Consider the following 57,671-nt stretch of genomic DNA (forward strand, 5'->3'; position numbering starts at 1 on the left):
TTCGGGGTTGGTGATGCCGACGCGGCGCAGCAGGTATTCGGCGCGCTCGGCGGCTTCGCGACGGCTGACGCGCTTGTGCCGGCGCATCACGTCGATCAGCTGCGTGCCAATCTGAAACACCGGGTTCAAGGACGTCATCGGGTCCTGGAAGATCATGGCGATGCGCGCGCCACGCAATTCCGCCAACTGGCGCGCGTTCAGCGTGGACAGGTCCTGCCCGGCGAACTCCAGCCGCGTCATGCGGCGGCGCGCGGCGGCGGGAAGCAGGTCCAGCAACGCCAGCGCGGTCAGCGACTTGCCGCAGCCCGATTCGCCCACGATGCACAGCGTCTTGCCGCGTTCCAGGGTGAAGTCCACCGCGCGCACCACGTGCTTGGTGTGCGTGGCGGTATGGATGTCGATGTGCAGGTTTTCAACCCGCAGCAGGGAGTGGGAAGTGGCGGTCATGGCGTCACCCTTTCTTCATCTGGATGGCGCGCAGCGTTTCGCCCGCCCGGTTCACACACAGCACCAGCACGAACAGCACGATGCTGGGAATGACCACCAGCGAGGGCTGGAACAGCATGTTTTCCTTGCCCTCGGCGATCATCAGGCCCAGCGACGGCATCGGCGCGGGCACGCCCAGGCCCAGGAACGACAGCGAGGCTTCCAGCGTGATGGCCATGGCCGCGTCCACCGTGCCGATGATGAGCAGGTTGCCCACCAGGTTCGGCAGGATGTCGCGCCAGATGATTTGTAGGTGCGTGCAGCCTTGCAGGCGCGAGGCCGTGACGAATTCCGCGTTGCGCAGCCCGGCGGCCATGGTGCGCGCGACCAGCGCGTAGCGTTCCCACAGCAGCAGGCCCAGCACCAGCACCACCACGGTCAGCGATGCGCCCACCACCGACACCACGGCCAGCGCCACCAGAATGATGGGCAAGGCCAGGCGCGCGGTGATCAGGAAGGACACGGCGCGGTCCACCGTGCCGCCGAAGTAGCCGGCGACGACACCCAGTGTGGTGCCGATCAAGCCGCCCATCAGCGCGACGGACAAGCCGATCAAGGCCGACACGCGCACGCCGTACAGCGCGCGCGCCAGCACGTCGCGACCCAACTGGTCGGTGCCCAGGATGTGGTTCCAGTCACCGCCTTCGGCCCACACCGGCTCTTGCAGCCGGGCCAGCAGGTCTTGCGTATACGGGTCGTGCGGAATCAGCCAGGGGCCGATCAGGCCGGCCAGCACCAGCAGGGCCAGCACGACAAGGCCCACACGTTGGCCGGCGCGCGCCAGGCGGTCGCCGCGCGGCGCGACGGGCAGGGGAGTTTGGATGGCAGTGTTCATGAGGCGGCTCGCACGCGGGGGTCCAGCCAACCGTTGATCAGGTCGGCGACGAGAGTCAGGACGATGTAGATCAGCGCAAAGATCAGGATCAGCGCCTGCATCGTGGGAAAGTCGCCGCGCAGGATCGACGTCCAGGCGAGCAGGCCCGCGCCGTTGATGGCGAAGACGGTTTCAATGACGACGGACCCCGCCAGCAAGGTGCCCATCTGCGCCGCCGCCAGCGACACCAGCGGGCGCAACGCATTGCGCAGCGCATACTTCAGCACCACGCTGGGGCCGCCCAGGCCCATGGCGCGGGCGGTGCGGATGTAGTCGGTGGCCAGCACGGTTTCCATTTCGGATTTCATCAGGCGCAGCATGGCGGGCATGGCGAAGAGCCCCAGCGCCACCACCGGCATCACGTAGTGCTTCCAGGTGTCAAAGCCCGAGGCGGGCAGCCATTGGTTGCGCACGCTGAACACGATGATCAACAGGAACGCCAGGCAGAACGGCGGCATGGCTTGCGCGCAGGCCGACAGCAACATGGTGGCGCGGTCCGCCAGCGAGCCCTTGCGCATGCCGGCCAGCACGCCCAGCGGAATGGCAAGCAGCAGCGCAAACGCCATGGCGGCCAGGCCCAGTTTGGCGGTGGCGGGAAAGTGCTGGCTCAGCAGTTCGGCCACGGGGCGGCTGAAGTACAGGCTGTCGCCGAAGTCACCGCGCACCACGCCCGTCAGCCAACGGCCGTATTGCAGCAGGATGGGGTCGTCAAAACCGTGTTGTACCGACAGCCGGGCGGCATCCGCCGCGCTGCCTTCGCCGGCCAGACGGGCGGCCGGGTTGCCGGACGCAAACACCAGCGAAAAGCTGATCAGCGACACGAACACCACCAGCAGGGCGGCGACCAGCACACGGCGAAACAGGAATGCAATCATGGGTCAACCTTTATGGTCTTGCGTCGGCGCGCATCGACGTGCATCGGCGCGCGCCGTTCCGCCCGGGCGCGACTTCAGCTTTCACGCGCCCGGACCGGAATGGCACAACGGTTGGAACAAGGCCTGGGCGCGATGGCCCCAAGCGTTATTTCCAGGTGGCCTTGTAGAAGCGCGGGAACTCGTCGCCGTCCACCGAGAAGTTCAGGTCTTTGGCCTGCACGGCGTTCAGCGAGTGGTTCCACAACGGCACCCAGTACGCCTGGTCGGCCACGATCTTCAGCGCGGCCGCGTAGTTCTTGGCGCGCAGGTCGCGGTCAACGGACGTGTCGGCCGCTTCCAGAAGCTTGATGACTTCCGGGTTGCGCGCCTGGTCGTCCGGGCCGCCCCGGAAGAAGTTGCTGGTGGACAGCGCCGCGTCGGCAATGCCGTAGGAGCCCCAGTTGGACGCCAGCATGGCGGTCTTGCCGTCGCGCCAGTTGGTCATGGCGGTGCCGTATTGCTGTTCAACCAGGTTCACCTTGATGCCGGCCTGCGCCATCTGGGCGGCGGCGGCGTCCAGGATGCTGCGCGGCGGCGCCGAGATCACCAGGTCCAACGTGATGCCGTTGGGGTAGCCGGCTTGCGCCAGCAGTTGCTTGGCGCGGGCGGGGTCGAACTTGTAGGACTGCACGTCGGTCGTGCAACCGAACTGCGCGGGGTTGCACGCGGCGTTGATCACCTTGGACGCACCGCCGACGAGTGCTTTGCGGATGGCTTCGCGGTCAATCGCGTGGTTGATGGCCTGGCGCACTTCCTGCTTGGCCAGCGGCGACTTGCCGTCGTCAAAGCGCGGGTTCAGCGAGATATAGCTGATGCGCATGATGCTGCTGCTTTTCACGGTGACCGACGGCGTTTTCTCCATGCGCTTGGCCACGTCGGGCGGCACGCGCCAGATCCAGTCCAGGCCGCCGGACAGCAGCTCGGCGTATTGCGTATTGGCGTCCGGCAGCACGCGCACCACCAGCTTTTGCACGGCGGGTTTCGGGCCGAAATAATCGTCAAAGCGCTCGTACACATAGCGGCTGCCGGGCTGGCTGTCGGTCAGGCGATACGGGCCCGTGCCGATGGGCTTGGCGCCCATGTCCGACTGATTGGCCTCGTAGTACTTGCGCGGATAGATCGGCAGGTTTTCCGACAGCATTTCCAGCGCCAGCGGGTAGGGCGTCTTCATCTTGATGCGCACGGTGTCGTCACCGACTTTCTCCGCCTTGGCAATCCAGGCCACCTGGTTCTGGAAGCGCGCCTTGAAAGCGTCCGACGACACCAGGTTCAGCGTGTAGAGCACGTCGTCGATGGTCAAGAGCGAACCATCGTGGAACTTCACGTCGCGGCGAATGGGCAGTTCGATGGTGGTGTCGTCCACGAACTTGTAGCCCGTGGCGATGGCCGGGCCGAATTCGCCCGTGTCCTGGTTCTTTTGCAGCAGACCCGAGAAGACCATGCGCGCCAGCGCCAGGCCGGGACGGTCCGATTCCTTGTAGGCGTCCAGCGTGGCGGGCGCCGCGTCAAACGCGATGTTGAGGGAATTGTCGGCCTTGTTGGCCTGGGCGGCATGAGCGCCCAGCGCCAGTAGCGCCGCGCTCACGAACTTCACGGTACGGGTTAGCTGCATGTTTTCACCTTGATATGTTTTATGTGTGTGGCCTACGGGGTGCTGCGGTGCTGCGATCTTGCTGTGCTGCGACGGTTGCGCTTTCTTGCGTTTCGACAGGCAAGCCGCTCCCCTTGCCGCGGGCGGCGCAAATTGCGCCGGCGGTGCATGCACGGTCGGTCAGGGAAGGGGCCTGATGCGTCTCAGGCCTGGCGGATTAGCAGTTCATCAAATCATCGGATCCCAACGTTGCCGAAGTCTTCCCGCAGACGCGCCAGGATGCCGACCAGATGGTCGTGCATGGCGTGGCGCGCGCGGATGGGATCGCGGTCGACAATGGCCGCGAGGATGCGTTCGTGTTCTTTCTGCGCTTCGATCCACACCTTGGTGGTTACGAAGTGTTCCTCCAGGCGGTGGAACACCGGGCTCAAGGTGCTCAGGTGCCAGATGTGCGAAATGGCGGCGGCCAGCGCGGCGTTGCCGCAAGCGGCGCCGATGGCGCTGTGGAAGGCGCGGTCGTGCACGCTGGGGGATTCGGTCAGCGACATGCCGTCGTGCGCGGCGCGGATGGCGGCAATTTGCGCGGGCGAGGCCTTTTGCGCGGCCAGGGCGGCGCATTCCGGCTCGATCAGCAAGCGCGTTTCCAAGAGGTCGAAGGGGCCGATATCGGTGGCTTCGACGCTGTCGGCGGCGGCGGTGGCCGGCGCCGCGTCTTGGTACTGGCCGTCTTCACGCGGCTGGCACACAAACACGCCCGTGCCCACGCGCACATCCACATAGCCCTCGATTTCCAGGGCGATCAGGGCTTCCCGCACCGACGCCCGGCTCACTTGCAATTGCTCGGCCAGCTCGCGCTCGGCGGGCAGGCGGCCCCCCGCGGGAAAGTCACCGGCCTTGATGCGCGCGGCGATCTGGTCGGCAATCATGCGGTAAAGGCGGGTTGAGGCTACGGCCTGTAGGGAAGTCATCGTGGGGCGGCTTGGAGTGTTCGGGACGGTGAGCGTAATAGGTTTGGGGCGGTGGTGTCTTGCGTGAGCGGTGCGGGGATGCGATGTTGTAGAGGTGCCTGATGGTCCAGTGGTCAGGCCACTGGACGAAATGTACCGGAGCGGACCCGGCTTGGGAACCGGGGGGCTCCGGTTTTTTGGTGGTTTCAGGGAAAACCACTAGCGGCGCGAGGGTGGTGCGAAAGCCGCCGGGCCGTGGTCAGGTCGTGGCCACGGCATGGCCGAGCCCGTGGTTGACCAGGCGTTAGGCTGTGGCGAAGACCCGGGGCAGTTCCAGCGTGACGGCGCGGTCGCGGCCATCGTCTTGCAGATGGATGATGCCGTCTTCCTGCACGACGCCGTCCACGAGCCCCACCTTCCCACCCAGAATCAACTGCTGGCAGCGTTGTCGCCGGCAGAGATGGACCGTTTGTTCCCACAGCTTGAGCGCGTCGCCATGCCGCTGGGCAAGGCCTTATATGAACCCGGCGGCCGCATGCGGCACGTCTGCTTTCCGGTCGATTGCATTGTGTCGCTGCTCTGCGTCATGGAAGACGGCGCATCGACAGAGATTGCGGTGGTCGGCAATGAAGGCATCGTCGGCATTTCGCTTTTCATGGGCGGAGAAACCACGCCCAGCCGCGCCATCGTGCAAAGCGCGGGCTCGGCCTATCAACTGAAAGGCCAGGCCCTGAAAGACGAGTTCGACCGGGGCGGGGCCATGCAACACCTGCTGCTGCGCTACACGCAGGCGCTCTTGACGCAAATGGCCCAGACCGCCGTCTGCAATCGGCATCACTCGCTGGACCAGCAATTATGCCGCTGGCTGCTGCTTAGCCTTGACCGCCTGCGTTCCAACGAGATCATCATGACGCAGGAACTGATCGCCAATATGTTGGGCGTGCGGCGTGAAGGCGTGACCGAGGCGGCGGGGCATTTGCAGGAAGCCGGCCTGATCCGATACCGCCGTGGGCATATCGACGTGATCGACCGCCCCGGCCTGGAGGCGCGCGTGTGCGAGTGCTACACCGTGGTCCGCGATGAATATGACCGCCTGCTGAGTCAGCGCGTACCCGCCCGGCGCCCCTGACCCACGACCTGGAGCCGTCCGTGCCGTATGCCCACCCCGCGCTTACCGGCGTATCCAACCGCCTGCTTGACGCCTTGCCGGACGCCGAGCGCGCACGCTTGCTGGGCCGGTTCGACGCGGTCGACCTGGCATTCGGCCAATGCCTGTTGCAGCCTGGGGGGCGATTGGATGACGTCTACTTTCCCTTGGGTGGCTATGTGTCGCTGATGCTTCCGCTTGCGCTTCCGCGCGGAGGCGCGCTGGAAGTGGGGCTGATCGGCAACGAAGGGATGTGGGGCATCGACGCGGCGCTGGGCGCCCACACCTCGCCGTTGCGGGTGGTGGTGCAGGGCGGCGGCACGGCCTTGCGCATGGCGTCGCACCGGTTCAGGCAGGAAATGGACGCCAGCCTGGCGCTGCGCCAATTGCTCAACGGCTACATCGTGGTCAGCTTGCGGCAGTTGGCGCAGGCCGCGGCATGCATACATTCCCATCTGGTCGAAGGCCGGCTCGCGCGCTGCTTGCTGATGACGCAAGACCGCGCCCATGCCGACAACTTTCACCTGACCCACGAAACCCTGGCCTACCTGCTGGGAGTAAGGCGCGTCGGCGTCACGGTGGCTGCTTCAGCCTTGCAGCAGCGCAAGCTGATCGCTTATCACCGAGGCCATATCGCGATTCTGGACCGCGTGGGATTGAAAGTGGCGGCATGTGAGTGCTACGCGGCGGATCTGCGCAGCTATGCGAGTCACTTGCATTAAGGGGGCTTTCCTAAGCGGCCAAGTTACGCTTCAAGGCGTGGATCAAGTCCGCGCGTGCCTCTTGCGCTTGGGGCAACAGGCGCGTCATGCCGATGAAGCTGTGCGGCACGCCGGAGTAGACGACCAGCATGGGCGCGGCGCCTGTGGCGAAGAGTTTGTTGGCCAGGTCCAGCGTGTCGTCCAGCAGCGGGTCCAGCGCGGCGGCTTGCAGGATCAGGGGCGGCAGGCCGTTCATGTCGGCATGCAGCGGGGCGACGCCGGGGGCCGTCAACTGCGCGGCATCCGCAACGTACTGCCGCCAGTACCAATCGAGCTTTTCCGTGGACAGGCCAAAGCGTCCGTCGCCATAGGCGTCGTGCGAGGGCGTGTCGTCGCGGGCGGAGAGCATGCCGTAGATGACGACGCCGGTCTTGATGAAGGCGTCGCCCTCGTCGCGCAGTCGTTGCAGCGCGGCCAGGGTGAGATTGCCGCCGGCGGATTCGCCGCCCACCGACAGGCGCGATGCATCCAAGCCCAGCGAAGGCGCCTGGTCGCGCAGCCAGCGCAGCGCTCCCAGCACCTGTTCCAGCGCAACGGGGTAGCGGGCTTCGGGCGACAAGGCGTAGGACAGGCCCGCCGTGACGATGCCGGCATCGGCCGCGATCTCGCGCTTCCAGCGGTCCAGCGAGTCCAGGTCGCCATGCGCGAAGCCGCCGCCGTGCAGGTGCAGGTACAGGGGCAGCGGCGCGTCACCCGCGCCTTCCGGGTAGTACAGGCGCAGCGTGGCGGGTACGGGCAGATGGTCCAGCCGGTGTTCCACCACGCGGCCGACGGGTGGCGCGGGCTGGCTCAACCACTGTTGGTAGGCGCGGCTTTTTCCGCGGAATTCGGCGATGGGTGTGGTCAGCACGTTGGCTGTGCCCACGCCGTGCTGCTGGGCCAGTGCTTGCGCGGCCAGCACGTCGGGCGCCAGGGTAGGGGTGTATGAGGAGCTCATGGAATTGCCAATCTGGGGTAGGGGCGGTGAGGCTTGCCCGTGAAGGATACCAGTGGCGGCGCGGCGGGCACGGCGGCCAGCAGCGTTTTCGTGTAGGGATGCGCAGGTCGGCTCCAGATGGCTTCGGGTGTGCCTTGTTCCACGATGCGGCCCTGGTTCATGACCATGACCCGGTCGCACAAGTAACGCACCACGGCCAGATCGTGCGAGATGAACAGGTAAGACAGCCCCAGTTCATGCTTCAAGTCGACCAATAGATTCAGGATCTGGGCCTGCACTGATACGTCGAGCGCTGACACCGGTTCGTCCAGCACCACCAGCGACGGGCGGGTGATCAGCGCCCGTGCAATGCCGATGCGTTGACGCTGTCCGCCTGAAAATTCGTTGGGATAGCGCCGAGCCGCGTCGGCGGGCAGGCCTACGTTGTCCAGAATGTCGGCCACGCGCCGGTCGCGTTCCACGCGGTTGCGCACCCCGTGAACGTTAAGGACGGCGGCCAGGATGTCGTGCACCGTATGGCGCGGGTTCAACGACGCGTAGGGGTCCTGGAACACCATCTGTATGTGCCGACGCCATGGCTTGAGCGCGCGTTCAGACAAGGCCAACAGATCCGCTCCGCGCAGCAGGGCCTGGCCGGCATGGGCGGGCGTCAAACGTAGCAGCGTGCGCGACAGGCTTGACTTTCCGCTGCCCGATTCACCGACCAGACCCAGCGTCTCACCGTGGGCGATGTCGAAGGACACCCCGTCCACCGCCAGTACGGCGGCGCCGCGGCGGCCTGCGTAGCGCGTGGAAAGGCCGCGCACGCTGAGCAATGGCTTTGCATGGGCGTGGGTTGCGGGGCTATCCAGGTGTGCCGTATCGCGCCCTGAGCCGGCAGCGCTGTCCGATGTGCGCAGGGTGAAGCGGGGTTCGCCAGTGGATTCTGTGCGGCTGACAACGATCTCCGGCAGGCGCGCCTGCCGGTAGTGCAGGCCGTCGCGCGCATGTAGTGACGCGCCCAGCAGCCCCCGTGTATAGGGATGAGATGGGGCGGCGAACAGTTGGGTGGCCGACGCTTCCTCCAGCTTCCTGCCGCCATGCATGACGACGACGCGGTCGGCCCATTGCCGCACTACGCCAAGATCATGAGTAATCAGCAGCATGCTCATGCCCAGGTCGTGTCGCAACTCGTCCAGCAGTTGCAGGATCTGCGCCTGGATGGTGACGTCCAGCGCGGTGGTGGGTTCGTCCGCGATCAACAGCCTCGGCCGGCAAGCGATGGCCATGGCGATCATCACGCGCTGGCGCTGGCCGCCCGACAATTGCATCGGGTAATCGTCAATACGCCGCTCGGGGTCGGGAATACGGACGCGCGCCAGCAGTTCCAATGTGCGCTGGCGCACGGCGGCGCGGTCGATGTCCTCGTGGCAGCGGATGGCCTCGGCAATCTGTCGGCCGATGGTCAGCACCGGGTTCAGCGATGTCATCGGCTCCTGAAAGATCATGGCGATGTCGCGGCCGCGCACCTGGCGCAACTGCCGGTCGGGCAGGCGAGCCAGGTCGACGCCATTGAACAGGATGTGGCCCTGCGTCCGGCTGCCGGAAGCCAGCAGGCGCAACACCGCCAGGGCGGTGGTCGACTTGCCGCAGCCGGATTCACCCACCAGCGCCAAGGTCTCGCCGGGCGCGACGTCAAAGCTCAGCCCGTCGACGGCGCGGCGTGCGCCGTCATCGGCGCGAAACGAGACGGTCAGGTCGCGCACGCTCAGCAGGGCGTGGGCGCCTGGGGAAAGGGATGCGGCGGTCATGCGGACAGCCTTGGGTTGAAGGCATCGTTCAGGGCGTCACCCAACAGGTTCAGGGACAGCACGGTCAGCACGATGGACAAGCCGGGCAGGGCCGCCAGATACCAGGCGGTGCGCAGCATCTCGCGCGCGTCGCCGATCATGCTGCCCCACGAGACCGCGTTGGGGTCACCCATGTTCATAAAGGACAAGGCCGATTCCATGAGGATGGCGTTGGCCACCAGCACCGAGGTCGTCACGATGACGGGCGGCAGCGCGTTGGGCAGGATTTCCAGCAGGGCGATGCGCGCGTGCCCAAAGCCGTTGCTGCGCGCGGCCAGTACGAATTCGGATTCGCGCAAGGTCCGGAATTCCGCGCGGACCAGGCGTGCGACGACCGGCCACGAGGCCGCGCCGATGGATAGTGCGATCACACTGACCGACGGCCGCCCGATCGCCACGATCACCACCACCAGCAGGAACGACGGGATGGTTTGCAACAGTTCGGTGACGCGCATCAGCACCACGTCGACCCAGCCACCGAAGTAGCCGGCCGACGCGCCCACGGCAATGCCGATGGCCAGGCTAAGCAGCGCCGCCGTGACGCCCACCGTCAACGACACCCGCGCGCCGTGCGCCAAGCCGGCGGCAATGTCGCGCCCCATTGTGTCAGTGCCCAGCCAGAAGTTCGGGTCTTGGCCGGGCCATTGGATGGGCGGGCCAACCATGTCCAACGGGTCGTGCGGGAACACCCAGGGAGCCGTGACGGCGGCAAGCAGGATCAACAGCAACAGCGCACCGCCCACCACCGCGCCAGGGTTGGCCAGCAGCCTGCGGAGTGTGCGCGCGCGGCGGTATGTACTGACGGCTAAGACAGCGGGCGCGGCCTGCGGCAAAGACGGAGACAGGAAATCAGTGGACATGGAAGGCAATGGGAAGGCGGATAGCGGAGAAGCAAAAAAGACAACAAACAGGCGGCAAGCACGGGATCCGCTCAATGTGCGCGGACGCGCGGGTCCAGCAGCGTTTGCAACAGATCGACCAGGATGTTGGCCACGATGACCAGCAGGGATGACAGCACCAGGATGCCCATCAGCACTACGTAATCGCGCGCCATGACGGATTCATAGGCCAGCCTGCCCAGGCCGGGCCAACTGAAGACGGTCTCGACCACGACCGCGCCGCCCAGCAGGGTGCCGAAGTTCAGGCCTGCCACCGTCGTGACGGGGATCAAGGCGTTGCGCAAGACGTGGCGTAGCGCCACGGCGGCCGGCGCGAGCCCCTTGGCATGCGCCGTGCGCACGAAGTCCTGCCGGCTGACTTCCAGCATCGCCGCGCGAGTCAGGCGCGCGAAGATGGCGACGTAAAAGCCCGCTAGCGCCAGCGTCGGCAAGACCAGATGGCGCGCCACGTCCAGCGCGTGCGCCAGGCCGGTGGCGGGCGAGCCGATCGTTGATACCCCGCCGGGCGGCAGCCACCCCAGTTGCACCGACAACAGGATGATGGCCATCAAGCCCAGCCAGAAGCCCGGCGTGGAATACAAGAGCAGCGCCGCCAGCGACAGCACGCGGTCGGGCCAGCGGCCCACAAAGCTGGCCATCACCGCGCCCAATGCGATGCCGGCGGCAAGCGCGCATCCCAACGCGCTGAACATCAGCAGCACTGTGTTGCCCAGTCGGCTGAAAATCAGGTCGGACACCGGCAGGTTGTAGCGCGGCGATACCCCCAGGTTCAGGCTGGCAAGGTTGCCCAGGTACGCTCCCAATTGCTGCAACACCGGACGATCCAGGCCAAAATGGCTGCGCATGGCGGCCATGCCGGCTTCGGTGGCCGACCCGGATTCGGCAGCGATCACGTCGGCGGCATCGCCCGGCACGGCTTGCAGCAGGAAGAAACTTAGCAGGATGACCCCGATGATCGTGGGTATCGCCTGGATCACGGATAGCCCCAGGGTGCGGGCGGCGCGTTGCGGGTTCATTGCAGGTACACGTCCGCCAGATTGGATTCCACGCCGTCGGCCGTCAGCGAATGATCATGCACACGCTGGTTGGCGATGGTGATGAACTCCGGCTGATACAGGTTCAGGTCCGGCACGTCGCGGGCGACGATCTGCTGAAATTCCTTGAACAGTTGCACGCGGCGCGCGGGGTCGTTCTCGACCGCGGCCGCTTCCAACAGCGCATCCACCTGTGGGTTCTGGTAGTGCGTGCCGTTGGAAAATGGCACGCCCTTGATGAAGTTCTTGGACCAGTACAGTCGTTGCACGCCTACCGTGGGGTCGAACAAATTGCTGGCGCCGTTGGTGGTGAAGGCAAAGTCGCGATCTGTGTAGATGCGTTTGATGAAGGCCGAGGCGTCTTGCGAGCGCACCGTCACGGCAATGCCGGTGCGCGCCAGCGTCGTGCGCAGATAGTCGGCCAGGCGTGCGCCGTCCGCGCCGATGGGGTTGTAGTCCAGCGGTACCCGAAAGCGCACGCCGTCGGCGCCTTTGGGGTAACCGGCTTCGTCCAGTAGCGCGTTGGCGCGCTTGAGGTCGAAGGCGTAGGGCGAGGGCGTGGAGTCGTTATAGGTTTTCAGGCCCGGGGCGATGGGCGAATACGCCACCTGGCCCACGCCGTAGTTCACCACTTTCAGGATGACGTTGCGGTCGATGGCGTGAGCCACCGCCTGCCGCACTTTTTCGTTCTTGAAATGCGGTTCGTCCAAATTGAATTCCAGCCGTGTCACGTTGTACGAATAGCTGTTTCCGCGTGTCTCGAACCGCAGCGTCGGCACGGCTTTCAGGCGCGCCAGGTCGGCCAGCGGCACGGGCGTGCGGTAGCCCAGGTCCACGGTGCCGGTTTCGAAGGCGATGGCGGCGGCGGCCGGGTCGGCCACCACACGCACGATCAGGCGGTCGATATAGGGCTTGGGCTTGTCCCAGTAATCGGGGTTGCGTTCATACACGATGTGGCTGCCGCGTACCCATTCCTTGAACTTGTACGGGCCCGTGCCGATGGGCGCCGAGATGGCGGGGTTGGTCAGCGGGTCGGCGCCGTCGAAGATGTGCTTGGGGATGATGGGTGTTTCGGTGGCGACGAACGCGCGTATCAGGTAGGGCGCGGGTTTGGTCAGGCGCAGCACCACGGTGTGGTCATCGGGCGTGTCGATGGCGCCGACATTGGCGAACGTGTTGCGCCCGCGTGGGTGGATCTTCTTTAGCAGTCCAATCGAAAACGCCACGTCGGCGGCGGTGAAAGGCTTGCCGTCATGCCACTTGACGCCCTGGCGCAGCGTGAACGTATAGACGGTGCCGTCCGGGCTGACTTGCCAGGCGGTGGCCAACTGCGGCTGTGGATTCAAGTCGTAGTCGTACTTCAGCAAGCCTTCGGTGACCTTGGCGCTGACGCTCAGAATGGGCGTGGCCACGTTGCCCACGGTGACCAGCGCGGTCGGCTCGGACGGCAAGAGCAGGGTCAGCGTGCCGCCGCGCGTGGGCTCGGCATGCAAGGCCGGGGCAAAGGCGAGCAATACGCCGGCCAGAAGCAGGCCAAGGCTGGCACGTCGAGTGATGGCGGTGAGGGTTGTGGCGATCGGGGTCAAGGTCTGGGTCTGGGTCTGGTTCAAGGTCAGGCTCTGGATCGAGTTCGGGGTTGACGTCACGCTTGTTGCTCCTGGTAGGCGGTACGCGCCTGGTCCGCGCTGACGAGACCGTCGCGCACATCGCGTTCAACGCGGCTTGCAGCGCGCAGGGCGGGGTCGCCCAGGCCGCCACCGCCAGGCGTATGCACCACCAGCCGCTCGCCCGGAGGAATCAACTGGCGCCCCTTGGCGCGCAGGGGCGTCCCGTTGGCCAGGCCCAATTGCCCACCGGCACCCGCTTGGCCGCCCAATGCGCCGCGCGCTGGATGCACCACGCGGTCAAAGGCGGCGGCGATGATCATGGCGGCTCGTGGGTCGGCGTGGCGTACCACGATGGTTTGGCCCAAGCCTCCGCGCTGCGTGCCGGGGCCGCCCGAGTCAGGCCGGTATTCCTTTTGTTCGAAGACGAGCGGGTTGGCGCTTTCCAGAATTTCCAACGACACGTTGCGCACGCCGCTGGGGTAGGACGTGACCGATAGCCCATCCTTGCCGGGCCGAGCACCGGTTCCGCCGGTGGAAAAGCTGACGGCGTTAAAGCGTGGGCCTGCCAGCAGGGCTTCCTGCTGTTCAGGGGTAGCCCCCGCCAGCGGCTCGCCGCCGACCAAGTGCAGGTTCCACAACGACGAGGCGCCCTCGGCCGGCACCTGGTCGGCGCGGGCCTGGCGCAGCGCGCCGAACACCACGTCGGGCAGCATCTGCCCGATGATGTGGCGCGCCGTGACGGCGGCGGGATAGCGCGCGTTCAGGATGGAGCCTTCGGGCGCGGCGACTTCCACGCAGGATAAGGATCCCGCGTTGTTGGGCACGTCAGCGCCAATCAGGCAACGGATGCCAAAGGACGTATAGGCATCCGTATAGGCCTTCACCACGTTGATGCCGCGCGCCACGCTGGGCGAGGTGCCGTCGAAATTGATCCGGATCTTGTCCGGTGCGATGCTGACACGGGCTTGCAGCGTGATCGGCGCGTCATAGCCGTCGATCACAAGCGTGTTATTCCAGGTGCCTTGCGGCCATTGGGCGATGGCCAGGCGCATGGCATGTTCGGACTGCTTGATGATGTAGCCACCCAAGGCGTCCAGATCGCCCAACTCGAACTCGATCAGCAGCGCCTTCAGGCGGCGCGCGCCGATGGCGTTGCAGGCGACCAGCGCGTAAAGGTCGCCTTCCACTTGTTCGGGCTCGCGGACGTTGGCGCGGATGATGGCCAGCACGCCGGGGTCGACTTCGTGTTGATGAAAGAAGCGCAGGATGGGCAGGAACAAGCCTTCGTGATATATCTCCAGTCCATCGGCGCTGCTGCCGATGCCACCGATGTCGATCACATGTAGCGTCGAGGCAAATAGCGCGACGAGGGCGCCGCCGTGGAAAACGGGAGTCACCATGGTCATATCGAATAGGTGGCCGGTGCCTTTCCAGGGGTCGTTGGTCAGCAGCACGTCGCCATCCTTCAGCGTATCGAGCGGAAAGACGCGCAGGAAGTGCTTGACGGATTCGGCCATGGCGTTGACGTGCCCGGGCGTGCCGGTGACGGCTTGCGCGATCATGCGGCCGTCGGGCAGGAACACGCCCGCGGACAGATCGCCGGCTTCGCGCGTGGCGGTGCCGAAGGCGGACCGGATCAACACCTGCGCCTGTTCTTCCACAACGGACAGCAGGCGGTTCCACGCGAGTTGAAAGCGGATGCGCTCCAGCGCTACGGGCTTGGCGGCGGCGGCAGGCACAGGGTCGGCTGCGAGGTTCATCATGCGTTGTCCTTGTCGACGGAGTTGGCTTGGCGGCGCTGGGACGCGTCGGTATCGTCCAGCACCAACGAGCCCAGGCGGCTGCGGCGTGCCACGAAGCCCGGCGGTACATAGGTGGTGGTTTCGTCTTCGACGACCAGCGCGGGGCCGGTCAGCGTCTGTTCGGGATCCAGCGATTGGCGTTCGTAATAGGGGATGTCCAGCCAGCGGCCTTGCGCGGTGTCGAACACCATGCGGGTGCCCGCCTGGCGCGCTGCCGTGCCGTGGCCTGTGGCTATGTGGTCCTGCGGCCGCGCGCGGCGCTGGCCGGCCTGCGCGGCCACCGACCAACTGACGGCCTCCGGCGCCACATGCGGCAGGCTGCGCCCATACAGGTGGGCGTAGTGCTGGGCAAAGGCCTGGCTCAAGCGCGCACTGGCCGCGTGGTCGAATGGGCCGTCGGGCAGGTCAACCGCAATCTCGTGTCCCTGGCCGCTGTAGCGCATGAACACCACGCGCTTGTGGGTCAAGGGCGTGTTCGGCGCGGCGCGGCGCACCACGGCGTTGACGCTGGCGGTCAGTTCGTCAAGCAGGTGCTGGACGGCGGCATGGTCGATGCCGTCCAGGCGCTGGTGAAAGCTTCGAACGGATTGATAGGCGATGGGCGCCCACAGGAAGCCCACTGCGGAGCCCACCCCGGCGGATTCCGGGATGATGACGCGGTCGATGCCCAGCTTGCGTGCCAACGGGGCGGCGTGCAGCGGCGCCGCCCCGCCAAAGGCGATCAGCGTGTGTTCCTCGGCCGCCTTGCCCAATTCGGAGGCATGCACGCGCGCGGCATTGGCCATGTTCTCGGTGACGACGTCGATGATGGCTTGCGCGGCCCGCGGCGCGTCCAGGCCAGCGGGCTCCGCCACGTGCGCCTGAATGGCGTGCTGCGCCAACGCCGGTTGCAGGCTGACCTTGCCCACCGCGAAACGCTGGGGTGTCACGGTGCCGATCACGGCGTGCGCGTCGGTCACCGTGGGGTGCTCACCGCCGTTGCCGTAGGCCGCGGGGCCAGGCAGCGAACCGGCGCTGTCCGGGCCAACCTGCACCACGCCCAGGTGGTTGATGCGGGCGATGGACCCGCCCCCGGCACCAATTTCCACCATCTCGATCACGGGGATGCGGATCGGCAGGCCGGATCCTTTCAGGTGTCGGTGCACTCGGCCGAATTCAAAGCTGCGGCTGACCTGGGGTTCAAAGTCATCGATGTAGCAGATCTTTGCCGTGGTGCCGCCCATATCGAACGACAGCGCGCGCGAGGCCCCCGTCTGCTCGGCGATGTGCTGCGCCAGGATGGCGCCGCCGGCCGGTCCGGATTCGACCAGCCGCACGGGTTCTTCCACCCCGGTTTGCAGCGTGGCAATGCCCCCGCCCGAGGTCATCAGAAAAGGGTCGTCGCGCAGGCCACGTGCACGGGCCGCCTCGTTCAGCCGACGCAGATAACCCGACACCTGCGGCTGCACATAAGCATTGGCGCTGACGGTCGATAGGCGCGGATACTCACGGATCTCAGCGCATACGTCAGACGACAGCGACACCCACAAGTCGGGCGCGTGCGCCCGCAGCAGCTCACGGATGCGGCGCTCGTGGGCGGGGTGGGCGTAGCTGTGCAACAGGCAGACGGCGACGCTCTCAATCCGCGCGGCGGTCAGTTCGTGCGCCAGCGCAATGACCTGCGATTCATCCAGCGGCGTCAGCACCTGGCCGCGCGCGTCGACTCGTTCCGTCACGCCGTGGCGCCAGGGGCGGGGTACCAAGGGCTCTGGCTTGTCCAGAAATATGTCGTACTGCGCGAAGCGGTCTTCCAGGCCAATCTCGACCAGATCGCGAAAGCCGGCCGTCGTCAGCAGAGCGGTGCGGGCTCCCTTGCGTTCGATCAACGCGTTGGTGGCCAGCGTCGTGCCCAGTATCAGCAGGCTGACGTCGGGCCAGCGCAGACTCGCCTCGTCCAGCAATTCTTCAATGCCTTGCAGCACGGCCGTTTCAGGCGTGTCGGGGGTGGTCAGCAGTTTGGCGGACCAGCGGTGGTCGCTGTGTTCCAGAACAATATCGGTGAACGTGCCGCCCACGTCGACGGCGACGCGCACGGGTGAGGCTTGGGGCTCCCGAAGGGATTTATTTGGCATGGGGTAGTAGGCATGGCGCGCGTGGCGCCGTCGGGCGTTAGGGAGAACCCCAGATCCTAAGCAGTCGCCGCGTTCGTATGAACGATGATTTTCGAGTTTCGATATGCGTTTTGCAGAACGCGGGCGCATCTGCCGGCACGCTTGGCGCTATGATCGTTGCGTCTTTGGCCGCCCTGGCGCCTTACTTGGAAACCCCACGCATGAATGACCGCCTACACCAGACGCTGCTTCGGTTTGACCAGTACAACGGCACCGACCCGAACCTGTTTACGTGGCAGGGCGAGACCTGTCCGCAGGAACTGTTCCTGGCGCAGAAGCTGCACGAGTGGGTATTGAAACTGGCGCCCGACGCATCGTTGCCGCTGGTGCTGGCGTCGCGCTGCCAGCACATCGGGCGTTGGGAAATCAGCCGCAAGAGCTATCCCGACGGGCGCGTGGGCTATCTGACGTGGCGCAAGGCCTTGGCGCGGCACCATGCCAGCGTCGCAGAGGCCATCCTGCGTGAGACGGGCTACGAGGACGACGTGATCGATCGCGTCAAGACCATCGTGATGAAGCAGGGCATCAAGCAGGACGCCGATGTGCAGACCATGGAAAACGCCTTGTGCCTGGTGTTTCTGCAATATCAGTACGAAGCCTTCCACCCGGCCCATGGCGAGAAGATCGTGGAGATTTTGCGGAAGTCTTTGCAGAAGATGGACCCGGCGGGCCACAAGTGGGCGCTGACCTTGCCGTATAGCGCGGCGGGGACGGCGTATCTGGAGCAGGCGCTGGCGGCGTAAAGGGCGGCACACGCGGTTCACACGTGGTGGTTAACACGTGGCGGTTAACACGCACCACGAGCAAAAACACACAAGCCCGGCCGCGACGATGACGTCGCGAGCCGGGCTTGTTGCCGTCGTGCAAGCCGAAGCTTGCGAAGGCGGTAGGACTACGCAGGCTTGTCGGTGGACGTGTCGTCGGCAGCCTTGGCCGATGCGTCGCTGGACGAAGCCGGCGTGTCGACGGATGCCGAGTCAGCTGAGATGTCCGTGGGCTTGTCAGCCGAAGACTCAGCCGAAGACTCAGCCGAAGACTCAGCCGAAGACTCAGCCGAAGACTCAGCCGAAGACTCAGACGCAGACCATGCCGAAGATGCAGCCGACGACTCGGGCGACGACTCAGCGGGCGCTTGCGGTGACGATTGGACCGGAGCCGTGACAGGCGCCGAGACCGGAGCAGCGACGGCGGCAGAGGCCGAAGCGGCGGTGTCGGTGCCCGCAGACGCATCCGCGGCAGGCGCTTCGCCAGAGGCAGCGGCAGCCGCGGCTTCCTTCTTGGCCTTGTTGCGGGCGGCGGCGTTCTTGGACGCGCTGCGCGAGGCCATGCGCTTGGCATGCTTGGCTTCGTTGGCGGTGACGGCGCCCGAGGGTTCGCCGTTCAGGTCCACGCGCGGCGCGTCTTCCACCATGCAGGCCCAGTAGCGGCGGCCATCACACCAGGTCTTGACCGCTTCCTTGATCTGCGCCTCGTCCAACTGCAAGGCCTGGGCATGTTGCACCAGGTCAGCCAGCACGCCCAGCTTGAGCGGCAGCTTCGGGGCGGGATTCTTGGGGAAGGCGTTGGGAAACTGGCGTTGCAGGCGCGAGATCGCGACCACGACCGGGTCCACGGGCGATTCGCGGCGTTCGCGCTGCGGGCGCTGACCCTTGTCGCCGCCTTGCGAGCGGGCGTTCTTGTCGCCGCTTTGCGAGCGGGCGTGCTTGTCGCCGCCTTGCGGGCGCGGACCCTTGCCGCCACCAGGCGGGCGAGGTCCTTTGCCGCCGCCTTGCGGACGCGCGTCTTTCTTGGGGGTAGGCTCTTCAGGCGCCTGCTTGGTGATCAAGGCCCGGATCGCGGCTAACTGTTCTAGTCCCATTTGCTACACAAAAAAAAGGTTGAGGCCGAGAGCATCAGCGCTCGGGCGGCAATCCAGACAGCACGACAAGCAGTGCCAGGAATAAAAGAATGCCGAACGCGGCCAGGGCAAACGGCAGTAGTAGAACATACACGCCGCGTTCTTGCCCTTGTCCGTGGGCCAAACCCGCCGCAATCGACATCCGGACGGGGGAAAAAATACCCATTGCCGTGCCGGAAACGTGTAACAGCGCAGCCGCTGCCGGCGCGTTCAAACCCGCGTTAAGCGCCAATGATAGCTGCGACGGCATGAACAAACTATTCGGCGCGTTGCCGCTGTTGGCCAGAATACCAAAGGCGCCGGCCAGCAAGGGCGTGATCAGCAAGGTCCATTCCCGCAGCGTGGCGAACAGGCCATCGGCATAGGCTTGCGAGATGCCCGCGCCGGCCAGCACTTCGGCCATCATCGCGAACAGGAAGACGGACATGACCGCGTGGCGGCCCGTGTGCCAGGCGACGCGCGCCTGGGTCTTCAACGCGCGTGGCTCGCGGCGCCAGGCGGCCAGTGCCAGCGCGCCCGCGATCAGCCAGCTGCCGGCGTGCAAAAAGGGCTTCCACGCGGGCAGGTCGTTGAAGGGCTGGATGTCGGCCCAGGCGCCCAGCGCGTGATTCAACGCGGGGACGAGCCGTGTTACGGCCAGGCAGGCGATCACCAGCATGTAGGGCAGCGCGCGTCGGGCGGCGGCCAGCGCCTGGGCGCGGTTGGGGCGGCGGTCCAGTCCGAAGCGCAGCACGATCAAGGGGCCAAAGGACGCCAGCAGCGCTGTTTCGGGGCCTAGCACGGCCGTGGCGGCGCTTAGCAGTCCCAGGCTGGCCGTGATCCAGGCGGCTTCGCGCGCGTGTTCGGCGGTGTCGGCGCGCAGCCCGGCGTGGCGCGCGGTGCGCCAGAAAAGCAGCATCCATACCGCCATCAGCAAGGCCACCGCCACCATGCTGTACAGCGCAAGTTGCGTGGCGGGCACGCGCGCATACGCGGATGCCAGCAAGGTGCCGCTGCCCATCGCGCCCCAGGGGATCAGGGTCTGGCTCAACAAGGCGAACACCATGATGTCGCGCGGCTTCAAGCCCAGCGGGCGGATCAGCAACACGGTGCCCAGCATGCCCACGCCAAAACCCGTGGCGGATTCCGCGAAAGGGCCGATCAGAAAACAGGCAAAGAACAAGCGCCGTCGCCGGGCCAACGGGTCATTCAATTCGGGGTGTGCGGCGCCGGCTTGCGCGGGCGACTGGCCCTGCGAGGCCATCTGCCAGAACAGCAGGCCGCCCAGAATGTAAGGCGTGATGATCCAGCCGATCCATGCCCCACGCTCAAGCGTCACCGCCAATTGCGCCCCGCCAAAGTGCATGGGCGCGGCGAACAGCGCAATGGGGATGGCGGCGCACAGCCCCAGCACGGCGGCCACCGTGGTGTTGACCCGACCGCTGGCGATGGCGCCGATCACGGTCAGGGCGGGCAGGGACCACAGCAGATAGATCATCGGCGGGCGCTGACGTTAATGCCGCTTGTTAAAGCCGCTTACCGCGGCGCGGCCCTGGTTGGCGAACGCAGCACGATCTGCGTGATTTCCGAGGGGCGACCCAGGCGGACCGGGAAGCCTGGCCACAGCCCGGCGCCATTGCTGACGTACAGGTGCATGCCGTCCACGTCGTATCCGCCCGATACATAGCCTTCATTGGCCAGTTGCGTCAGCAGATGCGGCCCCAGGATCTGCCCGCCATGCGTGTGGCCGGACAATTGCAGCCCGGCCCCGGCTTGCGCATTCTTCGCCGCGCCGATGGGGCGATGGCTCAGCAAAATGACCGGGTCCGTCGCCCGCACGCCGTTCAGGGCACGCGCCACGTCGGGCACGTCCTCGCCGTAGGCGGCCGCCATCTTGTCCGTGACGCCGGCCAGTACCAAGCGCTGGCCGTTTGGCTTCAGGGTCACGTGCTCGTTCAGCAGCAGGCGCAGGCCCAGGTGTTCGAAAGCGGGCAGCCAGCGTTGGTACTCTGCGTAGTACTCATGGTTGCCGGGAATCGCGTAGACGCCATGGCGCGCGCGCAGCGCTTGCAGCGGCAGCACATCGGCCGCGCGGGCGTGGGTGGTGCCGTCGACCAGGTCGCCCGTGATCACGATCAGGTCGGGCTTCAAGCCGTTCGTCTTGTCGACCACGGCCTGCATCCAGGGCGCCTCCAGCAACCGGCTGGCGTGCAGGTCGGTCAACTGCACCAGGCGAAAGCCGTCCAGCTCGGGCGGCAGCTTGGGCAAGGCGATTTCAATGGTTTTGACGTCCGGCACGCGCACGGCTTGCCACACGCCGATGGCCGACAAGGCCATGGCCAGCACGGCGGCGGTGGCGCCCCAGCGGCGCGCCGCCAGCAGGCCCCGACCGCGCGCGCGTGACACGGCGTAGAGCACGACCCCGGCAACGTCGCGCACCAGCAACAGCATGGCCAGCAAGAGCAGCCCGCCGAAGAGCCAGCCCAGCGCCATGATCAGCGTGGCGGGGATTTCGGGGGAAGCCATCGAGCCGAAGAAGTGGCGCGTCACCAGATGGTGTTCGGCAATGGCAATCAGCAAGGCGGACAGCAGCAGCTTGGCCGGCTTGGATAAAGACAGGGGCAGGACGAAACGCCAGATGACGTAGAGACTGATCAGTCCCGTGAAGACATGGAACACGCGGTGATTCCTACTGGTGGGGCGATGGATGTGGCGGGAACAGTGCCGGAGAAGGCCGGCCGAAACCAGCGACATTATGCCGGTGCCACATGTCGGTGCTAAGGCTTGTGCTGACGACTAGTCAAGAAAACCACGCTGGCGATTCGGCAACAAAAAACCTGCGTCGTATATCCGCAACAACAGATAGTTATGAGAATTAGTCGCATTACACTTCCTCCGCACATCAATAGCCCACCCAGGGAGAGGAAGCCAGCATGCAAGAAGCCAGGCCGCAGCGCCGCAAACCCCGTATTCACTCTGCAACCCAGCCCGGCTTCCCTCCACGCCGCACCGCTGTGCTGGTGCTGATGGCGCTGGCGTCCGCCAGTGCGGCCGCGCAAGACAGCGCCGTCGCCACCTTGCCCACCGTGCAGGTGGTGGGCGAGGGCGACCCGACCACGACCGAAGGCACGGGGTCCTACACGCCGCGCGCCACGGCCGCCGGCACGGGCCTGCCGCTGACGCTGCGCGAAACGCCGCAATCCGTCACGGTGGTGACCCGCCAGCGCATGGAAGACGAAAACATGCTGTCCCTGGCCGACGTCATGGCCAGCACGCCGGGCATCTCGGTGCAGAACTACGACAGCGAGCGCTATTCGTTCAGCTCGCGCGGCTTCTCCATTTCCAATTACCTGTACGACGGCGTGCCCACCGACTTCGACACGGGCTATGCGGGCGGCGAGTCGTCCCTCGACCCCATCATCTATGACCGCGTGGAAGTCGTGCGGGGCGCCACCGGCCTGTTGACCGGCTCGGGCAATCCGTCGGCGTCCATCAACCTGGTGCGCAAACACGCCACCAGCCGTGAATTCAAGGCCGACGTCAGCGTCAGCGCCGGCAATTGGGACACCTATCGCGGCACGCTGGACCTGTCCACGCCGCTGAACACATCCGGCAGCGTGCGCGGCCGCATCGTGTCGGCCTACCAGGACAACCATTCCTACCTGGACGGCTATCAGAACAAGAAAAAGATCTTCTACGGCGTGGTGGACGCGGACCTGACCTCGCGCACCACCTTCAGCGCGGGCTTCAACTACCAGGACAACGACCCGCAGCGCAGCAGTTGGGGCGGTTTCCCGCTGTGGTACGCGGACGGCGGTCGCACGGACTGGAAGCGGTCGCTGAATACCGGCGCGGACTGGAGTTCCTGGGCCAGCACCACCTCGGGCGGCTTTGCCAGCCTGGAACACCGCTTTGACAACGACTGGCGCGTGCAGGCCGTGGCGTCCCATTCCAAGCACGAAATGGATGGCAAGCTGCTGTACCTGTACGGCTGGCCCGACCGCGAAACCGGCTTGGGCGTGAACGGTTCGCCCGCCTGGTATGTAGGCGACCGCAAGCAGAACAGCCTGGACCTGAAAGCCTCCGGCCCGTTCACGGCCTTCGGCCGCCGCCACGAAGCGGTGGTCGGCGCCAGCTTCACGCGCCAATACGCGGACTTCGACTATCGCTCGGCGCTGGACGCCGCGCCGGTGGGCAACTTTTTCGACTGGGATGGCTCCTATCCCGAACCGCAATGGAGCGACACCGCCGTCACCGCCAGCCGCTACACGACCAAGCAAAGCGGCTGGTACGGCGCGCTGCGCCTGAACCTGGCCGACCCCTTGAAGCTGATCGTGGGCGGGCGCTACAGCACCTGGAAGACGGACTCGGTGGGCTTTGGCGGCGGTAACCGCACGGCCTTCGACAAGGACGCCTTCATTCCTTACGCCGGCCTGCTGTACGACATCAACGAGACCTACACGGCCTACGTCAGCTACACCGGCATCTTCAACCCGCAAAGCTATCAGGACCGCAACGGCAGTTGGCTGGACCCGCTGGAAGGCAAGTCCTATGAAGCCGGTATCAAGGGCGAATTCCTGGAAGGCCGCCTGAACGCCAGCGCCGCCATTTTTCAAGTCGAACAGGACAACGTCGCTCAGACCGACCCGGGTTACTTGGTACCGGGTTCGATCAACCAGGCATACCGGGCCGCACAAGGTACTCGCAGCCGCGGCTTCGACCTGGAGATGTCGGGCGAAGTGACGCCGGGCTGGAACGTGGCGGCCGGTTGGTCGCATTGGACGGCCCGCGACGGTGACGGCGCCCCCATCCAGACCAACCAGCCGCGCTCGCTGGTGCGCCTGTTCACCACCTACCAGTTGCCGGGTGATTGGAACCGGCTGACGGTGGGCGGCGGCGTCAACTGGCAAAGCGGCGTCTACACCATCGCCAGCGGCCCCAACGGCGACGAGCGCGTCAGCCAGGGCAGCTACGCCATCACCAACCTGATGGCGCGCTACCGCTTCAACCGTAACCTGTCGGCGCAGTTGAACGTCAACAACGTGTTTGACCGCAAGTACTACAGCCAGGTCGGCTTCTATAGCCAAGGGGCTTGGGGCGCGGGCACCAGCGGCATGTTGACGATGCGCTACCAGTACTAGGCTTGGCGGCGCTCATGCGCTTGCGCATAGCGCCACCGGGCAGTCACGCAATAGCGCGGTCAAGGGCACTTCGCCCGCCGCGTTCGCATTGACCTGCCCGCCCGACAACACGTTGCGCAGCGCGCCCGCTTCGATATCCGGGGGCAGGACCACGCGGGTGCCCTCCCAGTAGCGGCAAGCCTGCGCGGCGTGGTCTTCCGTGTACGGCGCCAGTGCCCGCGCGCACAGCCGGGGCGCCACCGCCACAACGCTGCGCCCCTCATGTCGGCGCACATAGGCAATTACGTGCGCCGCGCGCGGGCCGATGACGGCAAGCGGCGTGCAATCCCCCAGGCTGAACAGGTCGGGGTGGCGGGCGCGCAGCGCCAGAGTGCGGCGGATGAGTTGCTGCTTGATGGCGCCGCTGCGCCAGGCGGCGGCGTCGGTGGCCATGGGCAGATCGACATCCGCCGCCTTCAGCAACGCCGCCCGTTCGGCGTAGTCGACAGGGCGGCGGTTGTCGGGGTCGACCAGGCTGAAGTCCCACAGGTCGGTGCCTTGGTACAGGTCGGGCACGCCGGGTAGCGTGTTGCGCAACAAGGTCTGGGTCAGGCTGTTCACCAGCCCGGCGGGGGCGATGCGCAAGGCCCAGGCGCCGATGTCGCGCAGCAGCGCCTGGCCATCGCCCGGGTCTTGCAAGCCCATGATGCAGGCACGGGCGGCGTCTTCGTAGGCGGCGTCCGGATCGGTCCAGCTTGTGTGCAGCTTGGCTTCACGCAGGGCCTTTTCCTGCCACTGCGCGATGCGTTCAAGAAATTCAGAGACAGACGCGGTGACCTCGGCACTGCCGTCATCGAGGCTTTCGGCCGATAGCGACAGCGGCCACGCCCCCACCAGGCTTTGCAACAGCAGATAGCGGTCGGCGGGGCTGGGCGCCCCCGGCTTGGCCAGGCGCGGTATCCATGCGCCGACCATGCGCAGCCATTCGTCGGGCGCTTCAGTCAGCACGGCGAGCCGCGCGCGCGTGTCTTCGCCGCGTTTGTGGTCATGCGTGGCGGTGGCCAGCATGGCGTGGGGATGCGTGCGTGCGCGCGCCGCGCTTAGCGCATGGAACGCTTGCAGCGGCAGCGCGAAGCGCGTGGGGCTGGAACCGACTTCATTGCGCGACAGCAGCGGGCCACGGCGGTAGAACAAGGTGTCTTCCAGTGCCTTGGCCGCCAGCGGCGGGGTCAGTTGCTGGAAGCGGCGCAAGGCTAGCGCGCGGGCTTGCGTTACGGCGGTGTCGGCCACGTCCTGTTGCGCCGCACCGCCCAGCCATTCGTCAATCTGTTCCAGCAAGCGGGCGTCAGCGGTGCCGTCGCCCAGCGCTTCCCGCGCCTGGTCCACCGCAACGCGGCACCAGTGCGCATCTGCCGGGCTGCGGCCCCCGTCTTCCGCATAGCTGCGGTACACGGGAAACGCCGCCAACAACGCCGTCAGCACGCGGTCGATGGCCGGACTAGTCCAGTCGTGCGTGCGCAGGTCGAAGCGGGCGATGCGCGTCAGCGCGCGCACCAGCGCCTGTCGTTCGGCGGGGAAATGCCGCGCCAACATGCGGTGGCGCGCGTCGCGCAGTTGGGCAGCGGCGTCGCGTGGGTCGCCACTTAACGCTACCCAGCAGCGTTCAAGCTGGGCCTGCGCCTCGGGGGCGTGCAGCAGTGCGCCCACCTGGTCCATGAAGTCGTAGCCGGTGGTGCCCTCGGTGGGCCAGCGCGGGTCCAGCGATTCGTCGTCGGCCAGGATTTTTTCAATGATCAGATAGGCGCCGCCAGGCCGGCCGGCCGGTTTGCGCTCGCTATCCGCTTGCCGCAAGGCATGGCGCAGGCGGCGCAGATAGGCGCCGGGGCTGGCCAGGCCGTCGATGTGGTCAATGCGCAAGCCGTCCAGCACGCCTTCGCGATACAGGCGCAGCACCAGGCCATGCACGGCATCGAAGACCGCGCCGTCTTCCACGCGCACGCCAACCAGTTCGCTGATCTCGAAGAAGCGGCGCCAGTTGATCTGTTCGGGCGCGGTGCGCCACCATGCCAGCCGGTAGTGCTGACGTTCCAGCAGCGCATGCAGCCGCGCGCGGCCCGCCTCGTTGCCAGGGTCGTAGGCGGCGCACAAGCGTGCGAGGTCGCTGCGCTTCAGTCCGTCGTGGGTGAGTTCGTCGGTTGCCGACCCGCCAGCCAGCGAGCCCGGCGCCAGCGGCAGGCGCTGGCCACCCGCGTTGATATGGCAGGTACCCGTTTCCGCATCGTGTTCCAGGCGGATGTCGCCCGCCGCCAGGGCCTGGCCGTATAGGTCGCCCAGCACGGGCAGCAGCACCTTACCGCGCAACGCGGGGTCGGGCGCGTCCCAGTCGATATCGAAGGTGCCGGCGTGCGCACTATCTTGCCCATGTTGCAGCACATCCGCCCACCAGGGGTTCGAGGCATGCGCCGCCATGTGGTTGGGCACGATGTCCGCAATCAGCCCCAGGCCGCGCGCGCGCGCGGCGTCCGCCAGGCGGCGCAAGGCGGCTTCGCCGCCCAGTTCGGTGCTGACGCGCTGGTGGTCGATCACGTCATAGCCGTGGGTGGACCCTGCGCGGGCCTGGGTAATGGGCGACAAGTACAGGTGGCTGACACCCAGCGCGGCGTAGTAGGGAAGCTGCGCGCGGGCGTCGTCCAGCGTGAAGCCGGCATGCAGTTGCAGGCGCGCGGTGGCGCGGGGGATAAGCGTCGTGTTCATGGCCGACCCCGCAATGCGCGCACCGGACGCAGTCGCGCCTGGCTGGTGGGCGCGCTCAGGCAGTCCGCCACGGACAGCGGCACGCGTTGACGCCAGTTGGGATGGCGGCTGGTGGTGCCGGGCAGGTTCGGCTGGTCCAGTTGCCCGGTCAGGTCTTCCAGCGGAACCAGCATCAAGGGGCAGGGCGTGGCGGCGACAAAACCCAGCAGCTCGGCGCTGGGCGTCTGGCGCGGAAGCGGCAAGGTGGATGCCGTTGGCGAGCAGGCCTGCACCGCGCGCCACAGGGTCGCGCGGTCTTCAAGACGCTCGGCGCGCAGCTCCGCCTCGTCCTGGTCTGGCGCCAGCAGGCGCAGCCGGGAACGCCACAGAATGTCTTGCGCGTGCCACCAGCCTTCCAGCGTGGGCAGATCGTGGGTGGTGGTCATGGCGACGGCATTGGCCGGCCAATGCGAGGGCGGCGTAAAGTCGGGCGGCACGGCGGACGGGGCAGGCGGCGTGGCGCTGTCCGCCCCTGAGTCCGCCCCTGAGTCAACCCCTGAATCAGCCGCCGAATCAGCGCCGCGCATGAACCACAGCACGTCCATGCCCAGCACCCCATGCGCTTCCAATTGCGCGTCAAACCCTTCCGGCACCGTGCCCAGGTTTTCACCGACGATCAGCGCGCGGTGCAGCCGGGCTTCCAGCGCGGTCAGGCGCAGCAACTGCTGCAAGGGATAGCGCAGATAGCCGCCATCTTGCGGGCTGGCGCCGTCGGGAATCAGCCACATCCGGGCCATGCCCAGGATGTGGTCGATGCGTAACCCGCCAGCGTGCGCCAGACTGGCGCGCAGCATGGCCAGAAAGGCCGAGTAGCCAGAGGCCTGCAAGGCGGTGGGTGACAGCGCGGTCAGGCCCCAGCCTTGGCCCAGCGGGTTGTACAGGTCGGGCGGCGCGCCCACGCTGGCGCGTGTCATCAGGTCGGCGTGCCGGCTCCAGGCGTGGCTGCCATGCGGGCTGCCGCCCACGGCCAGGTCGGCCACCACGCCTACCCGCATGCCGGCATCGCGGCCCGCGTGCTGCACCCGCTTCAGACTTTCGGCCGCGAGCCATTGGTTGAACATGTGCGCGTCGACATCATGGGGGTGTTCTGCCGCGTAGCGTTGCGCGGCGGATGAGCGCGGGTCATGCAATTCGGCGGGCCATTCGGTCCAGGGCACGGGCGCGCCCGCCGCCAGGCTGTGCTCGGCGTGCAGGGCTTCGAACAAGGCGTGCTCGAACAGGTCTGGGCCGGCCGCCGCCCGGTAGCTGTCGTACGCGCTGCGCTGCTCCGCGCTGGCGTGAGTGGTGAAGCGGTCGTGCAGGCGGCGCAGCAGTTGCTGGCGAAACCCCGCCGCCGCGGGCCAGTTGATCAGGGGTTGCGCGTCCAGCACAGGCAGGCGCGCCTGGGTCATGCCCGCCAGCGCGTCGCGCACGGCGTCCGCGCCCAGGATGCCGGCGGGGTCGGCGTACAGCGTGTTCAGGAACAAGCGGCTGGACGGTGAATACGGGCTGCAGTGTGCCGGGTCCGCCGCGAACATGGCATGCACGGGGCTGATGGCCAGCGCGTCGGCGCCGGACGCGCCGGAGGCGACGGCCAAGTCATGCAGCGCGCCGAAATCGCCAAAGCCGTGCGTGGCCTGCGTCGGGTCGGGGGCAGGGCGCCGCAGGCTGTAGACCTGTACGGCCAGGCCCCAGGCGCGAGCGTCCTGCGCTTGCAGCAGTTCATCCAGCGACGGCGCGCGCGGCGGGCAGACGGCAAGCGTCGTCATCCCGGCCTGCGTGTGCACGGTGTAGTAACCGGGGCCTGCCGGCGCGCGCAAGGTCGCGGCGCCGTCTTGTCCCGCTGTGGTGCGGCCAGAGAGGGCCGGCCCAGAGGGGGATTCGAGTCGATACGTGCCCGCGCAGTCGGGTGGCAGCGGCACCGCCTCGCCCGGCAGCGCGATCAGCATCGCGGGCAGGTGCGCGCGCGCGGACAGGTCGGCCAGGCGGTGGCGGCTGTCGCGTATGTCCGCATCGGAATCAGCGGGCAGGTCCATGGCGGCCAGCAGCGCGCGCAAGGTGTCGGGCGACACACGGCACGGGCGCTGGCTTGCGTCGGTCCAGTGCTCGGCAATGCCGGCCTCGGCGGCAAGCTCGGACAGCCCGGCGTGGGCGGCGGCGCTCATGCTGCGTCCTCCAGCAGCCAGACGGTGCTCTCTGGGCAAAGGCTGCCTTGGCTCAAGGCGTCGAACGCGCCCGCGCGCGACTCGAACAGCAGCGACGAGGCCAGGGGCGGGGTGGTGGCTTGCTTGCGTGGCAAGGCCACGTGCATGGGCCCCAGGTTGACGTACGCCGTCAGCAGGGCGCCGTCGCCCAGGCGCCAGCGGGCATGCACGCTGTGGCCGCCCACGGCGCGCGCATACACGTTGCGCGCGCCGTCCAAGCGGGGCGCGATGACACGCAGGCGCAGATCCAGCAGCGCGTTGTAAAGGTTGCGCCAGGACTGTGCTTCCGCGCTGTCGGCCTGGTGCCAGGGCGCGCTTTGCTCCCAGGTGGTCTCGGCATTCGGGTCAGGCACGGGCTCGCCATTGGCGCCCGAAAACTCCGGGAACGCGGCGAATTCGCGCTGACGGCCTTCGCGCACCGCCTTTGCCAGCGCCGGATCCGTATGGCTGGTGAAGTACAGGAAAGGCGCGCGGCTGCCGCTTTCCTCGCCCATGAAGATCAGCGGAATCTGCGGCGCCAGCAGTTGCAGCGTGACGGCGGCGCGCAGGCGTTCGGCGTTCTCGGCAAGCTCGGTCAGCCGCTCGCCCCAGGCACGGTTGCCGGTCTGGTCATGGTTTTGCAGGAACAGCACGAAGGCCGTGGGCGGCAGGTGGCCGCTGGGTTCACCACGCGCCGCGCCTTGCCGGTAAGGCGAAGGCTGGCCTTGATACAGCCATCCTTCGCCCAGGCAGCGCGCCAGCGCCTGGGCGGGCTGTTCCGCATAGTCGGCGTAGTAGCCGCGGGATTCCCCGGTCAGCAGGTGATGCAGCACATGGTGCGCGTCGTCGTTCCATTGCGCGTCGTAGCCTTCCGTCAGCAGGCTGGCGCGGTTGTCGTCGTTTTCCAGCACCAGGTGCAGGTGGCGCTGCGCCGGCACTTGGCCACGGACGAAGCGCGCCAGTTCCACCAGCCAGTCGGGGTCGGGAATGGCGTGTACCGCGTCCAGCCGCAAGCCGTCAAAGCGGTATTCCGTCAGCCAGTACAGGGCATTTTCTTCAAAGTAGCGGCGCACGGCGGGCTGCCGGAAATCAATGGCGGCCCCCCAGGGCGTGGACACGTCGTCGCGAAAAAAGGGCGCGGCGTATTGGGACAGGTAGTTGCCGTCCGGGCCGAAGTGGTTGTAGACCACGTCCAGCATCACGCACAGGCCCAGCCCGTGCGCGGTGTCGATTAAGCGCTTCAGCTCGTCGGGCGTGCCATAGGCGGTGTCGGGCGCGTAGGGCAGGACGCCGTCGTAGCCCCAGTTGCGCGGGCCGGGAAAGTCGGCGATGGGCATCAGTTCAAGCACGGTGACGCCCAGATTGGCCAGTTCCGGCAGCCGTTCCGTCAGCCCGGAAAAACCGCCCGCAAGACCCGGGTGCGCTTCGTAGATGACGGCTTCGCGCCAGGGGCGGCCCATCCAGGAAGCATGTTGCCAGGGGTAGGAGTCCGGCCCCATGACGACGCTGGCGCCATGCACGTCGCCGTCTTGCAAGCGCGAGGCGGGGTCGGGCACCAGCAAATCGTTGCCGATGCGATAGCGGTAGCGCGTGCCGGGCGGGCAGTTCACATCCACCTGGGCGTAGCCGTCGGCATCCGCTTGCAGCGCGATGGGAACGCGCCCGTCTATCACCAAGGCCAGGTCGGCCGGGGCCGATGGCGCCCACAGGCGAAAGCGCGTGCGGCCGTCAGGCAGCGGCAGCGCGCCATGGGTATAGGGTTCGGGCAACACGGTCATGAGGCACTTCCGGGGATGCAGGTGGCGGTCAGCAGGACGAGGCTATGCGCCTCGACCGTGACCTCGGATTCAGAAACGGGGGCGGCGGGCACTTGCGTGGCGGAGTCCAGATCGCGCATCCAGGCTTGCCCGGGTTCGGGCAAGGTGAAGGTGGCCGGTTCGGCGCTGGGGTTCATCAGCAGCAAGGAAATATCGGCGCTGCCGTCTTCGCGCAGCGCCGCGCGGCGCAAGGCCATGGTGCGCAATGTTGGGTCGTCCCAGGCGGCCTGATCAATGGGCCCGCCGTGAGTGTCCAGCCAACTGATGGCGCTGACGCCCGGGCAAATCTCCTGCGCCGCGTCGCCAAAGCGCGCCGCGCGCAGGCTGGGGTGATCGCGCCGCAGCGCCACCACGCGCGCCACGAAGTGGCTGAGCGCGCGGCCCGCGTCGCTCTGCGCCTGCCCCCAGTCCAGCCATGACAGCGGGCCGTCCTGGCAATAGGCGTTGTTGTTGCCGTCCTGGCTGTTGCCGAACTCGTCACCCGCCAGCATCATCGGCGTGCCGTCCGACAGGAACAGGGTGGCCAGCAAGGAGCGCTGGACGCGCCCGCGCCGCTCAAGAATGGCGGCGTCTTCCGTGGGACCTTCCACGCCCCAGTTGTGGCTATAGTTTTCCGAATGGCCGTCGTTGCCATCTTCGCCGTTGGCCTCGTTGTGGCTGCCGTCGTAGCTGACCACGTCCTGGATGGTGAAGCCGTCATGCGAGGACACGAAGTTGATGCTGGCCCAGGGGCGGCGGTGGCGGCGGTCGAAGATGTCGCGCGACCCGCACAGGCGCGCGGCCATGTCGCCGCGCATGCCTTCGTCGCCGCGCCAGTAGCGGCGCACGGTGTCGCGGTAGCGGTCGTTCCATTCGCCCAGGCCGGGCTGGTGGTTGCCTAGCTGGTAGCCGTCGGGGCCGATGTCCCAGGGTTCGGAAATGAGCTTCACGCCGGCCAGCACGGGGTCTTGCAGCAAGGCGTCGAAAAAGCCCGAGCCGGGGTCAAAACCCGTGCCTTCGCGGCCCAGCGTGACGCCCAGATCGAAGCGGAAGCCGTCCACACCATACGACTGCGTCCAGTAGCGCAAGGAATCCATCACCATTTGCAGCACGCGGGGGTGCGACACGTTGACGGTGTTGCCGCAGCCGGTGTCGTTGATGTAGTAGCGTTCTTCGCCCGGCATCAGCCGGTAGTAGCTGGCGTTGTCCAGCCCGCGCCAGGACAGCGTGGGCCCCAGCTCGCTGCCTTCGCAGGTGTGGTTGTAGACCACGTCCAGAATCACTTCCAGGCCGGCCGCGTGCAAGCGCCGCACGGCCTGGCGCAGGTCGTTGGGGCCGCGTTGCAGATAAGTCGGTTCCGGCGAAAAGAACGACAACGTGTTGTAGCCCCAGTAGTTGCGCAAGCCTCGTTCCAGCAGGAAGCGGTCTTGCAGGAAGGCGTGCACGGGCAGCAGTTCCACGGCCGTGACGCCCAGCCGTTGCAGGTGTTCGATAAAGCGCGGGTCCGCCAGCGCGGCGCAGGTGCCACGCAGGGGCGGGCGCAAGTCTTCGCGCTGCATCGAGACGCCGCGCAGATGCACTTCGTAGATGGTGGTGTCCGTCCACGGGGTGTTGGGGGACTTGCTGTTGCCCCAGTTGAACGGCACGTCTTCGGTCACCACGGCCTTGGCCATGGCCGGCGCGCTGTCGCGGCGGTCCATCGACAGGTCGGCGCGCGCGTGATTCAGCCGGTAGCCAAAGAGCGCATCGCTCCAGCTTACGGGCCCGGTCATCTGGCGGGCGTAGGGGTCCAGCAGCAGCTTGTGCGGGTTGAAGCGATGGCCGTTGCGCGGATCATACGGGCCGTGGGCGCGATAGCCGTAGATCAGGCCCGGCTGCGCGTCCGGCAGGTAACCGTGCCAGATCTCGTCGGTGCATTCGGGCAGGTCGAAGCGCCGCAGTTCCTTGCGGCCGCGGGCGTCGAAGATGCACAGTTCGATGCGGGTGGCGTTGGCCGAGAACACGGCGAAATTCACGCCCAGGCCGTCGCTGGTGGCGCCTAGCGGATACGGCTGACCGGTGGTGAGGCGGGTGAACTGAGTGGGGTCCATGGATTCAGCCTTGGTGCGTGAAGAACAGGGTGGCAAGCGGCGGCAAGGTCAGCGATAGCGACTGGGCGTGGCCGTGGGCGGCCTGGTCGGAAGACTGCGCCGCGCCCTGGTTGCCTTGGCCCGAGCCGCCGTACCAGCCGGCGTCGGTGTTCAGGGATTCGGCCCAGCGGCCGCCCAGGGGCACGCCGACGCGGTAGCCGTGGCGGGCGACGGGGGTGAAGTTGCAGACGGCCAGCATCAAGGACGAGCGGCCCCGGCGCAGGAACGCCGCCACGCTGTTGTCGGCGTCGTCCATGACCAGCCAGGCAAAGCCGTCGGGGTCGGTGTCTTGCTCGTGCAGCGCGGGCGATTCACGATACAGCCGGTTCAGGTCGGCCACCAGGCGCTGCACGCCCTTGTGGCCGGCGTCGTCAAGCAGGCTCCAGTTCAGCGAGGCGTCGTGATTCCATTCGGCGGGCTGGGCCAGTTCGCCGCCCATGAACAGCAGCTTCTTGCCGGGGTGCGCCCACATGAAACCCAGGTAGGCGCGCAGGTTCGCCAGCTTGGTGGCGGTGTCGCCCGGCATCTTGTTCAGCAAGGAGCCCTTGCCGTGCACTACTTCGTCGTGCGAGAGCGGCAGGATGAAGCGTTCGGAATAGGCGTAGGCCATGCCGAAGGTGACGTCGTGATGATGGTATTTGCGATGGACCGGGTCTTCGTGCATGTAGCGCAGCGTGTCGTGCATCCAGCCCATGTTCCATTTGTAGTGAAAGCCCAGGCCGCCCTCGGCCACCGGCGCGGTCACGCCCGGCCAGGCGGTGGACTCTTCGGCCACCACGATGGCGTCCGGCGCTTGTTCGCGCACGGTGCTGTTCAGTTCGCGCAGGAAGGCCACGGCTTCCAGGTTTTCGCGGCCACCGTATACGTTGGGTATCCATTCGCCGGGTTGGCGGCTGTAGTCGCGGTAAAGCATGGAGGCCACCGCATCCACGCGCAGCCCGTCAATATGGAATTCCCGCAGCCAGTGCACGGCGCTGGCGATCATGAAGGCTTTGACCTCGGTGCGGCCCAGGTTGTAGACCAGCGTGTTCCAGTCGGGGTGATAGCCTTCGCGCGGGTCGGCGTATTCGTACAGCGGCGTGCCGTCAAAGCGCGCCAGCCCGTGGGCGTCATTCGGAAAGTGGGCGGGCACCCAGTCCAGAATGACGCCGATACCGGCGGCGTGGCAGCGGTCGACGAAGCGGGCGAAGGCGGCGGGCGGACCAAAGCGCGCGGACGGCGCGAACATACCCAGGGGTTGATATCCCCAGGAGCCGCCGAAGGGATATTCCATGATCGGCATCAGCTCCACATGCGAGAACCCCATGGCTTCTGCGTAGGCGGGCAGCTTGTCGGCGAGCTGGTCCCAGACGCAGCGTTCGGCGTCGGGCGCGAGCCATGATCCGGCGTGCACTTCGTAGATGGAAATGGGAGCGTGGCGCGCTTGGCGCTCTGCGCGGGAGTACATCCATGCGTCGTCCGTCCAGGAATAGGGGGTGGGGTCGTCAACGACCGAAGCGGTGGCCGGCGAGGGCTGGGCGCGGCGCGCCATCGGGTCGGCCTTGAATACGATGGCGCCCGAGTTGTCGGTAATGGCGAACTTGTAGCAATCGCCCGCCATGACGCCGGGGATGAATAGTTCCCACACGCCGGCCGCGTGGCGCAGGCGCATGGGATGGCGGCGGGCATCCCAGCTATTGAAGTCGCCCACCACGGCGACGCGGCGCGCATTGGGCGCCCAGACCGCGCAGCGCAGGCCGGGCACGCCCTGCATCTCGTCCAGGCGCGCGCCCAGCACGGACAAGGCGGCGCGCCAGTCGCCGCTGGCTAACCCAGCCAGATCCGCGTCGGACAGCACCGGGCCGAAAGCATAGGGGTCTGGCGTGATTTGTTCGGTGTCGGGCCACTGGATGGCCAATTGGTACGAGCCCGGGTCGCCGGGCCGGGCGTCGGGGACCGCCCCGGTGTACAGGCCCTGGGCTTGTTCGTGCAGCGGCAGACGCGCGCCGTCGGCGGTCACCACCGCGACCGCGCGCGCGCCGGGGACCATCGCGCGCACCACGCCGTCGTGCGGACCCAGGACCGAAAACGGGTCCGCGTGCTGGCCCGTGGCCAAGGCCTGCAAGCTGGCCGGATCAAGCTGGCCTGCCGGCGGTGACGACGGCGGGGAAGCGGACAAGGGAGGCGGCGACGAAGCGCCGTTGTCATGACGATTCATCGTGATTGTTCCTCGGCGCTGATCGCCGCATCTTGCAAGAGTTCGCGTGCCAGCTCGGTCAGGGCACACAGCGGAATGGAGATCCAGTCCGGGCGGTGGGCGGCTTCGTAGCTGACTTCGTAGGCGGCTTTTTCCAGTTGCGCCAGCTTCAGCAGCGTGTCTTCTTGCGCGGCGGGCAGCGCGATGGCGGTGGAGGCGGCCTCTTGATAGCCCAACAGGAAGGCCTCGACCGCGCGCGAGCCAAAGCGCGCCAGCAGCGTGTCGCGCAAGTCCTGCGGCACGCCCGGGGCGGCGGACGAATCCCCGGGGCCCGCGTTGGCGTCGGTGGGCGCGCCGCCCATCGGGTCGCTACGGGCCACCGACGCGGCGGCATAGTCGAACGAACGCAGCATGCCGGCCACGTCCTTGTACGGCGTCGTCACGCTGCGGCGGGCTTCCAGCGTCTGGATGGGCTCGCCTTCGAAGTCGATCAGGTAGGCGTCCGTCTGCGCCACCAGCACCTGGCCCAGATGGAAGTCACCGTGTACGCGGATGAGCGGCGCGCCCGTCAGCGCCTGCGCCATGCCGTCCACCTGCTTGACCAGGCGGCCATGATGTTCAAACAACCATTGCGCGCAGGCGTGCGACGGCGGCTCCAGCCGGTCCTGCGCGGCGCGCAGGTCTTGTTCGGCGCGATCCAGTTGCGCGATGATGCGCGCGGCGTGCGCCTGGGCGTCTTCCGTGGTGGCGGTGTGGACGGGAAAGGCGGGGTCGTCCGTGGTTTGGGCCAGCGTGTTGTGCAGCTCGGCCAGGCGGCGGCCAATGGTGCTGGCCATGACCGTATAGCCTTCCAGGCTGGCTTCGAATTCCTCGGGGCTATGGCCGCCCAGCAGCGCGGCGCCCAGCGTGCGTTTCAGATAGTCCAGCGTCCAGGTCCAGGCGTCGCCCTCGTTGGTGACGAAGGCGTGCAGCACGGCCAGCGTGTGGGGCACGCCGTCTACGTCTTCGCGCAGCACCTCGCCCAGCAAGGCCGGAATGTTGGCGTAGCCCGCGCGCGTCAGGTGGCGCGATATTTCCACTTCGGGCGATATGCCGGGCTGCACGTTGCGGATCAGCTTCAGGATGGCTTGCCCGCCAACGATGACGGAACTGTTGGACTGTTCCGCGCTGATCCATTGCAGCGCGGGTTCCTCGCCGAAGTCCAGGTCGGACAGGGCGGGTTCAGGCAGGCAGCGGATGACGCCGGGCTTGTCACCCGGTTTGCCGCCGTCGCGCCCGTCCAGCGCCTGGCTGGCGCGCAAGGCCTCGATCACACCCTGCACGAAGCCGGGTTGCAGGAAGGCGTCGGCCAAGGTGCCGACTTCGGCGCCCCGGCGCACGCGCGCAATGGGGTATTGCACCTGGGCGGTTTCGTCCCAGACCAGCACGAAGGGGGCCTGGACGCGCAGGGGGTGATCATTGACCGGCGCGTTGGCGTTGTTGGCATCAGTGCCGCTGCCGCCGTCGCCGCTGCCGTCCTCGGGTTCCACTTCGGCCCAGTAGTATTCACCGCCATTGGCGTGAAACGGCGTGGCGTAGGCCAGCCGGGCGCGCGACGGCGCCGTGGACCCCGGAAACCAGCGCTGGCGCGCCAGGTATTCGGGCAGCACTTCCTTTTCCAGCGTGCTGCGCGACGCATCCGTCAACGCCGCGCCACCGCGCGACTTCAAGACCAGCGTCGTCAGCTCGGGCATCTGTTCGGGCGCGCTGGCATGCCATCCCGGCGGGGCGGCGTCCGAACTCAAGTCCATCCAGTAAAAGCCATAAGGCGGCAGCGTCAGCAGATAAGGCAGTTCGCCGATGGCCGGAAACGGCGTGCCGCCCAGCATTTCCACCGGCACGCGGCCGCTGAACGCTTGCAACGGCAGTTCCACGGGCTGCGCCGCGTTGGACAGGTTGGCCACGCACAGGATGATGGTGTCGTTCCATTGCCGCAGGTACGCCAAAATCTTGCGGTTGCCGGGCTGGATGAAGCGCAGCGTGCCCCGGCCGAAAGCGTGGGTCTGGCGGCGCTGCGCCAGCATGCGGCGCGTCCAGTTCAGCAGGGAATGCGGGTCGCGCTGCTGGGCCTCGACGTTGACGGCCTCGTAGCCGTACAGCGGCCCCATCAGCACGGGTAGCGGCAGGCGTTCCGGGTCGGCGCGCGAGAAACCGCCGTTGCGGTCGGGCGACCATTGCATGGGCGTGCGCACACCGTCGCGGTCACCCAGGTGCACGTTGTCGCCCATGCCCAGTTCGTCGCCGTAATACAGCACCGGCGTGCCGGGCATCGACAAGAGCAGGCTGTTCATCAGTTCTACCCGGCGGCGGTCGCGTTCCAGCAAGGGGGCCAGGCGGCGGCGGATGCCCAGGTTGATGCGCGCGCGCGTGTCGGCGGCGTAGACGCTCCATAAATAATCGCGTTCGCGGCTGGTCACCATTTCCAGCGTCAGCTCGTCATGGTTGCGCAGGAAGATGGCCCATTGGCAGGTTTCGGGTATGTCCGGCGTCTGCCGGATGATGTCGGTGATGGGAAAGCGGTCTTCCTGCGCAATGGCCATGTACATGCGCGGCATCAGCGGAAAGTGGAACGACATATGGCATTCGTCGCCGGTGCCGAAGTATTCCTGCGCGTCCTCGGGCCATTGGTTGGCTTCAGCCAGCAGCAGGCGGTTGGGATATTCCTGGTCAATCACCGCGCGTATCTGCTTCAGCACCTGGTGCGTTTCCGGCAGGTTTTCGTTGTTGGTGCCTTCGCGTTCCACCAGATACGGCACGGCGTCCAGGCGCAGCCCGTCCACGCCCATGTCCAGCCAATAGCGCATCACCGACAGCACTTCCTTCAGCACCTGCGGGTTGTCGTAGTTCAGGTCAGGCTGATGCGAATAGAAGCGGTGCCAGAAGTAGGCGTTGGCTTCGGGGTCCCAGGTCCAGTTGGACTTTTCCGTGTCGCAAAAAATGATGCGGGTGCCGGCATAGGCCTTGTCGTTGTCCGACCACACGTAGAAATTGCGGGCCGCCGAGCCGGGGCGCGAGGTGCGCGCGCGTTGAAACCAGCGGTGCTGGTCCGACGTGTGGTTGACCACCAGTTCGGTAATGACGCGCAAGCCGCGCGCATGCGCCTCGCGGATCAGTTTGCGCACGTCGGCCACGGTGCCGTAGTCGGGATGCACGCCCCGGTAGTCGGCAATGTCATAGCCGTCGTCGCGCCGTGGCGACGGGTAGAACGGCAGCAGCCAGATCGTGTTCACGCCCAGGCTGGCGATGTAGTCCAGCTTCATGATCAGGCCGGGGACGTCGCCCACCCCATCGTCATTCGAGTCGAAGAACGACTTCACATGCAACTGGTAGATGACGGCGTCCTTGTACCAAAGACCGTCATCTTTCTGGGGGTGGGTTTCACTGATCATATTGGGCTCCAGGCGCGGTCAACCATGCAGGGACAGGCGCCAGACTCGATAGGGTTGGTCGGGGGACAGCGTCACGGTGCGCGTCGCGTCGCGCCAGGTGTCGCGGCTGTCCGTCAGCAGGTCTTCGACTTCAAGGTGCGCGGGCCGGGCTTCACCGAACAACCAGAAGGGCACCTCCAGATGCGTGGTTTGCGAGTGGAAAGGGTCCAGGCTGATGGCGGTGAACACCACATTGCCCAAGCCGGGCGTGGCCTTCACGAAGGCCAGCACGCGGTCGTTGCCGCTGGGCACCGACGTCAGGCCGCGATGCGTTTGCAGGGCGGGGTTGGCGCGGCGGATCTGGTTCAGGCGCGCGATCTCGGCGCGGATGTTGCCGGGGGCACGCCAGTCGCGCTGGCGCAGCTCGTACTTTTCGGAATCCAGGTATTCCTCTTTGCCCGGCACCGGCGCGGCCTCGCACAGTTCAAAGCCGCTGTAGACGCCCCACAGGCCCGAGCCCATGGCGGCGAGGGCGGCCCGGATCAAGAAACCGGGGCGGCCCGAGGTCTGCAAGAACACCGGGTTGATGTCGGGCGTGTTCACGAAGAAGTGCGGCCGGAAAAAATCAGCGGGCGGCGGGTGCGAGATTTCTTCCAAATACGACTGCAACTCGGCGCGGTCATTGCGCCAGGTGAAGTACGTGTACGACTGCGTGAAGCCCACCTTGGCCAGCCGGTACATCATCTTGGGCTTGGTAAAGGCTTCGGACAGGAACAGCACGTCGGGGTGCTGCCCATGCACTTCGGCTATCAGCCATTGCCAGAAGGGCAGCGGCTTGGTGTGCGGGTTGTCCACGCGGAAGATGCGCACGCCGTTGTCCACCCAGAACAGCACCACGTCGCGCAGCGCGCGCCACAGCGCCAGCTTGCGGGCGCGGCGCGGCGGGCCGCCATAGAAAGAGACGTTAACGATGTCCTGGTATTTCTTGGGCGGGTTCTCGGCATAGCGCAGCGACCCGTCGGGCCGCCACGAGAACCAATCGGGGTGCTCTTTCAGCCAGGGGTGGTCGGGCGAACATTGAATGGCGAAGTCCAGCGCCATTTCAAGACCGTGATCTTGCGCGGCGCGCACCAGGCGCAAAAAGTCGGGCAGCGTGCCCAGCTTGGGTTCAATGGCGTCGTGCCCGCCGTCGGGCGAACCAATCGCATACGGGCTGCCCACATCGTCCGGGCCGGCGGTCAGCGCGTTGTTGCGGCCCTTGCGGTTGCTTAGGCCGATGGGGTGGATGGGCGGCAGGTACAGCACGTCAAAGCCCATTTCCTGGATGTCGGGCAGGCGTTCGATCACGTCGTCAAACGTGCCGTGGCGGCCGGGCTCGCGGGCTTGCGAACGCGGGAACAGTTCGTACCAGGCGCTATGGCAGGCTTGCGGCCGGTCGACCCAGATGGGGTAGGGGGTGGGCGTCACGGTTTCAAAGGGGCGGGCGTCCAGCGCGCGCATGGCAGCGGCCAGTTCGGGGCTGAGCAGCAGCGCGATGTGCGCCTCGGTGGGTCCCGTGCCCGCCTTCGGGTCGGGCAGGGTTTTCAACGCCTGCTTGACGACCGCCACGCTGTCGGCGGGATAGGCATGCTGGCTGGCGCGTTTGTCGGCTTCGCGCAGCAACTGCATGCCCTCGGCCACTTCAAGCTGCAGCGCAAGGCCAGCGTCGTGCTTGACCTCCAGGTCGTGGTGATAGGTCTGCCAAACGTCAAACCACGCCGCCACCTGGAATTCGTGCGGTCCGATTCGCCGGGGCCGAAAACTAGCCTGCCAGCGGTCGTTGGACAGCAGTTTCAGCGGCGTGCGTTTCCAGTTGGCTTCGTCGGCGGCGCGCCATCGCACTTCGCCCGCGATGCGGTCGTGCCCATCCATCAACAGGTCGGCCTGGACGGTGATGCGCTCATGCACCGTGCACTTCACGGGATGCGCGCCATCGTCCACGGCGGGCGATACGCTTTCAATGGCCACGCGCAGGCCGGCCCCGCCTTCGGTGCGCGGGCCGGGGTGGCGCGAGGCCTCGCGCACGGGCGGCATGGGCGTCACGGACAGCAGCATGCAGGCGCCGGGCGGCAGCGTGTCGCCGGCCAGGACGGGCGCGTCCGTCATGCGTTGGGGCAGGATGTCGCCGGGCGGCAGGCTGGGGGCCACCGCATCCCAATCGATGTGGGCGGGCTTGGCGTCGGCGGGGTTCAGGGCCAGCACGGCCGTGGCGCCGTCGGCGGTGTTGCGCAGGATCAGCGTGGCGCGGCCATCGCGGCCGCCCAGCACGCAAGGCAACCCCGCGGGCAACCCCGAGGGCAACCCCGTGGGCAGGTCCTGGCCGCTTAGCCATTGGTTGATGTCTGGAATCTGGGTGGGCGCGTCGATCTCGGTTTCCGTCGCCATCCAGCCATTGGCGGTAAAGGCGGCGGCCCAGGCGCCGCGTATATCCGCGTCAGGCCGGTTCGGGGCGTGGCCTTCCAGCGGCTGCGTGCTGGCCAGCACCGGCGCCACCCGCTGTAGCCGCGCGGCTTCTTCGGCCAGCCAGGCGGACTTGTAGTCCCACCAGGGCAAGGACGAAAACACGCCATCAAAACCGGCATCGCGCAGCGCGTCCAGTTGCGGCTGGGTCAGGCCGGGCGTCCACGCCAGGCAGCGGGGCGGGGTGGCATGTTGATGCAGCGGGGCCAGCAGGTCGCGCCAGCTTGCGGCGGGCAAGGCCTGCGGCGATTCAAAGACAAAACCGGCCACGCCCGCGTCAACCCAGCGCAGCAGTCGTTCAGCCCATGCGTTGGCAAACTCGGGGGGCGGTTCGCGGTTCAGCGCCATCACGCCCCAGGTGCTCAGCGGCAGGCGCGGGTCGCGGGCGGGGTCGTCAGGCGGCGCGTGGTACCAGCCGGGCTGCGCGGTAGAGGGGCTGGCATCGACCGACACGCGGTCCAGCACTACCCGTAGCATCAGCATCAAGCCTTGCGCCGTGGCGGCGCGCGCCTGGCGGCCAAGACGCTCGGTGATGGGCTCGGTGCTATCGCCTGCCGGACTCAGGTCGGCATCGATGGGCGCCAGCGTGCGCGCATCGGCCGGCCGCAGCCAGGGAGGCGGAATCAGCACGGCATTGAAGCCGGCTTGCTGGATGCGGGCCAGCCGGGCTTGCAGCGTGGCGGGGTCGCCTGCCGTCGGCGCGCCGTCCGGCAAACCCAGGGGCGCGTGGCAGATGCGCAGCGCGGCGGGCAAAGAGGGGACGGGCGTCGAAGCAGCAGCCATGGGCATTCGCCTTATCAGATGGGCATCGGCATGGAGCCGCGGGCCTGCCGGGTGCGCCGCTGGCGAGTGCCGGCAGCGCGGTCGGCCGAGGAAGCCGTGGCAGATTGCGTGGCGGACGGCGCGGCGGCTTGCACAGCGGTGTCGTCCGCGTCCGCGTCGGCGCGACCGGTCAGGGCTTGAAGCAGGTCTTCGTAAGCGCCCACGGCACGCTGCCAACTGAAGTCGGTACTCATGGCGTTGCGCTGCATGGCGCGCCACAGCGTCGGGTGACGGCGCAGGTGCATGGCGCGCGACAAGGCATCGGCCATGGCGTCGGGGTGGTCGCCGTCAAACAACAGGCCGTTGGCGAACGCCATCGCGGTCAGTGGCGCGTCGGTACCTGGGTCTTCGATGGTGTCGGCCATGCCGCCCACGCGCGACCCGATCGGTACGGTGCCGTAGCGCATGGCGTACAGCGGCGTCAGGCCAAAGGGCTCGAAGCGGCTGCCGTGCAGCAGGATGTCGCCCCCGGCGTGCAGGCGATGCGCGCCCGCCTCGTTGTAGCCAATGTGCGTGGCGCAGCGCTGCGGGTAGCGGTCGGACAGCGCCTTCAGCGCGGCTTCCAGACGGCGGTCGCCCTGGCCAAGGATGGCGACCTGCATGTCCGGGTGGGCATCCAGGGCGCGCGGCAAGGCTTCGGCGGCAACGTCGGCCATCTTCTGGTCGGTCAGGCGGCTGCCCATCACCACCAGGCTGGCTTGCGGGTCGGCGGCCAAGCCGAATTCGCGTTGCAGCACGGTCTTGCACAGCCGCTTGTTGGCCAGATCGGCGGCGGTGTAGCGCAAGGGGCCCAGGTGCGGGTCGCGCGCCGGGTCCCACAGCACGGTGTCGATGCCGTTCGGAATGGCGATCAGGTCGGCGGCGCGCTCGCGCAGCAAGCCGTCCAGCCCGCAACCGAATGCCGGGGTAAGGATTTCGCGGGCGTAGGTGTGGCTGACGGTGGTGACGCGGTCGGCGTGGGCGATGCCGGCCTTCATGAAGTTCAGCTTGTTCCAGGCCACGCTGGCGTGCTCGCCCCGGAAGGCGGGGGCAATGCCGAAAGCGGCGGCATCCTCTAGCGGGAACTGGCCCTGGAACGCCATGTTGTGGATGGTCAGCACGGATTTCACGTCATCCAGGCCCGCCTGGCGCATCAGCATGGGGATCAGCGCCGCGTGCCAGTCGTGCGCATGCACCACATCGGGGCGCGCAAGCCCCGGCACGCCGCGTGCGATACGCACGGCAGCGTGCGACAGCGCGGCATAGCGCAGCCCATTGTCCGGATGTTCCTGGCCATCTTCGTCCACATAGAGGCCGGCGCGGTCATAGAGCGCATCGTTTTCCAGCAACAGGAAGGGCAGCTCGGACGCGGGGCATACCCCGGCCAGCAGGCGGGCGTCGCCGCCCGGCAGGTCTTCCAGCCGCGCCACTTCGCGCACGCCTTCCAGGCGCTTGGCGGCGCCTCGATAAGCGGGCAGCAAGACGGTAGCGGGCACGCCCCGCTGGACCAGCGCCCGCGCCATGCCGGTGATTGCATCGCCCAAGCCCCCGGTCTTTGCCAGGGGGAATGCTTCGGCAGCCACTATAAGAATTGTCGTCGCCATGCTTGTTGCTCCGGGAAGGTCGGAGGGCCGCTGAAAAAGTGGGCCCGATTCCGTAAGGCTTTCTTATGCGCAAGTGGCGTGCCCAAGACGGCGGGGTGAGGGCGGGCGCGGGCTTGAGCGCGGGCTGACGCCAGGGCGTGCATCGGGGTTGCTGGCGTTTTTGCTGACGTTTGTAAATTTGGGAGCAGTGCAACAAATTGCGTCTGTAGAGCGTCGGGCACGCGGCATTCGGGAGGAGACCGAAGCGTCGGGAATGGAGATTGCGGCGCGCCCGGATTCTTCTTCCCGTATGCCGTAAGCCCACGGGCCGGCACTCGGACCCAGCCATCCCGACTACAAGGAGCGCCAACTTGAAAACCGTTTCCGATTTTGTCCTCGCCCGCTTGGGCGAATGGGGCGTGCAGCGTGTGTTCGGCTATCCCGGCGACGGCATCAACGGCCTGATCGGCGCGTTTGGCAAGAACCAGGAGCTGGAATTCGTCCAGGCACGCCACGAAGAGGGCGCGGCCTTCATGGCCTGCGCCCACGCCAAATTCACGGGGCAGGTCGGCGTGTGCCTGGCCACGTCCGGGCCGGGCGCCATCCACCTGCTTAACGGGCTGTACGACGCCAAGCTGGACCATCAACCGGTCGTGGCCATCGTGGGCCAACAGGCGCGCAGCGCGCTGGGCGGCGACTATCAGCAGGAGGTGGATCTGGTCAGCCTGTTCAAGGACGTGGCGCATGACTTCGTGCACATGGTCACGTCGCCGCTTCAGGCGCGCCACATGGTGGACCGCGCCATGCGTATCGCCATGGAACGGCGCGGCGTGACCTGCCTGATTTTTCCCAACGACGTGCAGGACCTGGAAGCCGTGGAAGCGCCGCCACGCGAGCATGGCACGGTGCACACGGGCATCGGCCTGACGTCGCACTCGGCGGTGCCCCCGGAAGCGGCCTTGGACAATGCCGCCGCCATCCTGAACCAGGGCGAGCGCGTGGCGATGCTGGTGGGCGCGGGCGCGCTGGATGCCGGCGATGAGGTGCGCGCGGTAGCCGAGCGGCTGGGCGCGGGTGTGGCCAAGGCCCTGCTGGGCAAGGCCGTGGTGCCGGACGCGCTGCCTTATGTGACGGGCGCCATCGGCCTGCTGGGCACGCAACCCAGTTGGGAAATGATGAACGAGTGCGACACGCTCTTGATGGTAGGCACGTCGTTCCCGTATGCCGAGTTTCTGCCCAAGGAAGGGCAGGCGCGCGCGGTGCAGATTGATGTAGACGGCCGCAAACTCAGCCTGCGCTATCCGGTCGAAATGGGCCTGGTGGGCGACGCCCGCCTGACCTTGCAGGCCTTGCTGCCCAAGCTGGAGACCAAGGCGTCCGACCGCTGGGTGAAGGGCATAGAAAAGCGGGTGTCGCGCTGGCGCGAAACCGTGGTGGCGCGCGCGATGGTCGAGGCCAAGGGCGTTAACCCCCAGCGCCCCTTCCTGGAACTGTCCAGCCGCCTGCCGGCGCACTGCATCGTCACCTGCGATTCCGGTTCCGCGGCCAGTTGGTACGCGCGCGACGTGCAATTACGCGAGGGCATGATGGGATCGGTATCGGGCGGGCTGGCCAGCATGGGCTGCGGCGTGCCGTACGCCCTGGCGGCCAAGCTGGCCCATCCGGGGCGTCCGGTCGTGGCGCTGGTGGGCGACGGCGCGATGCAGATGCTGGGCATCAACGAACTGATCACCATCGCGCACCGGTGGAAGGACTGGGCCGACCCGACGCTGGTGGTGCTGGTGCTGAACAACGGCGATCTGAACATGGTGACGTGGGAGCAGCGCGTAATGGGCGGCGACCCGCGTTTTCCGGATTCGCAATGGCTGCCGCCGTTCTCGTATGCGGACTATGGCCGCATGCTGGGCCTGGAGGGCATCCGCGTGACCGAACCCGACGACGTCGGCCCCGCTTGGGACCGTGCGCTGAACGCGGGCCGGCCCACCGTGCTGGAAGTGGTGACCGACCCCGAGGTGCCGCCGATGCCGCCGCACATTCCCCCCAAGCAGATTGCGGCCTACCTGACTGCACTGCGCAAGGAAGACATGGCCACCGGCGCCGCCGCGCTACGCGCCACCATCAAGCAATGGTGGGCAAGCTGACGGAGACAAGCCCTGGGCCAGGCGCCGTGTGCAACACCCTGTGCGAAATCCGCGCGGCGGGCACGGCGTTTGCGGACAGGGCGGGTCCTACCACCTAGTCGCTGAACGGATGTTCGGCAAAGGAGACACAGCATGGAAACTCAAACCAACATCGTGGGCGGCCCCAAGAGCAGCCCCGGCGGCCCGGGCCCGGAGGTCATGGCCGCAAGCACGCTGGAAGGCAATGACGTCTACAACTCGGCGGGCGAAGATCTGGGTTCGATCAAGGAAATCATGATTGATGTGCCCCGGGGCCGCGTGGCCTACGCGGTGCTGTCGCGCGGCGGCGTGTTGGGCATCGGCGATAAGCTCTTTGCGATTCCGTGGGCGGCCCTCACGCTGGACACCGACCGCAAGTGCTTCGTGCTGGACATCGACGAAGAAACGCTGAAGAACGCGCCGGGCTTCGACAAGGACAACTGGCCCAGCATGGCCGACGAGACCTGGGCGCGTAACCTGCATACGTATTACAAGCAGGATATCTACTGGTAAGCCGCCAGCCTGGGCCATCAGCGCATGGCCCGGGTGGCGCCTACCATCAAGGCACCGGCCGCGGATCCCCGATCCGCGCGCCGGTCACCATTTCAGTCACCCAATTCACCAGCACCGAGGTATAGGCCCGCTGCGCGGATTTTTCCGTCAGCGCGTGGTCGGCGCCGTCGATGATGCGGTGGGTCATCGAATGCGAGCGGCGGAACGCCGAGCGGTAGCTCATGATGGTGGAATGCGGGATGAAGGTGTCGTGCTCGGCTTCCACGATCAACACATCGCCGCTGAATTCCGCGCAGGCTTTCAGGGCGCGGTTGGTTTCGGGCGCGACGTAGGTGTTGCGATAGGCGCGCAGCGTTTCCCGGTTCAACTGGTTTTTCGGCAGCAGCCATTCTTCATCGCGGTACAAGGCGGGCACGTGCAACGCCAGCCAGCGCACGCGGCGCAGGCCGCTCAGCAGCGCGGCCAGATAGCCGCCATAGCTGCTGCCCACCACCGCGACCGAGCCCGAATCCAGCGACGGATGGGTGGCAAGCAGGTCGTAGGCGGCCATCACGTCGCGCAGGTTATCTTCGCGCGTGACTTGTAATTGCTGCTCGCGCGTGGCCGCATGGCCGCGCAGGTCGAACGTCAGGCAGACGCAGCCCAGCGCGGCAATGCCCTTGGCGCGCGACAGGTCAAACTGCTGGCTGCCGCCCCAACCATGGATGAACAGCACACCGGGTACCTTGTTCTCGGGCGTCAGGAAGGTGCCGTCCAAAACCTGGTCGTCAACCGACAGCGCGATGGGATTACTGTGCGCGGCCATTGCCAACCTCCTTCCAGTCATCCAAACCGTCCAACACGGCGGCCGACTTGCTGATGTGGCCCACCGCGGAATCCTCGCCATGAAAGACCAGATGCTGCGGAATTGGCAACACCTGGTCCCGCCCGTAGCGTTCGCGGGTGGCGGCGCGCACCGACGTCAGCGACGGCGACAGCGCAAACGCCTGCATCGCGGCCAGCTCGGCAAGACTTGCGCCGCCCGCCCGCCAGGACTGCTCCAGCACGCCGGCCCGCGCTTGGCCCGCGCGGTTGGTGCCGAACGCCACATCGTAGTTACGGCGCGAGGCGAACAACTGCGGATAGGCGGTGGACACCGCCGTGTCGTACTGGCAGGCCATGGCCACGGCCTGCCGTTCGGGGTCTGTCAGATCCAAGGCACGCAGCTTATCGAAACCGCCGCGCGCCACCCGCAGCACCGACCCGCCGTAGACGGCTATGCCCTGGTTGTCGGGCGTGAGCGATTGCGTGCCCACATACGCAATTTCCATTTTTCCCACGCGCGCCCAGCCGACGCTGTAGGTGGACACGTCTGCCAAGTCTTCTTCCAGCACCAGGCCCAGCCGGCGCATGGCGTAGGGAGATTGCTGCGCCAGCGCCGCGCGCAGTTCCTCGGCATTGCGCACCACGACCTGGCCGCGCCCGGCGGTGGCGTCGGTGGGTTTGACGCGCAACGGCCCGTCTTGCAGCATCCGCATCCCGGCGGCTTCGGCATCCGCCACGGTGAAGGCGCTATAGCCCGCTAGCACCACCTCGCGCAGCGCATCCGCCAGATCGCCCACCCAGGCCTTGGGCGCCTTCGCCTGGGGGCCGATCAGTCCATGGGTGATGGCTTTGCCGGCCACGAACGAATAGGGGGCGACGCCGCCGTACAGGTCGGCCGCGCGGGTAATGCCCAGCCGGGCCGCGCGGATGGGGCCGATGATGGTGCGGTCGGGCACGTAGTAGGGCGGCGGTTCATCGCGGCGCCGGCTGGGCCGGTAGTCGGGTTCAAAACGGCGTCCCAACAAGGCCGCCAGGCGGACGGCCATGGCTTCTTGCGAGGCCACCTCGTGCTCGGAGGCGTTGGCGCGGCGGGGGTATGCCACCACCAGGTCGGATTCGCTATCGGAGTCGCTCGGGGATGGGGACGGTTTCATGAGGGCGGGTGGAGCAAGTTGTGTTCCTGGTCGGCTGGCGCACGGCGCTTGCGCCACGCGGCCAGGGCTTCAAACAGCGGAAAGGCGGCCAATGCCAGGCACATGGGCGCCAGTGCATAGCAGGCGCGGTAGGCCAGGGCCGCGCCCAGTGCTTCGGAATACGGCATGCGCGGCGCCAGCACGGCCACGAAGATGGCCTCGGTGGTGCCCAGCCCGCCCGGCACGCGCGTCAGCACCGCCGCGAAACTCGCGCACAGCAAAATGCCCAGCACCAGGGGGTAGGGCGCCTTGCCCTGTAGCAGCACGTAGGCCACGGCGCCCATGAACATCCAGGACAGCCCGGCAAACACGCATTGCATCACCGCCATGCGCAGGCGCGGCAAGGTCACGCGCTGGCCCATGAAGGTGGCCGAGCGACGGCTGGCGCGAGCGCACAGCCACACGTACGCGATGCCTGCCGCCAGCAAGCCGGCGCCAATCAGGCGCAGCACGCCGCTGCCCACGTCCCAGCCCTTCGGCACCGTCAACGCGCCGCTGACGAACACCACGCCCGCCACCCAGGCATAGCCGATCCAGTTCGACGCGGCCGAGAAGACGGCCACGCGGGTCGCCACCGATTTGCGGCAGCCCAGCCTGGCATACATGCGCAAGCGCGCGCCCAGGCCACCTACCAGCACGCCCAGGCTGAGGTTCAGGGCATAGCTCACCATCGCGATGCCCATCACCAAGGGCCAGGCCAGCTTGTGCCCGGTGTAGCGGCGGCCCAGCAGGTCCAGCGCGGCATAGCTCAGATAGCCCAGCACCACCAGGCCGCTCGCCATCAGGATGGCTTCGCCGGGAATGCTGCGCATGGCCTGCCAGACCTTCGGCCAATCCACCGAGCGGCCGAAGTAGAACAACAGCACGGCCACCACGGCCAGAACTACCCAGGGCAGCACCTTCTTGATGCGCGGCCAGCGGTGGCGCAGGGAACGCATGAACGTTGTGCGATAGACCCTCATGCGGCCTCGCTTTCGCCCGGCTCGGGCGGTTTGATGGTTTGCAGGCGCGGCTTGTGCGCCGGCAGGGCGCCTGCCCAGGTCGGAAAGCGCCGCAGGAAGTGAAACACCACCACGCCGACCCAGAAGCGCCGCAGCGCGCGCGTGGACTTGGAACTGAAGGGCACGGGCTTGCAGTCCTGCGCGATCAGGTGGTCCAGGCTATCCCGCAGGGCTTTGTTCAACGAACGGTCGCGCACGACCACGTTGGCTTCCAGGTTCAGGGCCAGGCTCAAGGGGTCCAGATTGCTGGAGCCCACCGTGCACCAGTCATCGTCCACGCAAGCCACCTTGCCGTGCAGCGGCCGCTTGCAGTATTCGTAGATCTCCACGCCGGCGTTCTTCAGGTAGTCATACAGCATGGTCGCGGCCAGGCGCGCCACCAGCATGTCGGGCTCGCCTTGCAGCAGCAGGCGTACGCGCACGCCCCGACGCGCCGCTTTGGTCAGGTCGCGCAGCAGGTGGTAGCCGGGAAAGAAATAGGCATTGGCGATCAGCACGTCCTGCTTGGCGGCGCGCAGACCGGCGCGGTAGTAGCGTTCGATGTCGGTGGTGTGGCCATTGTTGTCGCGCACCACCAGGCGCCCGCCGCCGTCGCCCTCGGGCACCGAAGCGGCGGCGGGGCGCCGCCAGCGGCGCGGGGGCTTGCGGCCGCCCAGGGCGGAACGGGCGTAGTCGGCCAGGTCGGCCGCCAGGGGGCCGTCCACCCGCACCGCATAGTCCTGCTTGGCTTCGGGGCCGAAGTCCGCCAGGTGGTCCGCCGAAAAGTTGATGCCGCCGATCAGCGCGCATACGCCGTCCACCGCGACGATCTTGCGGTGCATGCGGCGAAACAGATTGGTGCGCACGCCCAGCAGGCGGGGGCGCGGGTCGAAGATATGAAAGCGCACCCCGCTTTCGGTCATGGCGCCAATGAATTCCTGGCTGAGCTGGTCCGAGCCGTAGCCGTCAACCAGCACGTCCACGCTGACGCCGCGCCGGGCCGCGTCAATCAAGGTCTTCTGCAAAGCCTGCCCGACTTTGTCGTCGAACAGGATGAAGGTTTCCACCAGCACTTCGTGCTTGGCCGAGGCAATGGCCTCGTTCACGGCGGGGAAATAGCCCTCGCCGTTTTCCAGCAGCGTGTAGCGGTTGCCTTCCCGCCATCCCAAGTTAGTGGCGGTCATAGTGCGATCTCCGCCGACAGGGGCACGTGGTCCGACAGGCGCGACCACACGCGCGAGGCCTGCGGCACGGGCCGCCAGTCCCGCACGTTGCGCACATAAATGCGGTCCAGCCGCAGTAGCGGCCAGCGCGCGGGAAAGGTGCGTGCAGGGCGGCCCAGGCGGGTGGTGAAGACCTCCTGCGCGCCGCAGGTGGCCATGAAGCGGTTGGCGTTCAGGCGCCAGTCGTTGAAGTCGCCCGCGATCAGCAGGGGTTCGCCGTCGGGCACCTCGCGGGCAACCAGTTCGCACAGGCGGCCAAGCTGTTCGCCGCGATGGCGTTCCAGCAGGCCCAGGTGGACGCAGATGGCATGCACGGGGGCATCGCCCGGCACGCGCAGCACGCAATGCAGCAGGCCACGGCCTTCGTGCCCGTGCACGCTGACATCGTGGTTCTCATAGCGCTCGATCGGGTAGCGCGACAGGATCGCGTTGCCATGATGGCCCGCCGGATACACCGCGTTGCGCCCATAGGCGTAGTCCGACCACAGCGTGTCGGCCAAAAATTCATACTGCGACAGCGCCGGCCAGGCCTCGTGCCGTTCGGCATGATCCTGATGCTCGCCCAGGACTTCTTGCAGGAACACCACATCCGGCGCCGCCTTGCGCAACGCCTCGCGCAGGTCGTGCAGCATGAAGCGCCGATTGAAGCTGGTGAATCCCTTGTGGGTATTGACGGTCAATACCGTCAAGCGCCGGTGGGATTCGTCGGTCGGGACGGGCATGGACTCTCCGGGGGGAAATGGGTCCACAACCCTGCGCAAGTTTCGTGCCTGAGCCGGCACCTGCGGGGATTTTCATTGGGGGGATGGCGGTATGGAACGCATGACGGTAGCCATGCAGGGCGGGTGGCCGGAACTGCCCGCACTGGTCAAAATTGCCTGGGCCGGTATCGAATCGCCGCGTCATACCCACATAAAAAACGGATTCTGAATCTGCAAAATCAAGGTTGTGCCCGCTTTTGCGTAGGGGCACAATCGGAATCCCCGCTATGCGGCAACCCGCCCCGCAAGGAGAATTTGCATCATGACGATTGCCCCTCAGCCTTTGGACGCGAACGTGGTCCAGGCCCTGTCCCGCATCACCACGGCCACGCTCACGACCGTGCTGTTGAAGAAAGGCTTGCGCAACGTGTGGGTACGCGGCGCGCGGCCACTGGCGCCGGGCGCCAAGCGGATAGTCGGGCGCGCGTTCACGCTGCGCTTCGTGCCCGCCCGCGAAGACCTGGCCACGCCCGCGTCGTGGGCGTCGCCCATCTCCACGCGCGCCGCCATCGAAGACATGCCCGAGGGCTGCATCGCCGTGGTGGATGCGATGGGCGTCACCGACGCCGGCATCTTCGGCGACATCCTCTGCGCCCGCATGCAAAAGCGGGGCGTGGCCGCGCTGGTGACTGATGGCGTGGTGCGCGACCTGGAAGGCGTCGAAGGTACGGGCCTGCCCGTATGGTGCGCCGGCGCGGCGGCCCCCCCGTCGGTGGCCGGGCTGACCTTCGTCGGCTGGCAAGAACCCGTGGGCTGCGGCGGCGTGGCCGTCTTTCCCAACGACGTCATCGTGCTGGACCGTGACGGCGCCGTCCTCATCCCCGCCGCGCTACTGGACGAGGTGGTAGAAATCGCCATCGAACAGGAACGCCTGGAAGGCTGGATCATGCAGCAAGTAGAAGCCGGCGAAAAACTCCCCGGCCTCTACCCCCCCAACAAGGAGACGCAGGCTAAATACGAAGCCTGGCGAAACCAGCAACCGTAACCCTCGGACTCAATTCCCCCCCCGTATATTCCCCGCAACCCCGCCCGCCACGGCGCCGATCGCGGCGCCCGTCCAGGCGCTGCCGCCCGCAATGGCGGCAATCCCCGCGCCCGCGGCACCCCCAATGGCCGCCCCGGACATGGTCCCTTGCTGTTTCGGCGTCATGTTCGTGCACGCCGCAAGCGTCCCTATCGCGACGCCGATGACTAACGTTCGAATAGCTTTCATGACGGCTCCTTCAAGGCTTGCGCTTCATGCCAGGAACGACGACCTCGAACCACAAGGTCTCGATCACCGGACGGTCCAGCCGCGAGGGGTTCGCGGCATACCAGCCGTCCAGGCTCTGGGCCACCGTATCCAGGGTGTGCGTTTGCAGGCCCCGGGAAAACCTGGGCACCAGGCTCTGAGTATCGGGCGGCGCGCGGCGTGCCTGGTACGCGCGTTCGACTTCAAGCAGGTTGGAAATCCCCAATAGATAGGCTTTCTTGAGATTGGCGTCGGACTCCGTCCATTGCTTGCCGGTGATGATGGGGGCGGGGTCTGACATTTGCGCCACGCTGGGCGCGGTGGTCAGCAGAGACAGCGCCAGGGCTGCCGGACCTAACAGGTGTTTCACTTTCATCGCATCGCTCCTCGCGGGCTTAAAAGATCAAAAACAACCTTTGGATACCGTCCGCGAAAACCAGGCCAGGCAGGCCCGAAGCGGAAATCGGTAACAGTGAATTTATGCCTGAACGCAGGCGGCGGCAAGCAAGGTTTTGGGGGAGGGCGCGCGGCACCGGAGTCGCGGGCCGGCGCCATGGCGCGTAAAATGCGTGGCTTGACGCCGGCATTCGCCGGCGTCGTGGATTGGACGCATGCGCACCGGATTGTCCCGTCGCCTTCCTCGCTTTGCCTCGGCCGCCGATTTCGGGCGGCTGTTGCTGCTGCTGTTGCTGGTGGCGCGGGCCTGGGTGCCGGCTGGGTACATGCCCGATGCCGACGCGCTGCGGCAAGGCCGGCTGGCGCTGGGCTTCTGTACGGCGGGTGGCAACGTCATGGCGGCCTTGCAATCGCTGGGTGAACGGCAGGCGCCTGGCGACGGCCATCAAGCGATGCACGGCGACCCCATGCTGCACGCCGATGATGGCCACCCCGGCCATCACGGCCACCATGGCGCCGGCCATGACGACGAACGCGGCGCCGGGCAGGAATGTCCCTTTGGCCTGAGCGCGCATCAAATCCTGAACCTGCCGCCGCTGGCGGCCGTAGCGCCCGTGCTGTTGCGCTGGCTGGCGCAGCGCCCGTTAAAGCTTGACGGCGCGCGCCCGCCCATGCCGGCCGCCGGCCCGCCCTTGGGGCAACGGGCGCCACCCTCGATACGCGGATAACCGTTTCCGCCGTGCGCCCCGCGCGCATGCTTGCCGCCCAAACGGGGCGGCGTTGTTCGTATTCGAGAATCCCATGTCCACGCACACCCTGGATACCCCCTCCGCGCCTGCTCGCGCGCGGGTTGCGGGCAACAGCGCCTTACTGGCGTTGATCACGCGCCTGCACTTTTACATCGGGCTGTTTGTCGGCCCCTTCATTTTGGTGGCCGCCGTCACCGGCACGCTGTTCGTGCTGACTCCGCAGATTGAAAGCCTGCTGTATGCGGACCAACTGCACACCGCGTCCACCGGGCCGGCACAACCCCTGGCCAGCCAGGTCCGGGCGGCGCAGGAGCGCATCGCCCCCGGGCCGCGCCTGTTTGCCGTGCGGCCCGCGCCGGCTCCGGGCGACACCACGCGCGTGATGTTCACGCAGCCCGGCATGGGCGATTCGGAAAGCCGCGCGCTGTTCGTCGACCCCGTCACGCTGGACATCAAGGGCGACATGACGGTCTACGGCACCAGTGGCACGCTGCCGTTTCGCACCACCCTGGACTACCTGCACCGCAACCTGATGCTGGGGGCGCTGGGCCGCAACTACAGCGAACTGGCCGCGTCCTGGATGTGGCTGGCCACGCTGGGCGGGCTGGTGCTGTGGTGGGCCGGACGCCGCCGCAAGCTTGCCGCGAACCAGATCGCAGCCCAAGCCCGCAGCCCCAGGTTGCGCGCGCGCCGCTGGCACAGCTTGCTTGGCTTGTGGTTGGCGCTGGGGCTGTTGTTCCTGTCCGCCACCGGCCTGACCTGGTCCAACTGGGCGGGAGGTCGGGTGGACCAACTGCGCGCGCAACTGGGCTGGATCACGCCGGCGATTACGCTGAAGCTGCCGGGCGCGGCGGCCGATGCCGCGGCGGCCGGTGCCGCGACCGGCCCGGCGATGGGCGGTGGTGAACACGCGCATCATCACGGCGGCATGCAGATGGAGGGCGGCGCTATGGCAGCCCCCATGGCAGCGCCCCAAGACCCCGCCCGCGATTTCGACCGCATCCTGCAAACCGCGCGCCAGGGCGGCATCGACAGCACGCAGCTGGAAATCCGCCCGCCGCGTAGCGCCGACCAGGCCTGGATGGTGCGCGAGGTAGACCGTTCCTGGCCCACCCAGGTCGACACCATCGCCATCGACCCCGCCACCTACACCATCACCAGCCGCGCCGACTTCGACACCTTTCCGCTGATCGCCAAGCTGATCCGCTGGGGCGTGGACATGCACATGGGCATTCTGTTCGGCTGGCCTAATCAGTTGCTGATGGGCGCGATCGGCTTGGCGCTGTCGGCCATGATCGTGCTGGGTTATCGCATGTGGTGGTTGCGGCGGCCCGCTGCGGGTGCCGGTGCTCAGACGCTGACCCAAGCCTGGGCCGCCCTGGGCTGGCCCGCGCGCATTGCCGTGTTGGCGGTGGCGGCGGCGCTGGGGTGGTGCCTGCCCGTCATGGGGGTAAGCCTGTTGGCGTTCCTGGTGGTGGACGTGCTGCGCTCGTGGCGCCTTCAGTTGCCCACGCGCCGCGCGTAGCTGGCCAGCACGATGCGCTCGGACTGCGCCAGGTAGTCCTTCAGCGCATCGGCCGCCTTGCCGAACTCGCCGGCTTCCACGCTTTGCAGAATTTGCTGGTTCATGTCGGCGTAGGGCGCGTGCAGGAATTCCGGGTCTTGCAACAGCCCGAAGACCAGCCGCAGTTCGGCCAGCAATAAGGAAAACATGGCGTTCAGCCGGTCACTGTCGGCCAACTCCACAATGGCCATGTGAAACGCCATGTTGGCGGTGCCCACGCCCGGCCAGTCCTGGCGTTCGCGGCAAGCCAAAGCGTCTTCCACCGACTGGCGCATGCGCTGGCGCGCCGGATGGTGCGGGTACGCCTGCGCCAGCGCCTGGCATTCGATCATGCGCCGCACCCGATAAATATCAATAATGGATGCCATGCTGGGCACGGCCACCGCCACCCCTCGGTTAGGCGAGTGCGTCAGCAGGCCTTCCTTGGTCAGGTTGCGAAACGCCTCGCGCAGCGTGTTGCGCGAGACGTCCAGCGATTGCGTAAGCACGGCTTCCGACAGCCGCTGACCGGGCATGAATTCCCCGTTGATCAGGCGGCGGCGGATCTGCTCGGTGACCTTGTCGGTCAGGGTCTGGTGCGCGGCGGGCAGCGTCATAGGCGAGGGGGGTCTAAATACCCGGTGGTGAAACCCGGTAGTGAAATTACCGATAGGCGAAAGCCTGGCTTTGATCTACCATACTAACCAATTTGTAGAACAATTGTGTAACTATCGTTCCACGATCAGCGGCAAAAAGAAGGCGTGCCGCCATCGGACTAAGGATCAGACATGGCTGAGATCGATTTAAACAGTGACTTGGGCGAAAGCCTTGGCGCCTGGCGCATGGGCGATGACGAGGCCATGCTGGCGGTGGTGTCCAGCGCCAACGTGGCCTGCGGTTTCCATGCGGGCGATCCGGCCGGCATCCTCAGCACCTTGAAGGCCGCGCGCGCCAATGGCGTGACGGTGGGCGCCCATGTGTCCTACCCAGACTTGACGGGCTTCGGCCGACGCAACATGGACGTGGCCAGCGCCGACCTGGTGGCCGACGTCATCTACCAGATTGGCGCGCTGAAAGGCCTGGCCGCCGCCGCCGGCACCGAGGTGCGCTACGTGAAGCCGCACGGCGCGCTGTACAACACCATCGCCCACGACGCCCGCCAGGGTAATGACGTGATCACGGCCATTCTGGAAATCGACCCCAGCCTGGTGCTGGTGGGCCTGGCCGGCGCGCCGCTGTTGACGCTGGCGCAAGAGCGCGGCCTGCGCGTGGTAGCCGAAGCCTTTGCCGACCGCGCCTACACCCCGCAAGGCGCGCTGGTGTCGCGCCGCGAAAAGGGCGCCGTGCTGCATGACCCGAAAGCGGTGGCGCAACGCATGCTGCGCCTGGTGCAAGAGGGTGTGGTGGAAGCCATTGATGGCAGCCTCACCCGCGTGCAGGCCGATTCCATCTGCGTGCACGGCGATAGCCCTGGCGCAGTGGACATGGCGCGCGCGCTGCGCACGCAGCTTGAGCAGGCCGGCGTCAGCATCCGCGCTTTCGCGGCCGCTGCCCCCCGGCAATCCGCCTAGGGAGCCGGCGTGCGTTTTCTGCCTGTAAACACCGACGCGCTGCTGGTTGAACTAGACGACCTGGAACAGACCCTGGCGCTGTTCGCCGCGCTACAGGGCCGCCCGATTGAAGGGGTGACCGAACTGGTGCCCGCCGCCCGCACCGTGCTGGTGGTGTTCCAGCCCGGCGTGGTCTCACGCGCGGCGCTGATTGCCGATATCGGCGCGCGTGACACGTCCAGCCGCGTGGCGCGCGACGGCAAGCTGATCGAAATTCCCGTCCATTACAACGGCGAAGACCTGGACGACGTGGCGCGGCATCTGGGCATCACGCGCGAAGAAGTCGTGCGCCGCCACACGGGCGGCACCTACAGCGTGGCCTTCACCGGCTTTGCGCCGGGCTTTGCCTACCTGAGCGGTGGCGATCCCACGCTGGACGTCCCGCGCCGCAAGACCCCGCGCACCCGCATCCCGGCAGGCGCCGTGGCGCTGGCGGGTACGTTCAGCGGCGTGTATCCGCAGGCCAGCCCGGGCGGCTGGCAGATCCTGGGCGTGACCCCGGTCGCCATGTGGGATTTGAACCGTGACACGCCCGCGCTGCTGCAACCGGGCTATCGCGTGCGATTTATCGACGCGGGCGTGGCATCAGAGTCGGACACCTCCGCCACATCGACCACATCAAGCGCATCGACGGCATCCGCTGCATCGACCACATTCGCGACACCGCCAAGCGCCGCCCGCTCCACCTCCGCAACATCCGCCACCCCCGCCTTGGAAGTCGTATCGCCCGGCTTGCAAGCCGTGTTCGAAGACCTGGGCCGCCCCGGCCAGGCCCGCCAGGGCGTGGCCGCCTCCGGCGCCATGGACCGGGGCGCGTTGCGCGCCGCGAACCGGCTGGTGGGCAATGCACCCGGTGAGGCCGCCATTGAAATCGTCTACGGCGGTTTCCAGGTGCGCGCCCACGGCCCTTGCGTGTTGGCCGTGACCGGCGCGCAGGGCAACATCACATTGCGCAACGCCGCCGGTGCAAGCTGGACGGTCCCGGGCTACCAAGCTTTTGCCATGGACGACGGCGACACGCTGACCCTGAGCCAACCGGACGCCGGCATCCGCTACTACCTGGCGGCGCGCGGCGGCTTTGCCGTGGAACCCGTGTTGGGCAGTTGCTCTACCGACACCCTGGCCCGCGTCGGCCCCGAACCGCTGGCAGCCGGTGACCGCATCGGCATCCGCCAAGCCGGGCAGGGCG

42 protein-coding genes (2 of these 42 only partly in view) are annotated in these 57,671 nt (G+C 67.1%); 11 read left to right on the top strand and 31 right to left on the bottom strand.

Going from position 1 to position 57,671, the window contains the following annotated elements; all coding sequences use genetic code 11:
• The 5 genes from CVS48_RS18270 to CVS48_RS18290 form a co-directional block, all read right to left on the bottom strand.
• Nucleotides 1-447: the start of an ABC transporter ATP-binding protein gene (locus CVS48_RS18270; protein WP_100855665.1), read on the bottom strand. Its footprint begins 564 nt before the window's first position; only the first 447 of its 1,011 coding nucleotides appear in the window; its start codon is at nucleotides 445-447; its stop codon lies beyond the left edge, outside the window.
• A 4-nt stretch (nucleotides 448-451) separates the two neighbouring features.
• Nucleotides 452-1,321, bottom strand: a complete 870-nt coding sequence (locus CVS48_RS18275) for an ABC transporter permease (protein ID WP_100855666.1) — start codon at nucleotides 1,319-1,321, stop codon at nucleotides 452-454.
• Entirely contained in the window at nucleotides 1,318-2,235 is a 918-nt protein-coding gene (locus CVS48_RS18280; protein WP_100855667.1) for an ABC transporter permease, read from the bottom strand. Before CVS48_RS18280 ends, CVS48_RS18275 begins: the two co-directional genes overlap by 4 nt.
• A gap of 145 nt (nucleotides 2,236-2,380) precedes the next feature.
• Nucleotides 2,381-3,886 (bottom strand): ABC transporter substrate-binding protein, encoded by a 1,506-nt coding sequence (locus CVS48_RS18285; RefSeq protein ID WP_100855668.1) that lies wholly within the window; start codon nucleotides 3,884-3,886, stop codon nucleotides 2,381-2,383.
• A 212-nt stretch (nucleotides 3,887-4,098) separates the two neighbouring features.
• The gene (locus CVS48_RS18290; protein WP_100855669.1) at nucleotides 4,099-4,833 is read right to left on the bottom strand and encodes a FadR/GntR family transcriptional regulator; all 735 of its coding nucleotides are present in this window, start codon (nucleotides 4,831-4,833) and stop codon (nucleotides 4,099-4,101) included.
• Nucleotides 4,834-5,182: 349 nt separating this feature from the next.
• On the opposite strand from CVS48_RS18290, the gene CVS48_RS18295 reads away from it, so the two are divergent.
• Nucleotides 5,183-5,941: a Crp/Fnr family transcriptional regulator gene (locus tag CVS48_RS18295; protein WP_100857733.1), complete on the top strand. Its 759-nt coding sequence runs from the start codon at nucleotides 5,183-5,185 to the stop codon at nucleotides 5,939-5,941.
• Between the two features lie 20 nt (nucleotides 5,942-5,961).
• Nucleotides 5,962-6,681: a Crp/Fnr family transcriptional regulator gene (locus CVS48_RS18300; RefSeq protein WP_100855670.1), complete on the top strand. Its 720-nt coding sequence runs from the start codon at nucleotides 5,962-5,964 to the stop codon at nucleotides 6,679-6,681.
• 10 nt (nucleotides 6,682-6,691) lie between these two features.
• On the opposite strand, the gene CVS48_RS18305 is transcribed toward CVS48_RS18300, so the two are convergent.
• The 7 genes from CVS48_RS18305 to CVS48_RS18335 all read right to left on the bottom strand — a co-directional run bounded on the left by CVS48_RS18305 (nucleotide 6,692) and on the right by CVS48_RS18335 (nucleotide 16,939).
• Nucleotides 6,692-7,657, bottom strand: coding sequence for an alpha/beta hydrolase (locus CVS48_RS18305; RefSeq protein ID WP_100855671.1), 966 nt, complete (start codon nucleotides 7,655-7,657; stop codon nucleotides 6,692-6,694).
• The gene (locus CVS48_RS18310) at nucleotides 7,654-9,447 is read right to left on the bottom strand and encodes an ABC transporter ATP-binding protein (protein WP_100855672.1); all 1,794 of its coding nucleotides are present in this window, start codon (nucleotides 9,445-9,447) and stop codon (nucleotides 7,654-7,656) included. The genes CVS48_RS18305 and CVS48_RS18310 overlap by 4 nt, the downstream gene beginning before the upstream one ends.
• Nucleotides 9,444-10,346, bottom strand: a complete 903-nt coding sequence (locus tag CVS48_RS18315) for an ABC transporter permease (protein ID WP_100855673.1) — start codon at nucleotides 10,344-10,346, stop codon at nucleotides 9,444-9,446. Before CVS48_RS18315 ends, CVS48_RS18310 begins: the two co-directional genes overlap by 4 nt.
• Before the next feature lie 71 nt (nucleotides 10,347-10,417).
• Nucleotides 10,418-11,401, bottom strand: coding sequence for an ABC transporter permease (locus tag CVS48_RS18320; RefSeq protein ID WP_100855674.1), 984 nt, complete (start codon nucleotides 11,399-11,401; stop codon nucleotides 10,418-10,420).
• On the bottom strand, nucleotides 11,398-12,996 hold the full coding sequence (locus CVS48_RS18325; protein ID WP_419191475.1) for an ABC transporter substrate-binding protein: 1,599 nt from the start codon (nucleotides 12,994-12,996) through the stop codon (nucleotides 11,398-11,400). Before CVS48_RS18325 ends, CVS48_RS18320 begins: the two co-directional genes overlap by 4 nt.
• A 65-nt stretch (nucleotides 12,997-13,061) precedes the next feature.
• On the bottom strand, nucleotides 13,062-14,786 hold the full coding sequence (locus tag CVS48_RS18330; protein WP_100857735.1) for a hydantoinase B/oxoprolinase family protein: 1,725 nt from the start codon (nucleotides 14,784-14,786) through the stop codon (nucleotides 13,062-13,064).
• Entirely contained in the window at nucleotides 14,786-16,939 is a 2,154-nt protein-coding gene (locus tag CVS48_RS18335; protein ID WP_100855675.1) for a hydantoinase/oxoprolinase family protein, read from the bottom strand. The genes CVS48_RS18330 and CVS48_RS18335 overlap by 1 nt, the downstream gene beginning before the upstream one ends.
• Before the next feature lie 200 nt (nucleotides 16,940-17,139).
• Between CVS48_RS18335 and CVS48_RS18340 the strand changes: the two genes are divergently transcribed.
• The gene (locus tag CVS48_RS18340; RefSeq protein WP_100857736.1) at nucleotides 17,140-17,721 is read left to right on the top strand and encodes a DUF4202 domain-containing protein; all 582 of its coding nucleotides are present in this window, start codon (nucleotides 17,140-17,142) and stop codon (nucleotides 17,719-17,721) included.
• A 149-nt stretch (nucleotides 17,722-17,870) separates the two neighbouring features.
• On the opposite strand, the gene CVS48_RS18345 is transcribed toward CVS48_RS18340, so the two are convergent.
• The 3 genes from CVS48_RS18345 to CVS48_RS18355 form a co-directional block, all read right to left on the bottom strand.
• The gene (locus CVS48_RS18345) at nucleotides 17,871-18,803 is read right to left on the bottom strand and encodes a ProQ/FinO family protein (RefSeq protein ID WP_100855676.1); all 933 of its coding nucleotides are present in this window, start codon (nucleotides 18,801-18,803) and stop codon (nucleotides 17,871-17,873) included.
• Between the two features lie 67 nt (nucleotides 18,804-18,870).
• Nucleotides 18,871-20,352, bottom strand: a complete 1,482-nt coding sequence (locus CVS48_RS18350; RefSeq protein WP_100855677.1) for a hypothetical protein — start codon at nucleotides 20,350-20,352, stop codon at nucleotides 18,871-18,873.
• Nucleotides 20,353-20,390: 38 nt separating this feature from the next.
• Entirely contained in the window at nucleotides 20,391-21,533 is a 1,143-nt protein-coding gene (locus tag CVS48_RS18355) for a metallophosphoesterase (RefSeq protein WP_100855678.1), read from the bottom strand.
• A 254-nt stretch (nucleotides 21,534-21,787) separates the two neighbouring features.
• On the opposite strand from CVS48_RS18355, the gene fhuE reads away from it, so the two are divergent.
• On the top strand, nucleotides 21,788-23,995 hold the full coding sequence (fhuE, locus tag CVS48_RS18360; RefSeq protein WP_100855679.1) for a ferric-rhodotorulic acid/ferric-coprogen receptor FhuE: 2,208 nt from the start codon (nucleotides 21,788-21,790) through the stop codon (nucleotides 23,993-23,995).
• A 12-nt stretch (nucleotides 23,996-24,007) separates the two neighbouring features.
• On the opposite strand, the gene treY is transcribed toward fhuE, so the two are convergent.
• The 8 genes from treY to glgA are packed head-to-tail and all read right to left on the bottom strand — an operon-like array spanning nucleotide 24,008 to nucleotide 43,341.
• Nucleotides 24,008-26,728 carry a malto-oligosyltrehalose synthase gene (treY, locus tag CVS48_RS18365; protein ID WP_100855680.1) on the bottom strand — a complete coding sequence of 907 codons (2,721 nt, stop codon included), beginning with the start codon at nucleotides 26,726-26,728 and terminating at the stop codon, nucleotides 24,008-24,010.
• Nucleotides 26,725-28,911, bottom strand: a complete 2,187-nt coding sequence (gene malQ / locus CVS48_RS18370; protein ID WP_100855681.1) for a 4-alpha-glucanotransferase — start codon at nucleotides 28,909-28,911, stop codon at nucleotides 26,725-26,727. The genes treY and malQ overlap by 4 nt, the downstream gene beginning before the upstream one ends.
• A complete protein-coding gene (treZ, locus tag CVS48_RS18375) occupies nucleotides 28,908-30,707 on the bottom strand; it encodes a malto-oligosyltrehalose trehalohydrolase (protein ID WP_100855682.1) in 1,800 nt (599 codons plus the stop codon). Before treZ ends, malQ begins: the two co-directional genes overlap by 4 nt.
• Nucleotides 30,704-32,815 carry a glycogen debranching protein GlgX gene (gene glgX, locus CVS48_RS18380; RefSeq protein ID WP_100855683.1) on the bottom strand — a complete coding sequence of 704 codons (2,112 nt, stop codon included), beginning with the start codon at nucleotides 32,813-32,815 and terminating at the stop codon, nucleotides 30,704-30,706. Before glgX ends, treZ begins: the two co-directional genes overlap by 4 nt.
• 4 nt (nucleotides 32,816-32,819) lie before the next feature.
• Entirely contained in the window at nucleotides 32,820-35,051 is a 2,232-nt protein-coding gene (glgB, locus tag CVS48_RS18385; protein WP_100855684.1) for a 1,4-alpha-glucan branching protein GlgB, read from the bottom strand.
• On the bottom strand, nucleotides 35,048-38,458 hold the full coding sequence (treS, locus tag CVS48_RS18390; RefSeq protein ID WP_100855685.1) for a maltose alpha-D-glucosyltransferase: 3,411 nt from the start codon (nucleotides 38,456-38,458) through the stop codon (nucleotides 35,048-35,050). Before treS ends, glgB begins: the two co-directional genes overlap by 4 nt.
• An 18-nt stretch (nucleotides 38,459-38,476) precedes the next feature.
• Nucleotides 38,477-41,719, bottom strand: a complete 3,243-nt coding sequence (locus CVS48_RS18395) for an alpha-1,4-glucan--maltose-1-phosphate maltosyltransferase (protein ID WP_100855686.1) — start codon at nucleotides 41,717-41,719, stop codon at nucleotides 38,477-38,479.
• Nucleotides 41,720-41,733: 14 nt separating this feature from the next.
• Entirely contained in the window at nucleotides 41,734-43,341 is a 1,608-nt protein-coding gene (glgA, locus tag CVS48_RS18400; RefSeq protein ID WP_100855687.1) for a glycogen synthase GlgA, read from the bottom strand.
• A 350-nt stretch (nucleotides 43,342-43,691) separates the two neighbouring features.
• Here glgA and CVS48_RS18405 point away from each other — a divergent pair, with 350 nt between their 5' ends.
• Nucleotides 43,692-45,461, top strand: coding sequence for a thiamine pyrophosphate-requiring protein (locus tag CVS48_RS18405; protein WP_100855688.1), 1,770 nt, complete (start codon nucleotides 43,692-43,694; stop codon nucleotides 45,459-45,461).
• Nucleotides 45,462-45,593: 132 nt separating this feature from the next.
• Nucleotides 45,594-45,992 (top strand): PRC-barrel domain-containing protein, encoded by a 399-nt coding sequence (locus CVS48_RS18410; protein ID WP_100855689.1) that lies wholly within the window; start codon nucleotides 45,594-45,596, stop codon nucleotides 45,990-45,992.
• A gap of 46 nt (nucleotides 45,993-46,038) precedes the next feature.
• Here CVS48_RS18410 and CVS48_RS18415 read toward each other — a convergent pair whose 3' ends face one another.
• Genes CVS48_RS18415 through CVS48_RS18435 form a run of 5 tightly spaced genes read right to left on the bottom strand, consistent with a single transcriptional unit; the run spans nucleotide 46,039 to nucleotide 50,914 of the window.
• On the bottom strand, nucleotides 46,039-46,797 hold the full coding sequence (locus CVS48_RS18415; RefSeq protein WP_100855690.1) for an alpha/beta hydrolase family protein: 759 nt from the start codon (nucleotides 46,795-46,797) through the stop codon (nucleotides 46,039-46,041).
• Nucleotides 46,781-47,950: a DUF3182 family protein gene (locus CVS48_RS18420; RefSeq protein ID WP_100855691.1), complete on the bottom strand. Its 1,170-nt coding sequence runs from the start codon at nucleotides 47,948-47,950 to the stop codon at nucleotides 46,781-46,783. Before CVS48_RS18420 ends, CVS48_RS18415 begins: the two co-directional genes overlap by 17 nt.
• A complete protein-coding gene (locus CVS48_RS18425) occupies nucleotides 47,947-48,951 on the bottom strand; it encodes a lysylphosphatidylglycerol synthase domain-containing protein (protein WP_100855692.1) in 1,005 nt (334 codons plus the stop codon). The genes CVS48_RS18420 and CVS48_RS18425 overlap by 4 nt, the downstream gene beginning before the upstream one ends.
• Nucleotides 48,948-50,153, bottom strand: a complete 1,206-nt coding sequence (clsB, locus tag CVS48_RS18430; RefSeq protein ID WP_100855693.1) for a cardiolipin synthase ClsB — start codon at nucleotides 50,151-50,153, stop codon at nucleotides 48,948-48,950. The genes CVS48_RS18425 and clsB overlap by 4 nt, the downstream gene beginning before the upstream one ends.
• Entirely contained in the window at nucleotides 50,150-50,914 is a 765-nt protein-coding gene (locus tag CVS48_RS18435) for an endonuclease/exonuclease/phosphatase family protein (RefSeq protein ID WP_100855694.1), read from the bottom strand. Before CVS48_RS18435 ends, clsB begins: the two co-directional genes overlap by 4 nt.
• A gap of 301 nt (nucleotides 50,915-51,215) precedes the next feature.
• Here CVS48_RS18435 and CVS48_RS18440 point away from each other — a divergent pair, with 301 nt between their 5' ends.
• A complete protein-coding gene (locus tag CVS48_RS18440; protein ID WP_100855695.1) occupies nucleotides 51,216-51,938 on the top strand; it encodes a ribonuclease activity regulator RraA in 723 nt (240 codons plus the stop codon).
• 9 nt (nucleotides 51,939-51,947) lie between these two features.
• On the opposite strand, the gene CVS48_RS29685 is transcribed toward CVS48_RS18440, so the two are convergent.
• Together CVS48_RS29685 and CVS48_RS18450 are read right to left on the bottom strand one after the other, a co-directional pair.
• Complete coding sequence (locus CVS48_RS29685; protein WP_100855696.1) at nucleotides 51,948-52,166, bottom strand: hypothetical protein; 219 nt, start codon at nucleotides 52,164-52,166, stop codon at nucleotides 51,948-51,950.
• A 10-nt stretch (nucleotides 52,167-52,176) separates the two neighbouring features.
• Nucleotides 52,177-52,560, bottom strand: a complete 384-nt coding sequence (locus CVS48_RS18450) for a hypothetical protein (protein ID WP_100855697.1) — start codon at nucleotides 52,558-52,560, stop codon at nucleotides 52,177-52,179.
• A 235-nt stretch (nucleotides 52,561-52,795) separates the two neighbouring features.
• On the opposite strand from CVS48_RS18450, the gene CVS48_RS18455 reads away from it, so the two are divergent.
• Together CVS48_RS18455 and CVS48_RS18460 are read left to right on the top strand one after the other, a co-directional pair.
• Nucleotides 52,796-53,308 carry a DUF2946 family protein gene (locus CVS48_RS18455; protein ID WP_100855698.1) on the top strand — a complete coding sequence of 171 codons (513 nt, stop codon included), beginning with the start codon at nucleotides 52,796-52,798 and terminating at the stop codon, nucleotides 53,306-53,308.
• A 73-nt stretch (nucleotides 53,309-53,381) separates the two neighbouring features.
• A complete protein-coding gene (locus tag CVS48_RS18460) occupies nucleotides 53,382-54,854 on the top strand; it encodes a PepSY-associated TM helix domain-containing protein (RefSeq protein WP_100855699.1) in 1,473 nt (490 codons plus the stop codon).
• Here CVS48_RS18460 and CVS48_RS18465 read toward each other — a convergent pair.
• Nucleotides 54,830-55,489 carry a GntR family transcriptional regulator gene (locus tag CVS48_RS18465; RefSeq protein ID WP_100855700.1) on the bottom strand — a complete coding sequence of 220 codons (660 nt, stop codon included), beginning with the start codon at nucleotides 55,487-55,489 and terminating at the stop codon, nucleotides 54,830-54,832. The two genes, CVS48_RS18460 and CVS48_RS18465, sit on opposite strands and share 25 nt — an antisense overlap.
• Before the next feature lie 171 nt (nucleotides 55,490-55,660).
• Here CVS48_RS18465 and CVS48_RS18470 point away from each other — a divergent pair, with 171 nt between their 5' ends.
• Nucleotides 55,661-56,443 carry a LamB/YcsF family protein gene (locus CVS48_RS18470; RefSeq protein ID WP_100855701.1) on the top strand — a complete coding sequence of 261 codons (783 nt, stop codon included), beginning with the start codon at nucleotides 55,661-55,663 and terminating at the stop codon, nucleotides 56,441-56,443.
• Nucleotides 56,444-56,452: 9 nt separating this feature from the next.
• Nucleotides 56,453-57,671 carry the 5' portion of a 5-oxoprolinase subunit B/C family protein gene (locus CVS48_RS18475; RefSeq protein ID WP_100855702.1) on the top strand. The gene runs 446 nt beyond the window's last position, so 1,219 of the gene's 1,665 nt are visible here — the first part of the coding sequence; the start codon lies at nucleotides 56,453-56,455; its stop codon lies off the right edge, out of view.

Source organism: Achromobacter spanius, assembly GCF_002812705.1.
GTDB lineage: Bacteria > Pseudomonadota > Gammaproteobacteria > Burkholderiales > Burkholderiaceae_B > Achromobacter > Achromobacter spanius.

What these genes read in the sequence shown, in the direction of transcription:
- CVS48_RS18320 (WP_100855674.1), bottom strand. Translation starts at nt 11,401, where the DNA reads ATGAACCCGCAACGCGCCGCCCGCACCCTGGGGCTATCCGTGATCCAG.
- CVS48_RS18415 (WP_100855690.1), bottom strand. Translation starts at nt 46,797, where the DNA reads ATGGCCGCGCACAGTAATCCCATCGCGCTGTCGGTTGACGACCAGGTT.
- CVS48_RS18460 (WP_100855699.1), top strand. Translation starts at nt 53,382, where the DNA reads ATGTCCACGCACACCCTGGATACCCCCTCCGCGCCTGCTCGCGCGCGG.
- CVS48_RS18440 (WP_100855695.1), top strand. Translation starts at nt 51,216, where the DNA reads ATGACGATTGCCCCTCAGCCTTTGGACGCGAACGTGGTCCAGGCCCTG.
- CVS48_RS18455 (WP_100855698.1), top strand. Translation starts at nt 52,796, where the DNA reads ATGCGCACCGGATTGTCCCGTCGCCTTCCTCGCTTTGCCTCGGCCGCC.
- glgB (WP_100855684.1), bottom strand. Translation starts at nt 35,051, where the DNA reads ATGAATCGTCATGACAACGGCGCTTCGTCGCCGCCTCCCTTGTCCGCT.
- CVS48_RS18410 (WP_100855689.1), top strand. Translation starts at nt 45,594, where the DNA reads ATGGAAACTCAAACCAACATCGTGGGCGGCCCCAAGAGCAGCCCCGGC.
- treS (WP_100855685.1), bottom strand. Translation starts at nt 38,458, where the DNA reads ATGATCAGTGAAACCCACCCCCAGAAAGATGACGGTCTTTGGTACAAG.
- CVS48_RS18280 (WP_100855667.1), bottom strand. Translation starts at nt 2,235, where the DNA reads ATGATTGCATTCCTGTTTCGCCGTGTGCTGGTCGCCGCCCTGCTGGTG.
- CVS48_RS18290 (WP_100855669.1), bottom strand. Translation starts at nt 4,833, where the DNA reads ATGACTTCCCTACAGGCCGTAGCCTCAACCCGCCTTTACCGCATGATT.
- clsB (WP_100855693.1), bottom strand. Translation starts at nt 50,153, where the DNA reads ATGACCGCCACTAACTTGGGATGGCGGGAAGGCAACCGCTACACGCTG.
- CVS48_RS18335 (WP_100855675.1), bottom strand. Translation starts at nt 16,939, where the DNA reads ATGCCAAATAAATCCCTTCGGGAGCCCCAAGCCTCACCCGTGCGCGTC.
- CVS48_RS18340 (WP_100857736.1), top strand. Translation starts at nt 17,140, where the DNA reads ATGAATGACCGCCTACACCAGACGCTGCTTCGGTTTGACCAGTACAAC.
- treZ (WP_100855682.1), bottom strand. Translation starts at nt 30,707, where the DNA reads ATGACCGTGTTGCCCGAACCCTATACCCATGGCGCGCTGCCGCTGCCT.
- CVS48_RS18450 (WP_100855697.1), bottom strand. Translation starts at nt 52,560, where the DNA reads ATGAAAGTGAAACACCTGTTAGGTCCGGCAGCCCTGGCGCTGTCTCTG.
- CVS48_RS18435 (WP_100855694.1), bottom strand. Translation starts at nt 50,914, where the DNA reads ATGCCCGTCCCGACCGACGAATCCCACCGGCGCTTGACGGTATTGACC.
- CVS48_RS18425 (WP_100855692.1), bottom strand. Translation starts at nt 48,951, where the DNA reads ATGAGGGTCTATCGCACAACGTTCATGCGTTCCCTGCGCCACCGCTGG.
- CVS48_RS18395 (WP_100855686.1), bottom strand. Translation starts at nt 41,719, where the DNA reads ATGGCTGCTGCTTCGACGCCCGTCCCCTCTTTGCCCGCCGCGCTGCGC.
- CVS48_RS18305 (WP_100855671.1), bottom strand. Translation starts at nt 7,657, where the DNA reads ATGAGCTCCTCATACACCCCTACCCTGGCGCCCGACGTGCTGGCCGCG.
- CVS48_RS18275 (WP_100855666.1), bottom strand. Translation starts at nt 1,321, where the DNA reads ATGAACACTGCCATCCAAACTCCCCTGCCCGTCGCGCCGCGCGGCGAC.
- malQ (WP_100855681.1), bottom strand. Translation starts at nt 28,911, where the DNA reads ATGAGCGCCGCCGCCCACGCCGGGCTGTCCGAGCTTGCCGCCGAGGCC.
- CVS48_RS18350 (WP_100855677.1), bottom strand. Translation starts at nt 20,352, where the DNA reads ATGATCTATCTGCTGTGGTCCCTGCCCGCCCTGACCGTGATCGGCGCC.
- fhuE (WP_100855679.1), top strand. Translation starts at nt 21,788, where the DNA reads ATGCAAGAAGCCAGGCCGCAGCGCCGCAAACCCCGTATTCACTCTGCA.
- CVS48_RS18295 (WP_100857733.1), top strand. Translation starts at nt 5,183, where the DNA reads ATGGATGATGCCGTCTTCCTGCACGACGCCGTCCACGAGCCCCACCTT.
- CVS48_RS29685 (WP_100855696.1), bottom strand. Translation starts at nt 52,166, where the DNA reads ATGAAAGCTATTCGAACGTTAGTCATCGGCGTCGCGATAGGGACGCTT.
- CVS48_RS18470 (WP_100855701.1), top strand. Translation starts at nt 55,661, where the DNA reads ATGGCTGAGATCGATTTAAACAGTGACTTGGGCGAAAGCCTTGGCGCC.
- CVS48_RS18310 (WP_100855672.1), bottom strand. Translation starts at nt 9,447, where the DNA reads ATGACCGCCGCATCCCTTTCCCCAGGCGCCCACGCCCTGCTGAGCGTG.
- glgX (WP_100855683.1), bottom strand. Translation starts at nt 32,815, where the DNA reads ATGGACCCCACTCAGTTCACCCGCCTCACCACCGGTCAGCCGTATCCG.
- CVS48_RS18330 (WP_100857735.1), bottom strand. Translation starts at nt 14,786, where the DNA reads ATGAACCTCGCAGCCGACCCTGTGCCTGCCGCCGCCGCCAAGCCCGTA.
- treY (WP_100855680.1), bottom strand. Translation starts at nt 26,728, where the DNA reads ATGAACACGACGCTTATCCCCCGCGCCACCGCGCGCCTGCAACTGCAT.
- CVS48_RS18465 (WP_100855700.1), bottom strand. Translation starts at nt 55,489, where the DNA reads ATGACGCTGCCCGCCGCGCACCAGACCCTGACCGACAAGGTCACCGAG.
- CVS48_RS18315 (WP_100855673.1), bottom strand. Translation starts at nt 10,346, where the DNA reads ATGTCCACTGATTTCCTGTCTCCGTCTTTGCCGCAGGCCGCGCCCGCT.
- glgA (WP_100855687.1), bottom strand. Translation starts at nt 43,341, where the DNA reads ATGGCGACGACAATTCTTATAGTGGCTGCCGAAGCATTCCCCCTGGCA.
- CVS48_RS18285 (WP_100855668.1), bottom strand. Translation starts at nt 3,886, where the DNA reads ATGCAGCTAACCCGTACCGTGAAGTTCGTGAGCGCGGCGCTACTGGCG.
- CVS48_RS18420 (WP_100855691.1), bottom strand. Translation starts at nt 47,950, where the DNA reads ATGAAACCGTCCCCATCCCCGAGCGACTCCGATAGCGAATCCGACCTG.